This is a genomic window from Streptomyces sp. NPDC052012, assembly GCF_040689265.1.
In the GTDB taxonomy this organism is placed as follows: domain Bacteria; phylum Actinomycetota; class Actinomycetes; order Streptomycetales; family Streptomycetaceae; genus Streptomyces.
Genome location: NZ_JBFAXA010000030.1, coordinates 1 through 57671, shown reverse-complemented (window position 1 = coordinate 57671; position 57671 = coordinate 1). Strand labels below are relative to the sequence as shown.

34 protein-coding genes (1 of these 34 running past the window's edge) are annotated in these 57671 nt (G+C 73.7%); 4 read left to right on the top strand and 30 right to left on the bottom strand.

From position 1 onward, the window contains the following. Positions 1–11098 carry the 5' portion of a non-ribosomal peptide synthase/polyketide synthase gene (locus AB0412_RS31975; RefSeq protein WP_366406091.1) on the bottom strand. It extends 13742 nt beyond the left edge of the window, so only the first 11098 of its 24840 coding nucleotides appear in the window; the start codon lies at positions 11096–11098; its stop codon lies off the left edge, out of view. Between the two features lie 184 nt (positions 11099–11282). Here AB0412_RS31975 and AB0412_RS31970 point away from each other — a divergent pair, with 184 nt between their 5' ends. After that, a complete protein-coding gene (locus tag AB0412_RS31970) occupies positions 11283–11789 on the top strand; it encodes a hypothetical protein (protein WP_366406090.1) in 507 nt (168 codons plus the stop codon). Here AB0412_RS31970 and AB0412_RS31965 read toward each other — a convergent pair. The 24 genes from AB0412_RS31965 to AB0412_RS31850 all read right to left on the bottom strand — a co-directional run bounded on the left by AB0412_RS31965 (position 11786) and on the right by AB0412_RS31850 (position 31695). Further along, positions 11786–14518 (bottom strand): amino acid adenylation domain-containing protein, encoded by a 2733-nt coding sequence (locus AB0412_RS31965; RefSeq protein ID WP_366406089.1) that lies wholly within the window; start codon positions 14516–14518, stop codon positions 11786–11788. The two genes, AB0412_RS31970 and AB0412_RS31965, sit on opposite strands and share 4 nt — an antisense overlap. A gap of 99 nt (positions 14519–14617) precedes the next feature. Continuing rightward, on the bottom strand, positions 14618–15523 hold the full coding sequence (locus AB0412_RS31960; RefSeq protein ID WP_366406088.1) for an SDR family oxidoreductase: 906 nt from the start codon (positions 15521–15523) through the stop codon (positions 14618–14620). After that, positions 15520–16224, bottom strand: a complete 705-nt coding sequence (locus AB0412_RS31955) for an alpha/beta fold hydrolase (RefSeq protein ID WP_366406087.1) — start codon at positions 16222–16224, stop codon at positions 15520–15522. The genes AB0412_RS31960 and AB0412_RS31955 overlap by 4 nt, the downstream gene beginning before the upstream one ends. A gap of 121 nt (positions 16225–16345) precedes the next feature. Continuing rightward, positions 16346–16561 (bottom strand): MbtH family protein, encoded by a 216-nt coding sequence (locus tag AB0412_RS31950; RefSeq protein WP_366406086.1) that lies wholly within the window; start codon positions 16559–16561, stop codon positions 16346–16348. A 65-nt stretch (positions 16562–16626) separates the two neighbouring features. After that, complete coding sequence (locus AB0412_RS31945) at positions 16627–17247, bottom strand: DsbA family protein (RefSeq protein WP_366406085.1); 621 nt, start codon at positions 17245–17247, stop codon at positions 16627–16629. A gap of 41 nt (positions 17248–17288) precedes the next feature. After that, complete coding sequence (gene fabG, locus AB0412_RS31940) at positions 17289–18035, bottom strand: 3-oxoacyl-[acyl-carrier-protein] reductase (protein ID WP_366406084.1); 747 nt, start codon at positions 18033–18035, stop codon at positions 17289–17291. A gap of 22 nt (positions 18036–18057) precedes the next feature. Next, the gene (locus tag AB0412_RS31935; protein WP_366406083.1) at positions 18058–18537 is read right to left on the bottom strand and encodes a beta-hydroxyacyl-ACP dehydratase; all 480 of its coding nucleotides are present in this window, start codon (positions 18535–18537) and stop codon (positions 18058–18060) included. Then, a complete protein-coding gene (locus AB0412_RS31930; protein ID WP_366406082.1) occupies positions 18534–18935 on the bottom strand; it encodes a hypothetical protein in 402 nt (133 codons plus the stop codon). Before AB0412_RS31930 ends, AB0412_RS31935 begins: the two co-directional genes overlap by 4 nt. Then, positions 18935–19183, bottom strand: a complete 249-nt coding sequence (locus AB0412_RS31925) for an acyl carrier protein (protein WP_366406081.1) — start codon at positions 19181–19183, stop codon at positions 18935–18937. The genes AB0412_RS31930 and AB0412_RS31925 overlap by 1 nt, the downstream gene beginning before the upstream one ends. A 70-nt stretch (positions 19184–19253) precedes the next feature. Continuing rightward, positions 19254–20363 carry a beta-ketoacyl synthase N-terminal-like domain-containing protein gene (locus AB0412_RS31920; protein ID WP_366406080.1) on the bottom strand — a complete coding sequence of 370 codons (1110 nt, stop codon included), beginning with the start codon at positions 20361–20363 and terminating at the stop codon, positions 19254–19256. Positions 20364–20424: 61 nt separating this feature from the next. Further along, the gene (locus AB0412_RS31915) at positions 20425–20826 is read right to left on the bottom strand and encodes a hypothetical protein (protein WP_366406079.1); all 402 of its coding nucleotides are present in this window, start codon (positions 20824–20826) and stop codon (positions 20425–20427) included. Next, a complete protein-coding gene (locus AB0412_RS31910; protein ID WP_366406078.1) occupies positions 20826–21233 on the bottom strand; it encodes a hypothetical protein in 408 nt (135 codons plus the stop codon). The genes AB0412_RS31915 and AB0412_RS31910 overlap by 1 nt, the downstream gene beginning before the upstream one ends. Continuing rightward, positions 21234–21593: a hypothetical protein gene (locus AB0412_RS31905; protein ID WP_366406077.1), complete on the bottom strand. Its 360-nt coding sequence runs from the start codon at positions 21591–21593 to the stop codon at positions 21234–21236. After that, positions 21590–22561 carry a hypothetical protein gene (locus AB0412_RS31900; protein WP_366406076.1) on the bottom strand — a complete coding sequence of 324 codons (972 nt, stop codon included), beginning with the start codon at positions 22559–22561 and terminating at the stop codon, positions 21590–21592. Before AB0412_RS31900 ends, AB0412_RS31905 begins: the two co-directional genes overlap by 4 nt. Continuing rightward, positions 22558–23403 carry an alpha/beta fold hydrolase gene (locus tag AB0412_RS31895; RefSeq protein WP_366406075.1) on the bottom strand — a complete coding sequence of 282 codons (846 nt, stop codon included), beginning with the start codon at positions 23401–23403 and terminating at the stop codon, positions 22558–22560. Before AB0412_RS31895 ends, AB0412_RS31900 begins: the two co-directional genes overlap by 4 nt. Positions 23404–23425: 22 nt before the next feature. Next, complete coding sequence (locus AB0412_RS31890) at positions 23426–24298, bottom strand: beta-ketoacyl synthase N-terminal-like domain-containing protein (protein ID WP_366406074.1); 873 nt, start codon at positions 24296–24298, stop codon at positions 23426–23428. Next, on the bottom strand, positions 24295–25446 hold the full coding sequence (locus tag AB0412_RS31885; protein WP_366406073.1) for a beta-ketoacyl synthase N-terminal-like domain-containing protein: 1152 nt from the start codon (positions 25444–25446) through the stop codon (positions 24295–24297). Before AB0412_RS31885 ends, AB0412_RS31890 begins: the two co-directional genes overlap by 4 nt. Next, on the bottom strand, positions 25443–26756 hold the full coding sequence (locus AB0412_RS31880) for a beta-ketoacyl-[acyl-carrier-protein] synthase family protein (protein WP_366406072.1): 1314 nt from the start codon (positions 26754–26756) through the stop codon (positions 25443–25445). Before AB0412_RS31880 ends, AB0412_RS31885 begins: the two co-directional genes overlap by 4 nt. Before the next feature lie 31 nt (positions 26757–26787). Beyond that, a complete protein-coding gene (locus AB0412_RS31875; RefSeq protein WP_366406071.1) occupies positions 26788–27042 on the bottom strand; it encodes an acyl carrier protein in 255 nt (84 codons plus the stop codon). Positions 27043–27203: 161 nt separating this feature from the next. Then, the gene (locus AB0412_RS31870) at positions 27204–27941 is read right to left on the bottom strand and encodes a helix-turn-helix domain-containing protein (RefSeq protein ID WP_366406070.1); all 738 of its coding nucleotides are present in this window, start codon (positions 27939–27941) and stop codon (positions 27204–27206) included. Next, positions 27938–28690: an alpha/beta fold hydrolase gene (locus AB0412_RS31865; RefSeq protein WP_366406069.1), complete on the bottom strand. Its 753-nt coding sequence runs from the start codon at positions 28688–28690 to the stop codon at positions 27938–27940. Before AB0412_RS31865 ends, AB0412_RS31870 begins: the two co-directional genes overlap by 4 nt. Positions 28691–28752: 62 nt before the next feature. Continuing rightward, positions 28753–29667: an ACP S-malonyltransferase gene (locus AB0412_RS31860; RefSeq protein WP_366406103.1), complete on the bottom strand. Its 915-nt coding sequence runs from the start codon at positions 29665–29667 to the stop codon at positions 28753–28755. A 234-nt stretch (positions 29668–29901) separates the two neighbouring features. Then, on the bottom strand, positions 29902–30693 hold the full coding sequence (locus tag AB0412_RS31855; RefSeq protein ID WP_366406068.1) for a LuxR family transcriptional regulator: 792 nt from the start codon (positions 30691–30693) through the stop codon (positions 29902–29904). A 213-nt stretch (positions 30694–30906) separates the two neighbouring features. Beyond that, the gene (locus AB0412_RS31850; RefSeq protein ID WP_366406067.1) at positions 30907–31695 is read right to left on the bottom strand and encodes a DNA-binding response regulator; all 789 of its coding nucleotides are present in this window, start codon (positions 31693–31695) and stop codon (positions 30907–30909) included. Positions 31696–32692: 997 nt separating this feature from the next. On the opposite strand from AB0412_RS31850, the gene AB0412_RS31845 reads away from it, so the two are divergent. The 3 genes from AB0412_RS31845 to AB0412_RS31835 all read left to right on the top strand — a co-directional run bounded on the left by AB0412_RS31845 (position 32693) and on the right by AB0412_RS31835 (position 36991). Beyond that, a complete protein-coding gene (locus AB0412_RS31845) occupies positions 32693–35509 on the top strand; it encodes a non-ribosomal peptide synthetase (RefSeq protein WP_366406066.1) in 2817 nt (938 codons plus the stop codon). A gap of 68 nt (positions 35510–35577) precedes the next feature. Then, complete coding sequence (locus tag AB0412_RS31840; protein ID WP_366406102.1) at positions 35578–36501, top strand: NAD(P)-dependent oxidoreductase; 924 nt, start codon at positions 35578–35580, stop codon at positions 36499–36501. Between the two features lie 16 nt (positions 36502–36517). Beyond that, on the top strand, positions 36518–36991 hold the full coding sequence (locus AB0412_RS31835; protein ID WP_366406065.1) for a nuclear transport factor 2 family protein: 474 nt from the start codon (positions 36518–36520) through the stop codon (positions 36989–36991). Positions 36992–37072: 81 nt separating this feature from the next. On the opposite strand, the gene AB0412_RS31830 is transcribed toward AB0412_RS31835, so the two are convergent. The 5 genes from AB0412_RS31830 to AB0412_RS31810 all read right to left on the bottom strand — a co-directional run bounded on the left by AB0412_RS31830 (position 37073) and on the right by AB0412_RS31810 (position 57654). Beyond that, on the bottom strand, positions 37073–38230 hold the full coding sequence (locus AB0412_RS31830; RefSeq protein ID WP_366406064.1) for an acyl-CoA dehydrogenase family protein: 1158 nt from the start codon (positions 38228–38230) through the stop codon (positions 37073–37075). Between the two features lie 44 nt (positions 38231–38274). After that, positions 38275–46470, bottom strand: a complete 8196-nt coding sequence (locus AB0412_RS31825; RefSeq protein ID WP_366406063.1) for a type I polyketide synthase — start codon at positions 46468–46470, stop codon at positions 38275–38277. Between the two features lie 198 nt (positions 46471–46668). Beyond that, positions 46669–47253, bottom strand: a complete 585-nt coding sequence (locus AB0412_RS31820; RefSeq protein ID WP_366406062.1) for a DUF2867 domain-containing protein — start codon at positions 47251–47253, stop codon at positions 46669–46671. Positions 47254–47281: 28 nt separating this feature from the next. Then, on the bottom strand, positions 47282–48721 hold the full coding sequence (locus tag AB0412_RS31815) for a cytochrome P450 (protein ID WP_366406061.1): 1440 nt from the start codon (positions 48719–48721) through the stop codon (positions 47282–47284). A gap of 68 nt (positions 48722–48789) precedes the next feature. After that, positions 48790–57654 carry an alpha/beta fold hydrolase gene (locus AB0412_RS31810; RefSeq protein WP_366406101.1) on the bottom strand — a complete coding sequence of 2955 codons (8865 nt, stop codon included), beginning with the start codon at positions 57652–57654 and terminating at the stop codon, positions 48790–48792. Positions 57655–57671: the final 17 nt, after the last annotated feature.

Here is a 57671-nt window from a genome sequence, read left to right as displayed (position 1 = left end):
TGAACATGACGTAGGCCAGCTGGTCCGGCCGGATCTCGACCGCGGGATCGTGGGAGGGGCCGTCGGCGAGCGCGGGCCCGGCCTCCATCACGGTCGTACCGTCGGCGAACGGTGCGGCCGCCGGCGCCGAGTCGGCGATCAGCACGGCCGCGCCCGTCTCGGCGAGGATGTGCCGCATCCGGGACTCGGGGAAGCGCGGGTCGAGCGGCACATACGCGCCGCCCGCCTTGAGGACGGCGAGCACGGCCGCCACGAGGTCCGGCGAACGCTCCATCAGCAGCGCCACCCGGTCCTCGGGACGCACCCCGGCCGCGATCAGGCGGTGCGCGAGCCGGTTGGCGCGGGCGTCCAGTTCCCGGTACGACAGCGAGCCGCCGGCGCCGGCCACGGCCTCCGTGTCCGGGGACCAGGCCACGAGGTCGGCGAACAGCCGGGGCACGATCCGGTGCGCAGGCTCCTCACGGTCGTCGGTGGCGTCGAGGACGTCGAGGATGCGCCGGTGCTCGTCGTCACCGAGCAGCGCGATCCGGCCGACGGGCGTGGCGTCCTGCTCGGGAACGGACTCCAGGACCCGGACCAGCCGCCCCAGCAGGCCGTTCGCGGCCTCGGGGGCGAAGACATCGGCGCGGAAGTCCAGCCGCAGGTGCAGGCGTTCGCCGGGGACGGCCGTGAGAATCAGCGGGTAGTGCGTGGCGTCGTGACCCTCGATGCCGGCGACCGTCAGGCCGCCGCCGACCTCCAGGACGTCCGCGTCGAGGGGGTAGTTCTCGACGACGACCAGCGTGTCGAACAGTTCGCCGACACCGGCCGCCTGCTGCACCTCGGTGAGCCCGAGGTACTGGTGGTCCATGAGCGCAGCCTGCTGCGCCTGGAGCCGGTCCAGCAGCGCGCCGAACGTCTCGGCCGGGTCCAGGGCGACACGCACCGGCAGGGTGTTGATGAACAGACCGACCATGGACTCGATACCGGGGACCTGGGGTGGTCGCCCGGACACGGTGCCGCCGAAGACGACGTCCGCACGGCCGGTGAGCTGCCCGACGATCATCCCCCACACGGCCTGGAGAACCGTGTTGAGGGTGACGCCGCCCTGGCGGGTGAACTCGGTGAGCCGCTCGGTGACTTCGGCCGGCAGATCGACGGTGACCCGCTCGGGGACCGCCGGACCCGCCGCACGGCCCGCCGGGGCGACGAGGGTGGGCTCGTCGAGCCCGTCGAGCACCTGCCGCCATGCTTCCTCGGCGGCGCCGCGGTCCTGCTCGGCGACCCAGGCCAGATAGTCCCTGGTGGGCGCCACCCGCGGCAGGGCGGACGCGTCACCGGACGTGCCGTAGAGCGTGAGCAGCTCCTTGACGAGGAGGGGCATGGACCAGCCGTCGAGCAGGATGTGGTGGTTCGTCAGCACGAAACGGTGCCGGTCCTCGCCGGTCCTGATCAGCGTGCACCGCATCAGCGGCGGCCGGGCCGGGTCGAACCGCCGGGCGCGGTCCTCGGCCGTCCAGCGACGCAGGGTGTCCTCGCGCTCGGCCTCCGGCAGCGCGGTCAGGTCGATCTCCGTGTAGGGGAGTTCGACGTCGGCGGGGATGGCCTGGACGGGTGTGTCGAGGCCGTCTGCGCGGAACGCGGCACGCAGCGCGCCGTGCCGGTGCAGCAGCGTCTCGGCGGCGGCGCGCAGGGCGTCCGGCCGCAGGGGGCCTTCGATGTCGAGGGCGAGTTGGACGGTGTAGACGTCCTCGCCGTGCTCGTCGTAGACCGCGTGGAAGAACAGGCCCTGCTGGAGCGGGGAGAGGGGCAGGATGTCGGCGAGCCGGCCGTGGTCCGCCTCCAGCCGGTCGATCTGGTCCTGGGTGACGGCCACCAGGGGGCGGACGTCGGAGGGGGTCAGGCCGCCGGCGTGCGGGTCGGCCACGTGCGCCACGAGGGCGCGGAGTTCGGCGAACCATGCCTCGGCAAGGGCCTGGACCTGGCCGGGGGTGAACAGGGCGGACGGCCAGGACCAGTCCGCGTTCAGCTGCGGGCCCTCGGAGGTGTCGAGGGTGGCCGCGTTCAGATCCAGGACGTGGGTCAGCGGCATGCCGGGGTCGCGGCCGTCGCCGAGGTCTACGTCCGTGACCAGGGACCAGGGCTCACCGGTGGTGGAGGCTTCGAAGCGGCCGAGGTAGTTGAAGCCGAGCTGCGGAGAGGGCAGCTGGGACAGCACGGCCGCCGTCTCCGGGGTGGTGTGGCGCAGCAGGCCGTAGCCGATGCCGTGGTCCGGCAGAGCGTGCAGCTGCTCCTTGACCCGCTTCAGCGAACGGCCCGGGTCGTCGCCGGGCGCTCCCGCGTCCAGGCGGACGGGGAACATGCTGGTGAACCAGCCCACCGTGCGCGACAGGTCCACCCCGTCCACGACGTTCTCCCGGCCGTGACCCTCCAGGTCCACCAGCACCTCACGCGTGGTGGCGTCGCCGCGCCAGCCGGCCACCGCACGAGCGAACGCCGTCAGCAGCACATCATTCACACCCGCCCGGAAACGGGACGCGACCTCCGTCAGCAGCGGACCGGTCACCTCCGCCGGCAACGACAGATGCAGATGCTCCACCGTCGACGCCGTGTCCGTGGCCGGATCCAGCGGCCGGGAACCCAGGGGAGAGTCCTGACCGGTCAACTGCTCCTTCCAAAGCGGGAGTTCGTGCGTGCGGTCGAGGGTGGTGAGTTCCTGGGCCCAGCGGCGGAAGGACGTGCCCACCGGCTCCAGCTCCACACCCTCATACGCGCGAGCCAGATCCGGCAGCAGCACCCGCCAGGACACCCCGTCCACCACCAGGTGATGCGCCATCACCAGCAGCCGGTCCGCCTCCGCGCACCACACCGCCTGCACCATCACCCCGGCATCCGGATCCAACCGACGCTGCGCATCCCGCGCCTCAGCAGTCAGATCAGCGGAACCCTCGGACAGAACCTGCGCGGCAAGCACACTCCCCGGCTCCGCGACCTCCAACTGCCAGGCATCCGCGCCCCGTACGAGACGCGAGCGCAGTACGTCGTGCCGGTCCAGCACCGCCTGAAGCGCCGCCTCCAGCCGCTCCCGCGAAGCGTCCGCCGGGGTGCGGACCACCATCGCCTGCTGGAAGCCGTCCACCGGACCGCCCAGCTCCCGCAGCCACCCGATGATCGGCGTCTGCGGCACCACACCCCAACCAGCCCCGGGCTCCTCCACGACCGCACCCGACACCGGCACCGCCACCGCCGCCAGCGCCCGAGGCGTGCGGTGCTGGAACACCTCACGCGCCGACAACACCAGACCCGCACGACGCGCCCGGCTCACCAACTGGATCGACACGATGCTGTCGCCACCCAGCTCGAAGAACCCGTCGTCCACCGACACCGACTCCACCCCGAGCACCTCGGAGAACAACCCGCACAGGATCTCCTCCTCAGGTGTGCCCGGACGCGCACCCCCGTCCGTGCCCGAGAACTCCGGCACCGGCAACGCCCGCCGGTCCAGCTTCCCGTTCACCGACAACGGCAACTCACCCAGCTCCACGAACGCCGCCGGCACCATGTACTCCGGCAGGGCGGCGGAGACGTGGGCCCGCAGGCCCTCGGCATCTACCGAGCTCCCCGGGGCGGGGACGACGTAGGCGACCAGGCGCTTGACGCCGGGCTGGTCCTCACGGACGATCACTGAAACCTGGTCGACCAGCTCGTGACCGCCCAACACCGTTTCGATCTCACCGAGTTCGATGCGGAAGCCGCGCACCTTCACCTGGTCGTCGGACCGGCCCAGGTACTCCAGCTCACCTTCGCGGGTCCAGCGGACCACATCCCCGGTCCGGTACATGCGCGTGCCAGGAGTTCCGTGGGGGTCGGCGACGAAGCGTTCCGCCGTCAGTCCCGGCCGGCCCAGATAGCCGCGCGCCAGACCCGCACCGGCCAGGTACAACTCCCCCGCCACACCCGGCGCGACCGGCCGCAGCCGCTCATCGAGCACATACACCCGGGTGTTGGGGATCGGCCTGCCGATCGGCGGCACCCCGCCCTCGGCCGTCAGCGGCGCGGACAGCGTCGCCACGACGGTGGACTCGGTCGGACCGTAGGCGTTGACCATCCGCCGGCCCACAGCCCAGCGCTGCACCAGCTCCGCAGAGGTGGCGTCACCGCCCACGATCAGCGACTGGAAGGAGGGGAACTCCCCCGCCGGGACACTCGCCAGCGCAGCCGGCGGAATCAGCGCATGCGTCACGCCTTCACCGGTCAGGACCTCGGCCAGCACCTCCCCGGCCAGCGGACCCGGCGGCGGCACCACCAGCGCCGCACCCGCCGCGAACGCCATCACCAGCTCCAGCACCGACGCATCGAAACTCGGCGACGCGAACTGCAACACCCGCGAGCCCTCGGAGACGGCGAACCGCTCCACCTGCGCCGCCGCGAACGAAGCCATGCCCTCGTGCGTGACCACCACACCCTTGGGCCGGCCCGTCGACCCCGACGTGTAGATCACATACGCCGGGTTCTCCGCAGCCACACGCACCACCGGGCGGGACGCATCCAACTCATCGCCGAGTTCGGGCAGTTCGCGCAGCACCAAGACCGGCTGGGCGTCCTGGAGCATGTAGTCGATCCGCTCCTGCGGATACTCCGGATCCACCGGCAGATACGCCGCCCCCGCCTTCAGCACCGCCAACTGCGCGATCACGATGTCCACCGAACGCGGCAGCACCAACGCCACCACATCCTCCGCGACCACACCCTGACCCACCAGCCAGTTCGCCAACCGGTTCGCCCGCGCCTCCACCTGCGCATACGACAACACCAGCCCACCGGACACCACAGCAGCCGCATCCGGGCAACGATCCACCGCCGCCTCGAACAACCCCGCGAACGTCACCGGAGCCAGCTCCACCACCGAACCGGACCACTCCCCCACCACCCGGGAACGCTCCGACTCCGACAGCACCTCCACACCACCGACCCGCAACCCCGGATCAGCCGCCACCGCCTCCAACACCGCCACCAACCGCGACGCCAGCACCTCCACCGACACCCGATCGAACAGATCCACCGCGAACTCCACACTGCCGTCGAGGCCCGACCGGGCCCCGGTGTCGGTGAGCGTGAAGGAGAGGTCGAACTTGGCGGTGTCCAGGCGTACCGGCTGAGGACTCACCTCGACGCCGGGAAGGGTGAGGTCGGCGGAGGGGAGGTTCTGGAGCTGGAAGCTGACCTGGAACAGGGGGTGGCGGGCCATGGAGCGCTCGGGGCTCAGGGCCTCGACCAGCCGTTCGAACGGGACGTCCTGGTGGGCGTAGGCCGCCAGGTCCGTCTCGCGGACCCGTTCCAGCAGCTCACGGAAGGTCGGGTCGCCCGACAGGTCGTTCCGCAGCACCAGGGTGTTGATGAAGAACCCGACCAGGTCGTCGAGCGCCTCGTCGGTGCGGCCGGCGACGGGTGATCCGAGGGGGATGTCGTCGCCGGCGCCCAGGCGGTGCAGCAGGGTGGCCAGGGCGGCCTGCACCACCATGAACAGGCTTGTGCCGGTCGAGCGGGCCAAGTCGTCGAGAAGCTCGTGCAGTTCGGCCGGTACGTGGAAGGGGACGGTGTCGCCGCGGTAGCTCATCCGCGCCGGACGCGGCCGGTCCACCGGCAGCACCAGCTCCTCCGGAAGCCCCGCCAGCGCACCCCGCCAGTAATCCACCTGCCGCGACAACTCACTGGTGGGATCGTCCTCCTCACCCAGCACCTCACGCTGCCACAACGTGTAGTCCGCGTACTGCACCGGCAACGGCTCCCACACCGGAGCCACACCCCCCACACGCGCCGCATACGCCTCCCCCAGATCACGCGCCAGCGGACCCATCGACCACCCGTCACCCGCGATGTGATGCACCACCAGCAACAGCACGTGGTCGTCGGGGGCGAGCGTCAGCAGGTGGGAACGGAGGGGGAGTTCGCGTGTGATGTCGAAGCCCTGGCCGGCGGCGCGGGCGAGCGTCTCGTCCAGTGCGCCGGCGGGGACGTCGGTGCGGTGCAGGGCCGGGCGTGCCGCGGGGGCGTCGCTCGGCAGGACGAGCTGGCGGGGGCGGCCGTCCGTGTCGGGGAAGAGCGTGCGCAGGGACTCGTGGCGGGCCACGACGTCGCCGAGGGCGGCCTGGAGGGCGGTGGCGTCGACGGTGCCGCGCAGCCGCAGGGACAGACCCAGGTTGTAGGTGCCGGTGGGGCCGTCGAAGTGGCTGAGGAACCACAGGCGTCGCTGGGCGTGGGACAGCGGGATCTCGTCCGGGCGTCGGCGCGGGCGAACGGCCTGGCGTGCGCCGGCGGAGGTGTCGAGCGCGGAGGCGAGGGCGGCGACGGTGGGCGCCTCGAAGAGGGACCGCACGGTCAGTTCGGTGCCCAGCTCGGTGCGGATGCGGCTGATGAGCCGGGTCGCGAGCAGGGAGTGGCCGCCCAGGTCGAAGAAGGAGTCGTCGAGCGAGATCCGCTCCAGGTCGAGGACCTCGGCGAACAGGGCGCACAGGGCGCTCTCCCGGGGGGTGCGCGGGGCGCGGCCGGTGCCGGGGGCGGCGTAGTCCGGGGCGGGGAGGGCCTTGCGGTCCAGCTTGCCGTTGGGGGTGACGGGCAGCGCGTCGAGCAGGACGACGGCGGCGGGCACCATGTAGTCGGGCAGTTCGCCGGCCGCGTGGGCGCGCAGCGCCGCCGGGTCGGCGGCGTCGTCGGCCGGGACGGCGTAGGCCACGAGCCGCTTGTCGCCGGGCCGGTCCTCGCGGGCCACGACCGCGACCTGGGCGACCGTGGTGTGGCGGGCGAGCACGGACTCGATCTCGCCGAGTTCGATGCGGAAGCCGCGGATCTTCACCTGGTCGTCGACGCGGCCGAGGTAGTCGAGTTCGCCGTCGGCGGTCCAGCGCACCAGGTCGCCCGTGCGGTACATGCGGGCGCCGGGCGGGCCGAAGGGGGAGGCGACGAACCGTTCGGCCGTCAGGCCGGGGCGGCCGAGGTAGCCGTGGGCGAGGCCGGAGGCGGTGAGGTAGAGCTCTCCGGGGACGCCGGGCGGGACGGGGCGCAGGGCGTCGTCGAGGACGTGCACGCGGGTGTTGGTGATGGGCCGGCCGATGGTGGGCTGGCCGGTGCCCGGGCGCAGGGGGCTGCTCATGGTGGCGCAGACGGTGGACTCGGTGGGGCCGTAGGCGTTGACCATGCGGCGGCCGGGGGACCAGCGGTCGACGAGTTCCGCGGAGAGGGCCTCGCCGGCGGTGACCAGCGTCATGTCGTCGGGGAGCGTGGCGTCGCCCATGGCGGCGAGGACGACGGGCGGCAGGGTGGCGTGGGTGACGCGCTGCTCGGCGAGGAGCTCGGCGAGCGGGGCGCCGGCGGCCAGGCGCTCGGTGGGGGCGAGGACGAGGGCCGAGCCGGTGAGCAGGGTGGTGAGGATCTCCCAGATCGACGCGTCGAAGCTGGGCGAGGAGAACTGCAGTACCCGGTGTCCGGGTCCGCCGCCGAACCACTCCTGGTGGGCGGCGGCCATGCTGGCGACGCCGGTGTGGCTGACGACGACGCCCTTGGGACGGCCGGTGGAGCCCGAGGTGTAGATGACGTACGCGGGGTCCTGCGGGGTGAGGGCGGCGGGCGGGAGCGGCTCGTCGGGGAGGGGTACGGCGTCCAGGAGCAGCCGCTCGGGGCCGTCCTCGGGGAGGGCGTGCTGCAGGGCGGTGGTGGTGACGACGAGGGCGGGGCGGGCGTCGTCGAGCATGTAGGCGATGCGGTCGGCGGGGTAGGCCGGGTCGACGGGCACGTAGGCGGCGCCGGTCTTCATGGTGGCCAGGAGGGCCACGACGGTGTCGGTGCTGCGGCCCAGGGCGACGGCGACCAGGCGTCCGCGGGCGGCGCCTCGCTCGCTCAGCAGGCGGGCGAGCCGGCCGGCCCGCTCGTCGAGTTCGCGGTAGGTGAGGGCCGTGTCCTCGTGGACGAGCGCGGTCGCGTCGGGGGTGCGGGCGGCCTGCCGGGCGAACAGCTCGGGTGTGGTCGCGTACGGGACGTCGGCGGCGGTGTCGTTCCAGTCGGTGGCGATGCGGGCGCGTTCGGCCTCGGTGAGCACGTCGACGGAGCCGACGCGGGTGGCGGGGTCGGCGGTGAGCGTGTCGATCAGGGTCCGGAAGCGGTCGGTGAGGGTGCGCACGGTGGCGTCGTCGAACAGGTCGCGGGCGAACTCGACGCTGCCCTCGATGCCGGCCGGGGCGCCGTCGTCGGTGAAGCGTTCGCCGAGCCGGAAGGACAGGTCGAACTTGGCGGTGTCGGTGTGCAGGGTGCGCGCCGTGGCGGTCAGGCCGGGCAGGTCGAGGACGGGTGCGGCGTTGTCCTCGAGGGCGAGGGTGACCTGGGCGAGCGGGTGGCGGGCGAGCGAGCGCACCGGGTTGAGGATCTCCACCAGCCGTTCGAACGGCACGTCCTGGTGGGCGTAGGCCGCCAGGTCGGTCTCCCGGACCCGGTCGACGAGGTCGCGGAAGGTGGGGTTCCCGGAGACGTCGGTGCGCAGCACCAGGGTGTTGACGAAGAACCCGACCAGGTCGCCGAGTGCCTCGTCGGTGCGGCCGGCGACGACGGTGCCGACGGGGATGTCGTCGCCGGCGCCGAGGCGGTGCAGCAGGGCGGTGACGGCGGCCTGGGCCACCATGAAGACGGTGGCGCCGCTGTCCTGGGCGACGGCGATCAGCCGCTGGTGGACGTCGGGCGTGAGGCGGAAGGCGACCCGGCCGCCGCGGTGCCCGGCGACCGCGGGGCGCGGGCGGTCGGTGGGCAGGGTCAGTTCCTCGGGCAGGCCGGCGAGGGCGCGCTTCCAGTGGTCGATCTGCCGGGCGAGCGCACTGGTGGGGTCGTTCTCGTCGCCGAGGAGGTCCCGCTGCCACAGGGTGTAGTCGGCGTACTGCACGGGCAGCGGCGTGAACTCGGGTATGCCGCCGATCAGCCGGGCGCTGTAGGCGTGGCTGAGGTCCCGGGTGAAGGGGGCCACGGACCAGCCGTCGCCGGCGATGTGGTGGACGACGAGGAGCAGCACGTGCCGGTCGGGGGCGAGGGTGAACAGGTGGGCGCGTACGGGGATCTCGGTGGCGAGGTCGAAGCCGCGGGCAGCGGCCTCGGACAGCAGCCCGTCGAGGGTGGTGAGGTCGTCGACCTGGGTGACGGTGAGGTCGGGGCGGGCCGCGGCGGGGTCGAGGACGTGCTGCAGGGGGGTGCCGTCCTGGACGGGGAAGACGGTGCGCAGGCTCTCGTGGCGGGTGACGACGTCGGCGAGGGCGGCGCGCAGCGCGCGGGTGTCGACGTGGCCGGTGAGGTCGACGGTGAGGCCGTCGTTGTAGGCGGCGCTGCCGGTGTCCATCTGGTTGAGGAACCACAGCCGGTTCTGTGCGGCGGACAGCGGCAGCCGCTCGGGGCGTGGTCGGACGGTGAGGGCCTGGCGGGCGCCGGCGGCCGGGTCGAGGGCGGCGGCGAGGGTGGCGACGGTGGCGTTCTCGAAGACCGTGCGCAGGGTGAGTTCGGCCTTCAGCTCCTTGCGGATGCGGCCGACGAGCCGGGTGACCTGGAGTGAACTGCCGCCGAGCAGGAAGAAGTTGTCGTCGACGGAGACGACGTCCTCGCCGAGCACCTCGGCGAACAGCCGGCACAGGGTCTCCTCCTCGGCGGTGCGCGGGGGGCGGGAGGAGGTGACCGCGGCCGGGGGCTGCGGACCGTCGGCGGTCGTGGGGGTCGCGTCGGTCCCGTCGGTCGCGTCGGGCGTGGCGGTCGTGGGGCCGGCCGGCAGGCCGGCGGTGTCGAGTTCGAGGGACTGGACGGGCTCGTCGAGTCCGGCCGAGCCGAGGCGGTGCAGGAAGTCGAGGAACGACAGCTGGTAGGCGCGCAGGGCGTCGTCCTCGTACAGGTCGGGGTTGGCGTCGAAGTCGATCTGGAGTCCCGAGCCGGTGCCGCGGTCGTAGACGATGAAGGAGATGTCGTCGGCGGGGCCGATGGAGAGGTTGTGCGGGCGGGCCGGGTGACCGCCGAAGGTCACGTCGTAGTCGAACATCATGATGTTGACGTGCGGCCCGACCAGACGGCGGTCGTCGGCGAGCATGCCGAGGTCGCGGCGCAGGTCCTCGAACTGGTAGCGCTGGTGCTTCATCGCCGCGCGCATCTCGCCGGAGACCTGGTGGAGCAGTTCGCCGACGGTGGTGCCGGGGCGGATCGCCACGCGCAGCGGCAGCACGTTGGAGACCATGCCGGGCACGCCGCGCGCCTTCTTGCCGAGCCGGGTGGACACGGGCAGGCCGAGGACGACCTCGGGCACGCCGGTGAGCCGTTGCAGCCACAGGGCGACGGCGGCGATCAGGGCGGGGGGCCAGGTGACGCCGGCGTCGCTCGCCAGGGCGCGCAGCCGCTGGGCGTCGTTGCTGCCGAGGTGGGCGGTGCGGCGGGCCAGCGAGCGGGCGAGTGCCGGCTGTTCGCCGGAGAGGCTGACCGGCTCGGGGCAGTCCTTGAGCCGGTCGATCCAGTAGGCGCGGTCGGTGCCGAACCGCTCCGAGTCCCGGTAGGCGGACTTCTCGTCGAGGAGCTGGGCGAGCGGGGCGAAGGGGGTGGCGGGCACGGGGTCGCCGGCCACCAGCGCCGAGTACACCTCGGCGGTGCGCCGGGCCACCATGTTGACGGTGAAGCCGTCGACCAGCAGGTGGTGGTAGCGGTGCAGCCAGAGGTGACGGTCGTCGGAGAGCTTGAACAGGGCGAACAGGAACAGCTGGTCGTGCTCGGTGTCCAGGGGGCGGGCGAAGTCCTCGGCCATCCAGGCGCGGGCGGCCGCCCACGGGTTGGGTTCGGCGCTGACGTCCACGACGTGGAGGGACCAGTCGAGGTCGTCGGCGGACACGATCCGGGCGGCCGGCCCGTCCTCGGCGGCGACGAACCGCAGCCGCAGCGTCTCGGCCTCGGTGACCACGCGCCTGAGCGCCGCCTCGAAGAGGTCCGCGTCCACCGGGCCGCTGATCTCCAGGAACTCACCCGTGTTGAAGATCGTGTTCTGCGGATTCAGCTGCTGCGCGTACCAGACACCCGACTGGGCGGCGGTCAGCGGCAACAGGACGCCCTGGAGGTCAGACACAGCCACTCACCCTCAATACGTTTTGAAAATCGACGTGAATCGCGGAGGTACCTGTCTAACAGTGCGCTTTCGGCCGGAACAACGACCGTTGCAGAAAGCTGCCAACCCGCCGTGGCAGAACGCGTGCTAGCGTCGCCGTATGAGCGATGACACGGAATCCGCAGGCACTTTGATAGACCGTCACATGCCTCAATGGCATTTCCGTGAACGGCATTGGGTGGCGGTGTCGGCGCCGCGCGAGGAGGTGCTGCGCGCCGCCCGGGAGATCACCTGGCGAGAGGCCCCGGTGGCCCGTTTCCTCCTCGCGTTCACCCGGAACAAGCTGCGGCCCGACGGCCGGGTGCTGGACGACTTCGCGATGGGCGGGGACACCGTACTGGCCCTGGCGGACGACGAGTTGCTGTACGGCGGCATCGGGTCGCAGGCCGGCCCGGTGCGACCCGAGCAGCCGATGCACGAGGCGCTGCGCGACTACGCGGAGCCCGGCTGCACGAAGGTCGTGTTCAATATGCGGTACGCCGGGGGAATTCTGTCGACGGAGACCAGGATTCTGGCCACCGACGAGCGGACCCGGCGCAGTTTCGGGCGGTACTGGAGGCTGATCAGGTTCCCGAGCGGAATCATCAGGATCGCCTTGCTGTCCGCCGTCAAGCGCCGGGTCGACATCCGGCCGGAACGTGCGAAGAATTAACTCCGGGCGTTCCTGACGAGTTCGATGAACCGGCCTGCCGTCGAGTTGCGATAGAAGTCCTGGGTGGTCACCTTCGGCAGGCCCTGTTCCCGCATTTCGCGGAGCACCCGGATGACCAGCAGGGAATTGCCGCCGAGTTCGAAGAAGTTGTCCTGGGCGGTGACGTCCGCGTTCAGGGCGTGGCCCCAGAGCTTCAGGATCTGCGCGGCCAGCGGGTCGTCGTCCTCGCCGGCGGATCCGGCGGTCACCGGGACACCGGCGGCGGGCGCGGACGGTGCGGGGGTGCCGGGGGCGGGCAGTGCGGCCGTGTCCACCTTGCCGTTGATGGTGAGCGGCAGGGCGTCCAGCTCGGTGACGGTCGCGGGGACCATGTAGGAGGGCAGCATGCCGCGGGCGTGGGCGAGCAGGTCGGCGGTGCCGGCCGGGCCGCGCAGGGTCACGTACGCGTCGATGCGGGCGGTGGCCGGGTCGCCGGGCACGTCGTGGCCGAGGACCGTGGCGGCGCCGGTGACCTCGGGGTGGCTGAGCAGCACGTTGCGGATCTCGTCCAGTTCGATGCGGTGTCCGCGCACCTTGACCTGGCTGTCCAGCCGGCCCAGGTGGTCGAGGCTGCCGTCGGGGCGCAGCCGGCCCCGGTCGCCGCTGCGGTAGATGCGGCCGCCGCCGTGGGGGTCGGTGACGAAGCGTTCGGCGGTGAGTCCGGGCTGTCCCAGGTAGCGGTCGGCGACGCCGGCCCCGCCGACGCAGATCTCCCCGGCCGCGCCGACCGGCAGTACCCGGCCGTGCGGGTCGCGCACCGACAGGGTCCAGCCGGGCAGCGCCGGGCCGACCCGCCTTCCCGCGGCGAGCACGTCGTGCGGGGTCACCGTGTGGGCGGTGACGTGGACGGTGGTCTCGGTGATGCCGAACATGTTCACCAGCCGGCAGGCGGTGTGGGAGTGCCGGGCGAACCAGGGGGCGAGCATCCGTACGTCGAGCGGCTCACCCCCGAAGATCACCAGCCGGAGGGCGAGCTCCGTGTCCGCGCGCCGGTCCGTCTCCACGAGCTGGGCGAAGGCCGACGGGGTCTGGTTGAGCACGGTGACCCGCTCGCGGGACAGCAGGTCGTGGAACTGCTCGGTGTCCCGGGTGGTCCAGTAGTCGACGACGACCAGGCGGCCCCCAGTGAGCAGACAGCCCCAGATCTCCCACACCGAGAAGTCGAAGGCGCTGGAGTGGAACAGGGTCCACACGTCGTCGCCGGTGAGCCGGAAGTCCTCGCGGGTGGCGTCGAGGAGGGCCGCGACGTTGCGGTGCGGCACGACCACTCCCTTGGGGCGGCCGGTGGATCCGGAGGTGTAGATGACGTAGGCGGGCGCCGAGGGGTCCTCGGGGCGGGGCGGCGCGGGCGGCTCGGCGGCGCCGAGGGCGCGCAGGGCGGCTGGGGTGATCAGGCGGGCGCCGGCCGGCTCGGGAAGGACGCCGTCGACGGCGACGACCACCTCGGCCCCGGCGTTGTGCACGGTGTAGCGCAGCCGCTCCGGCGGATGGCGCAGGTCCATCGGCACGTACGCGCAGCCCGCCTTGAGCACGCCGAGGAGGGTGACCACGAGGTCGGCGTCGCGCTCCAGGGCGACACCGACCATGGACCCGGGGGCGACCCCGAGGGCCCTGAGCCCGGCGGCGGTCCGCTCGGCACGGGCGTCGAGTTCGGCGTAGGTGAGGCGGGTGTTCCCGGCGGTGAGGGCGATCGCGTCGGGCCGCTCGCGGGCCACGTCGGCGAAGAGCCCGTCCACGGTGCGGGCGGTGGCCTCGGGCGGCCCGGCGGGAGGGGTGACGCCGAGCCGCAGCACGTGCTCCCGCTCCTCGGGCGTCAGCAGCTCCACCGTGTCGAGCGTGGCCTCGGGCCGGCCGGCCAGCTGACCGGCGACGTACGCGACATGGGCGGCGAACCGCTCGGCGACGTACGGGGCCAGGTCGCCGTGGTCGTGGTGCAGGACGGCGGAGACGGTGCCGTCGGGATGCCGGGTGGCGTGCAGCAGTCCGGGCAGGACGGGAGCGAGGTACGGCAGGTGACGCTGCCCGGGGATGCCGTCCTCGACGAGGACGCCGATGCCGGACAGCAGGCGGGGCGTGTCGCCGCCCGAGGCCGTGCGCTGCCGCCACTCGCCGGTGAACTCCACGGCCGTCCGCGTCTCGTCGACCTGTTCACCGGCGCCGTAGCGGGCGAGCACCAGGGCGACGGAGGCGTGGAGCACCGCCGTGTCGGCGGTCACCGCCGGCCCGCACAGCGGCACGGTCACCTCGCCGGCGCGGCCCGCCGCGGCGGGATCGCCGAGGCCCCACTCCAGTGAGGGCCGGCCGGCGTCGGCCGGCCGGGGCGTGCCCGCGTCGGCCGGCCGGTGTGCGAGCACCAGCGGGTCCGGGCTGCCGAAGGCGAGGTCACGGCGGGCGACCAGGACCAGCCGTGCTTCGACGTCAGGGTCACCGTCGGCGGGGCGCAGCAGCACGGCCCGCAGCGGCGGCCCGCCCCGCCGCAGCGGCCGTACGGCCTCCCTGCGGGCCCGGGCTCGGACCGCGTCGTCACCGGCTCCCCGGGGCAGGGTCTCCTCCCACAGCCGCAGCCCGTCCGGCTCGGGCAGGACTCCCGCCGCCCCGGCGCGCAGGCGCCGCCGCAGCGCGGCGGGATCGACGGGGCCCGGCATCCGGACCACCAGGCTGTGGCACGACGCGGCCTGACTTCGGGACATGGTCGGACTCCTGAGGTACGAGGCGGGATACGGGCTGATACGGGCGTATACGGGCGGATATACGGAGGGAAGGGCGCGGGGGCCGGGCGAGCGAGGGGCTCAGCGGGCGCTGAAGCCGCCGTCGACGGTGAGGGTGGTCCCGGTGACCTGGCGGGAGTCGTCGCCGGCCAGCCAGAGGGCCGCCCCGGCGATGTCCTGCGGCTCGATGAGGGCGTTCATCGGCTGCGACTGCACGAAGATCTCCTCGTGTTCGTCGACGTCGACATCCAGCGAGCGGGCGATCTCGGCGAGCATGCGGCCCTCGTGCAGCGGGTCGTCGCGCACGGAACCGGGGCACAGGGCGTTGACCCGCACCCGGAACGGCGCGTAGTCCAGGGCGGCGGCCTTGGTCAGCCCGATCAGTCCGTGCTTGGCGGCGACGTAGCCGGCGAAGTGCCGGTAGCCGACGAGCCCGGCGGTGGACGCCACGTTGACGACGCTGCCGGAGCGCTGCTCGATCATGGCGGGGACGAGGGCCTTCGTCATCCGCCAGGCGCCGGTGAGGTCGATACCGACCATCAGGTCCCACTCGTCCTCGGCGATCTCGTGCACGGCCTTGCCGGACGGGGCGGCGATGCCCGCGTTGTTGAGCAGCACGTCCACCGTGCCGAAGCGGTCCAGCGCGAGCCGGGCGACCCGGTCGACGGCCGCGGGGTCGCGCACGTCGGCGGTCGCGGTGACGACGGCGGCGCCGTGCGCCCGGCACAGCTCGGCGGTGTGGTCCAGCTGGCTGCCGCTGCCGAGCGGGTAGGGCACGCCGGGCAGGTCCTCGGCGACGTCGACGAGCACCAGGTCGGCGCCCTCGGCGGCGAACCGTACGGCGCAGGAGCGGCCGAGGCCGCGGGCCGCGCCGGTCACCACGGCGGTCCGGCCGTGCAGCCGGCCGCCGGCCGGGGCGTGGGCGCCGGCCGGGGCGTGGGCGGTGGACGGGGCGTGGGCGGTGGACGGGCCGAGCGCCGTGGTCATGAGAGCGCCCCCGCGCTGATCGCGTCGATCAGGGGCAGCGGGGACTCGGTGAGGTACATGTGCCCGCCGGGCAGTTCGGTGAGCCGGAAGGAGGCGGTGGTGGCCTGCCGCCACTCCTCCGCCTGGGCGCGGCTGACCAGGGCGTCGTCCGTGCCGCGCAGCGAGGTGATCGGGGTGCGCAGCGGCTCGTCGCTGTCGGGCTTGTAGTTCTCGTGCATCTCGACGTCGGCGCGCAGCACCGGCAGCAGCAGCTCCCGCATGTCCGGGTCGGCGAGCGCGTCGTGCTCGTACCCGGCGAACTCCTGGACACGGGCGAGGAACTCGTCGTCGGCGAGGCCGGTGGCGCGGTGGGCGCGGCCGGTCCAGGGGCCGGGCGAGCCGCTGACGTAGAGATGGGTCAGCGTCACGGCCGGGTCGCGTTCCAGGCGCCGGGCGAGTTCGAAGGCGAGGACGGCGCCGAGGCTGTGGCCGAGCAGTGCGACCGGCCCGGCCCCGGCCTGTTCGGCGGCGGTGCGGGCCAGGTGGTCGGCGGCGTCCGCGACGTCCCGCAGCGGCTCCTCGACGAACAGTTCCTCGCGGCCCGGGAGCTGGAGCGGGACGATGCGCGGCGCATGGCCGGGGAGGTCTTTCCAGGCGCGGTAGAAACCGGCGCCGCCTCCCGCGAAGGGAAGGCACAACAGGGAGTGGGTCATCAGCGGCATCGCTTTCTGGGAAGCGGCTTTCCGTGAGCAGCCGGCTGTCACGCTGTCATCGGCGCGGGGCAGGGGCAATGGGCGTTGCAGATAGCTGCCACCCCACCGCCCCTGCGCGCTCCCGGCGTCGTCAGGCGGCGTCCATGGCGTCGGCGAGGGACTTGGGACGCATGTCGGTCCAGTGGTCGTTGATGTAGTCGAGGGCGTCCTGCCGTCCGGTCTCGCCGTGCACCACGGTCCAGCCGGCCGGGACCTCGGCGAAGGCGGGCCACAGCGAGTGCTGGTTCTCGCCGTTGACCAGTACGAGGTAGCGGGCGTCGTCGTTCTCGAAGGGGTTGGTGGCCATCGTTCGTTCCGTCCTTTGCGGTGAGTGCGGTGGGTGCGGTGCGTACGGTGAGCGGTCCGCGCGGGTCACGCGGCCCGGGCCTTCAGGTGCTCGGCGAAGGCGGGGAGCCGGTCGACGCCCCAGAACTTGTCGAAGCCGACGATGAAGAAGGGCACGCCGAACACCCCGTCGCGGTGCAGCGAGTTCAGCGCCTTCAGGCCCTTCTCCCGGACGGCCGGGTCCTCGTGGGCCCGTTCCAGGACGACGGGGTCGACGCCGATCTCGCGGCCGATTCGGGCCATGGTCAGCGGGTCGGAGATGTCCTCGCCGAGCTCCCAGCGGGCCCGGTAGGCGGCGGCGATGAACTCGCGTCCGGCGCCGACGTCCTCGGCGGCGAGATAGGCGAGGTGGGAGACCTCCCAGCGCGGTGCGGGGTCCACCGGCCAGACCATCTCCAGGCCGCGGGCGCGGGCCAGCCGGCGCACGTCCTGGAGGATGTAGAGGTGCTTCTCCTTGGACATCGGGACGTACGGCAGTCTGACGTTGCCGCGCTCGAGTTCGTCCAGGGCCGGCTGGTCGGGCTCCCAGAACGGCAGCCACTCGATGCTGTCGGCCACGTCCGGGTAGTGCTCCAGCAGGTCCCGGTAGGCCATCCAGGAGTACGGGCTGCGGAAGGAGAAGTACCAGCGCGGTCCGCGTCGTGCCATCACCGCCTCCAACGGTCGTACGGAAAACAAGGAACGGGGGGTCAGATGGTGATGCCGCCGTCGATCTGGAGCACGGCGCCGGTGATGTACGCGGCCCGGTCCGAGACCAGGTAGGCGACCAGGTCGGCGACCTCCTCCGCGGTGCCCATGCGGCGCAGCGGGATGGCGGCGACGGCCTCCTTGCGGGCCTTGTCGTTCATCTCCGCGACCATGTCGGTGTCGATGAAGCCGGGGGCGACCGCGTTGACGCGGATGCCGGCGCGGCCGGTCTCCTTCGCCAGGGCGCGGGAGAAGCCGATGATCCCGGCCTTGGACGCCGAGTAGTTGGTCTGGGTGGCGTGGCCGTAGACCCCGGCGACGGAGGAGATGTTGACCACGGCTCCGCTGCGGCGCTTCATCATGCCGAACACCGCGGCGCGGCACACGTGGTAGACGCCGTCGAGGTTGGTGTCGATGACCTGCCGCCACTGGTCGTCGTCCATGAGGACGAGCGGGTTGTCGCGGGTGATGCCGGCGGCGGTGACGACGGCGTCGAGGGCGCCGAGCTCCTGCTCCGTCGCCTTGATCCAGGCGCGCACCGCGGCGGCGTCGGCGACGTCCACGCGGGTGCCGGTGATCGTCACGCCGAAGTCGTCGCCCTCCTTCTCCAGGGTGCGGGCGGCGGTGTCGTCCGAGCGGTAGCAGAAGGCGACGTGGAAGCCGTCGCGGGCGAGCGCCCGGACGGTGGCCCGGCCGATGCCGCGCGACCCGCCGGTGACGAGCGCCACCCGTGGGGTGCTGTCAGTCATGGATATCTCTCCTGATGGGATGTCAGGTGGTGTCGGGGCGCAGGGCGGAGGCGGGGCGGAAGGCCATGACGATGCGTTCCACGGTCATCACCGGTTCGCCGGCCGAGCGGCACTCGCCCTCGAACAGGACGGTGTCGTCGACCCGGCGGTCGAGCCGGACCCGGTGTTCGAGGACCTCCCCCGGCAGCACGGGGCGGTGGAAGGCGACGCCGGTCATGCCGCCGAACAGCATCACCTGGCCCCGGAGCACGTCCGGGTTGGGGTCGTCCCAGGTGGCGAGGACCCCGGCGGACTGGCACCAGGACTCCACCAGCAGGGTGGGCGGGTAGGCGAAGTCCTCCTCGGGGGTGTCCGGGCCGAGCTTCTCGTACCAGGGCTCGTTGCACGTCACCGCTTTCAGCGCGGTGAGCCGCTCGCCGGGTACGACGTCGACGAGGCGGTCCACCAGCAGCATCGGGAAGCGGTGCGGCAGCCGGGCCCGGATCTCGCGCTGGCCCGTCATGCCGCCGCCTCCCCGGCCGGCCGGCGGGTGTAGCGCAGCCGGACACTGGCGGCCGGTCCGCGCCCGGTGCTGAGCCGGGCGCGGCACTGCCAGTCGCCGGCCGGGGTCTGCTTCCAGGTCATGGCGATGTCCACCCGGTCGCCGGGGAAGACGGGCCCGGTGAACCGGGTCGACTCCACGGCGGCCAGCGCGGCGCCCTTGGCCGCGTCCGGCGCGGTCGCCAGGGCGCTCTGGTGGGTGCACTCCACGAGACAGACGCCGGGGAAGATCGGGAAGCCCGGGTAGTGGCCGGGGAGCACGGTCTCGGCGGCGTCCACCGTGAAGCGGGCCGAGGTGCTGAACTCCCCTGGCGCGGGCAGGACTTCGACCTGCCCGGCGAGCGGACTGGCGGCGATCATCAGGCGACCTGTGCCGTGTGGAGTTTGCCGAGGAGCAGCTCGTAGGCGCTCTGCAGGGTGACGATCTGCTTGAGGTCGGACTCCGGCAGCTTGATGCCGTACTTCTTCTCCAGGATGACGACGACCTCCAGGGCCATCAGGGAGTCGACCTCGAGGTCGTCGACGAAGCGGGCGTCGTCGGTCACCTCGGCGACGTCGACGTCGAGCACCTGGGCCACGAGGGCGCGCAGTTCTTCCTTGTCCAGCATGGTGGGTCCTTGGGGTCGAAGGCGGTCGAAGGCGGTCGAAGGCGGGTCGAAGGCTCGTCCGGTGGGGTGATCAGCGCAGGCCGAGCAGGGCGCAGCCGACGCTGCCGGTGCGGTCCACGGAGGTGATCAGGCCGATCCGGCCGGCGCTCTCGCCGGGCCGGTCCGCGGCGTACGACAGGAGCGCGGCGGCCTGGAAGGCGGCCGCGGCGGCGCCGGTGTCGCCGATCAGGCCGGTCGGCGTGAGGTCGGCGGGGTCCGCAGCGCCGAGCACCTCGCGCACGGCGTCGGCCTCTGCGGCGCCTTCCCGGCCGGGGGCGCCGGAGCGGGCGACGGCGGCCACCCGGTCCGGCTCCACGCCGGTGCGGCGCAGCGCCGAACGCAGACAGGTCACGAGGGCGGGACGGGGGTCGCCGTCGAGGACGACGCCGAGTTCGACGGCGAGGATCTCGGCGAGGACGGGCTGGGCGGGGTCGTCGGGCGCGTGCGGTTCCACCAGGAGCATCGCGCAGCCCTCGCCGAGCGGCGGGGTGGTCCCGGGTGTGCCGTCGCCGCTGTGGTGCTCCAGCCAGGCGCGGGCCGGGGAGAACTCCTCGGCGGCTCCGCACAGTACGGTGCGGGCCCGGCCGGAGGCGAGCAGCCGGCGCGCGTAGTTGAGGGCGTGCAGTCCGGCGGTGCGCCCGCCGGCGATGGTCGCGTTGGGGCCCTTGAGCTGGTACCAGATGGCGCTCTGCCCGGCCGCGCAGTTCATCACGGTGTTGGGGAAGCGTGCCGGGTCGACGAAGAAGGGCTGCTCGCCGGTGAGCGAGTCGCGGGTGAAGTCCATCATCGACTGGGCGCTGCCGGTGGTGGTGCCGAGGGCGAACGCGGCGCCCTCGCCGGTGCCGACGGCCCGGTTGCGTTCGGCGTCGTCCAGCAGCGCGCCGGCCGCGGTCACGGCGAGCCCGGTGACGCGGTCCATGGAGCGGGTGCCCTTCTTGCCGAGCACCTCGCGCACGCCGAAGGAGGGCACGAGGCAGCCGACGCCGTCGGGGGTGGTGCCGTGCTCGGCACCGAGTTCGGTGACGGTGCCGCGCCGCTCCCGCAGGCCCGCGGCGTACGCGTCCCTGCCGATGCCGTACGGCGACACGGCCGACCATGCGGTGATCACCGGGTGGCCGGTGCCCGTGGTGAGGGTGGTCATGACCGTCACGTGTTCCTTCCGTTCAGGGGATGAGGCTTGAGGGTGGGAGGGTGCGGGCGGCTCAGAGGAAGAAGACCATCCGGTAGTCCTTCCAGCGCGCGGCCACTTCGTCCTCCCGGGCCAGCCGGACGCCGGCGAGGGGCGGGCGGGGCGAGCCGAGCGCCGCGAGCGCCGGCTCCTCGACCCAGACGCCGACGTCCGCGTCCAGGAGGGTGCGCAGACCCGCTCGCGGATCGGTGACCGTGTCGACGACGCGGTCGCCGATCCGCAGCGGCGGGGGCGGGGGTGCGTCGAGGGCGTAGGTGACGGCGGTGCCGCGCAGCAGGACGTCCAGTCCGCCGAGCTGGCGGTGCAGTTCGGTGGCGAGGTAGAGCTCGTCGAAGAACTGCTTGTCCAGGGCGCCCCGGTAGCCGCGTTCCACGATGGCGAGGACCCGCTGCCCGCCCGCTGTCCGACCGTCCATCAGATCACTCCGATCAGCAGCGTCTTGGCGGCGGCGGCGACGTTGGCGGCGTATCCGGCGGGCGGCCGGAGCACCACCTGCGGCAGGTGCTCCGTGACCCCGCGGTCGTCGCTGCAGAAGCGGCAGCCGTACCAGTGCAGCCGGTCCGGGAAGGCCCCGAGCAGGTCCTCGGCCAGGCCCGGCAGGGACGGGTAGGTCCGGTTCCAGTCCGCCAGGTTGCGCGGCTTGTCCGGGCCCTGCGCACGCTGGGTCAGCAGTGTGGCGTAGCCGCACGTCCACACCTGGACGGCGGCGCCGCGCTCCAGCAGGGCCTGGGTGAGCCGCAGCGCACTGGTGACCTGGTCGCCGGCGTGCGGCGCGCCCATGAGGGTGAGCAGGACGTCGGTGTGCGGAATCTGCCTGGCCACTTAATGCCACACCACCCGGACCGCCGGATCGAGGATCCAGCCCGCCACCACGTCCATGCCGACGACGCGCAGCTCGGGCCGCAGGCCGGCGGTGTCCAGTCCGTGCTGGGCGAGCGAGAAGCTGTCCGCCGCGAGGACGCCGCCCTCCTTCTGGAACCGGTCCAGGTCGGCGTCGCTGCCCGGCACCGCGAGCACGACCCCGTCCTGGACCAGGAACAGCAGGGCGGACTCCCCGGTGATCACCTGGGTCACCGCGTCGCGCCGGAAGCCGGTGTCCGCGGCCCGCCCCTGGCTCTCGATGAGCAGCAGGCGCGGGGCGGTGCTCTCCCAGTCGGCCGCGTTCACCGCCTGTTCGGTCACGCCTGCGGCGCCTTGCCGTGCAGGGCGTCCAGGACGCGCTGGTCGAAGGTGACCAGCTTCCAGTCGCGGCGGTTCTCGATCAGGGCGTAGCCGTGGACGATGCGTCCGGTGGCGGTCTTCACCAGCTTGCCGTCGCGCAGCACGTACCAGTCCATGCGGGAGGTGTAGGTGAAGTCCTTGAAGACCTCCTCCACCGTGTAGACGGTGTACAGGTCCTCCTCCATCAGCGCCTCGTCGAGGATGCGGATGTCGGAGCGGGGGACGACGGGGATCCAGCGGCGGTCGTCCAGCAGGGTCTTGATGGAGATGCCCCGGTCGGCGACGAAGCGGTCCTTGCCCTCCTCCATCAGGCGGAGGTAGCCGGACATCTGGATGCGCTCGGTGAAGTGGCAGTAGGGGTAGGGGATGTTCCACTTCCACGCGTAGGCGTTCTGCCCGGCGGTCAGGGAGGCGAGGATCTCCTCCTCGGACGGGGCGGCGGTGCCCGGCTCGCGCTCGAGGTCGTCGCCGAGGCGGGCGACGGCGAACCGGGCGAGCTGCGCCGGCACCTCGCCGGCCGCCTCCAGGTAGGTGTCCGTGCGCAGCGAGACGCGGACCTTGGAGGTGACGGCCTTGTGGATCTCGCCGTCGCGCTCGAAGCTGATGGTGACCTTGAACCCGAGGGTGCCGTCGTCGTCCTTGGTCCAGGGCGCGACCTGCGCCTCGGCGACGTCGTCCATGTGGAAGGCGTGCAGGATGCGGGTGTCGATCGACACCAGGTCCAGGCCCAGGCCGTGCTCCTCGTACAGGGCGCGGGCGGGCAGGCCGGCCTGCCGGAAGTGGTCCAGGACGGCTTCCTCGACCAGGTAGTTGACGTGTTTGAAGCCGATCCAGGTGCAGATGTTGGAGCCCTCGTAGCGTGGGCGCACCTGCGTGCTGGTGGCGGTGTCGAGCAGGGCCTTGACGGCGGTGTCGGTGACGAGGGTCATCGCTGGGGCTCCAGGGCGTCGTGAGGGGCGGCTCCCCGCTGGAGGGGGAGGCCCAGGGTGGCGTGGACGAAGCTGCTCACCTCGGCGGCGAACTCCTCGGCCGCCTCGAGCATCGGGAAGTGGCCGCAGGACAGGACGCGGGCCGTGGCGTCGGGCAGGGCCCGGGCGAGGGCCACGCTCTCCTCGGCGCGGGCGGCGAAGTCGGTCTCGCCGCCGATGACGAGGGCGGGCACGGTGATCCGGCCGGTGTCCAGGGCGGGGGTGCGCAGGTACAGCTCGAAGAACCGCAGCCAGCCGTAGGGGCCGACCCGGTCGCGCACCCGGGTGCCCATGGCCCGCTGCACGTCGGCGGGGAGCCGGCCGCCCGAGTGGACGCGGATCCCCTCCTCCATGATCAGGTGGAAGTCGTTGAGGTAGTAGCTGATGGTGTTCCAGTCGAACTCGTCGGCGCCGGCCCGGTAGAAGGGCGAGACGAGGACGAGGGCCCGGATGCCGAGGCGGCGCGGCGCGTCGACGCCGCCCCGCTGCTTCTGGTCGAGCAGGTCCAGCAGGACGTTGGCCGCCATGGAGTGGGCGACCACCACCTCGGCGCCGCCGGGGACGGCCGCCAGGGCCTGGGCGAGCCGGCCGCGCAGGTTGGGCTCGTGTCCCCAGTCGGCGATGGTCTCGGGGCGCCAGGGCAGCCGGGCGGTCCACACCTGGCAGGCGTCCGGCAGCAGCGGCAGGGCGCGCTCCCAGACGCTGTCGTTGGCGGCCAGTCCGTGCAGCAGCAGGACGCGGGGGCCGGGGCCGTCGGTGCGTTGTTCGACGGCGACGGGCCGCAGGTCGATATGTGTGTTCACCGGGATCGTCTCCTCGTCGCCGTCAGGCGGCTTCGGGCGCGAGCAGCAGCAGGTCCGCACCGGCGTCGTGGTCCGCGCCGCCCGCCACGGCCCGCACCGGCTCGCGCCGGCCGGCGTCGAACCAGCCGACGGCGGCGGCGACCTGGAGCACCCCGAACGCTCCGGAGGCGCTGCCGAGGTGCGCGGGCAGCTCCCAGTGGCCGGGCTCGCGCGGTGCGTCGGCCGCCCTGCGGTAGGGGCCGAGCACGGCGCGGACGGTGGCGTGGCGCGCGGTGGCGGCCGTGCGGGCCTCCAGGACGAGCGCGGCTCCGCCGTCGACGGCCCGGCCGCCGCCCAGGAGCCGGCGTACGACCTCGTTGTCGGGTTCGACGCCGAGCACCAGGAACCGCTCGGCGCGGCCGGCCGCGATCATGGTGGCCGCCCAGTGCACGGCGTCCAGGCCGGACGTCTCGCCGTTGCAGACCATCAGGTTGGGGCCGCGCAGCCCGTAGCGGATGGCCGCGGAGGAGGCGATGACGTTGCTGGAGGCGTTGGGCAGGTCCATCGGGCTGGTGCCGGTGACGGTCTCCTCGCGGAGGGTGTCGAGGGCACGGGCCACGGTGTCGAGGTTGCCGAAGTTGGAGCTGGCGACGATGCCGGTGCTCCCGGCGGGCACGGTCAGGCCGTCCTCGCCGAGCAGTGCGGCGTCGCGCAGGGCGGCGGCGGTGAGGGCGTAGCCGAGCTGGGTGGCCCGGTCCTTGTAGCGCAGCCCCTTGCGGCCGACGTGGTCGGCCGGTTCGACGGGGGTGCCGCCGGGGGGCGGGCCGTCGGCGAGGGCCGCTACGGTGTCGGCGCCCGGCAGCAGGACGGCGGCGCCGGAGACCACCACGGTGGTCTCGGTGGTCGCTTCGGTCATCGGGTCCCCTCCACAAGGGCCACGGCGTTGATGCCGCCGAAGCCGAAGGCGTTGAGCTGTGCCACGCCCAGGTCGCGGCCGGTGGCGGCCTCGCCGGTGACGAAGCGGAACGGCGCCGCCTCCTCGACCGGGTCGTCGAGGCCCACGGTCGGGGGCACCCGGCCCTCCTGGAGGGCGCGGACGCCGATGATCAGGTTGATCAGTCCGGAGGCGCCGGAGGTGTGGCCGGTCATGGACTTGACGGCGGTCATCAGGGGGGCGGAGGCGTCCTCGCCGAGGACGTCGCGCAGGGCGGTGGCCTCGGCCTCGTCGTTGAGCAGGGTGCCGGTGCCGTGCAGCATCACCAGGTCGATGTCGGACGGCTTGACGCCGGCGATCCGGTGGGCGGCGCGCATGGCCTGGGCGATGCCGTCCGGGGAGGGCGCGGTGACGTGGTAGGCGTCGCAGTTGACGGCGACGCCGCGCAGCCGCCCGTGGACCCGGCGGGTGCCGTCGTCGGTGCGGCGCAGCACGATCGCGGCGGCGCCGTCGCCCATCAGCACGCCGGTGCGGTTGCGGTCGAAGGGCCGCACCCGGTCCGGGGGCTGCGGGTGGACGCGCTCCAGCAGCCCGTACATGGACTCGGTCAGCACGTCGACGCCGGCGACGATCACGGTGTCGGGGGCGCCGTCGCCCTCCTGGTCGAGCAGGTCGGAGGCGAGGGCCAGCGCGTACAGCGAGGCCGAGCAGGCGTTGGAGAAGGTGTGGGTGACGTCGGCGTTGAAGCGTTCGCGCAGCCCGGTGCCGAAGTGCAGCCCGGAGTCGGCGAACGGGGAGCCGTCGCGCCACCACAGCTCCAGCGAGCGCAGTTCCCGCAGGCCGGTGCCGACGAGGACGGGGATGCCGCTGAGGTCCTCGCCGAGCCCGGCGTCGGCGGCGGCCTGGCCGACCGCGTCGAGCAGCAGCCGGGTCGCTCTGCCGGGGACGTCGTGGCCGGGGGCCGGCCGGTCGTCGACCTCGTAGGCGTGCTGGGCGCGGAATCTGCTGCGGTCGAAGCCGCGCAGTTCGGCCCGGCCGCTGACGCCCCGGCACAGGGCGTCGAACAGTTCGCCGACGCCGGAGCCGGTGGCGGCGACTGCGCCCATGCCGACGATGGGGCGGTACGTCATGACGCCTCCCTGATCGCGTAGCTCGCGTCGTGACCGCCCGCGGCGTCACCCGCGCCGTGGTCCCCGTCGTAGCGGCCGAGCAGGACCGCCGCGTTGTTCCCGCCGAACGCCAGGCCGTTGTTCTGCACGATCCGCAGATCGGCGTCGACGGCCCGGTTGGGTACGCAGTCGACGTCGCACTCGGGGTCGGTGGTGACGTGGTTGATGGTGGGCGGGATGAAACGGTTCTGGATGGCCAGGGCGCAGCCGATGGCGCCCAGCGCGCTGGCCGCGCCCATGGTGTGGCCGAGCATCGACTTCATGGACACGGTGCGCGGCGGGGTGTCCCCGAACACCTGGCGGATGGCGCCCGCCTCGGTGATGTCGTTGGCCTTGGTGCCGGTGCCGTGCGCGGAGATGAGGTCCACCTCGTGCGGGGCGACGCCGGCGTTGTCGAGGGCGAGGCGCATCAGGCCGGCGACGCTGTCCTGGTCGGGGGCCACCTGGTGGTGGGCGTCGCAGTTCAGGCCGTAGCCGAGCACCTCGGCGTAGATGGTGGCGCCGCGCTCCAGGGCGGTCTCGAGCGGCTCCAGGACGAGGACGCCCGCGCCCTCGCCGGTGAGGATGCCCTTGCGGTCGACGTCGAAGGGCTGGCAGCGGTCCGGGGCGATGGTGCCGAGCCGGTAGAAGCCGGTGAACGTCTTGCGGCACATGGCGTCGGCGCCGCCGCAGAAGGCGAAGTCCGCCTCGCCGGAGCTGACGGCGTCGAAGCCGTAGCCGATGGCGTAGTTCCCCGCCGAGCAGGCGGTGGGGACGGTGAGGGCCTCCACGTCGCTGAGGCCCAGTTCCTGCGCGATGGCCACCGACAGCCGCCCGGCCGGCACCCGCCGGGCGGCCGCGGGGTCGAACGCGCCTGTTCCGTGGGCGAGTTCGCTCTCGACCAGCTGGTCGAGGTCGTAGCTCTCGCCGTCGGTGGTGCCGATGGAGATCAGCCCGCGCCGGGCGCGCAGCCAGGTCGGGTCGAGTCCGGAGTCCTCCAGGGCCATCCGGGCAGCCGCCGTCGAGAACTGCGCGGCCCTGCCGAGCTGTTCCACCTCCAGCGTGCTGATCCAGTCCCGCGGTTCGAAGTCCGTGATCTCGCACCCGTTCGCGTGGGCGAAGCCCTCGGTGTCGAACACGGTGATGGGCCGGGCACCGCTGCGGCCCTCGCGGAGTCCCTGGAGGAACTCCTTCGCGCCCAGTCCGATGCTGGAGACCACCCCGAGTCCGGTGAGGACCACCCGGCGCCGCTCCGGACGCCTCCGGCCGGTGCCGCTCACTGCCGTCGTCATGCCAACCTCCCAGTCCGCGCGAGCGGTTCGACTACCAGCCGGCCGGCTCCGCGACGACCTCGTAGACGCCCTTGAGGTTCACCATGCGCGGCAGCTCGCTCTGGTTGATGACGACGCCGAACTCCTTCTCCAGGGCGGCGAGAATCTCGATGGCGCGGAGCGAGTCGGCGTTGTGGTCCTCCTTGAAAAGGCTGACCTCGGTGACCTCGTCCTCCTCTATCTCGAGAATGTCGCAGACGATTTCCTTGATGGTTTCCAGACGCTCGTCGCGCGTGGCAGTGGTCACGCCATTACCTCTTTCCGAAGGGCCGCAGTCGGTTTTTTATGCGGCACGTTTCCATCGCTTCTGAATGGTGCGAGGCGACCCGCTTCCCTCACAACAGCGGCTGCAACAAGCTGCCACCGGCGCAAGGGAATTCGGGTGTGCGGCCGTGATGCGGCCAGGTATCAGGGGAGAAAGCTCCCGCGCAGGCGCGGCAGGGCGTCGGCGAGCGAGGCCACCGCGTCGAAGAGGGCACCGCCGAGCCGGCGGTCGGGGGCCGCGGGCATACGGGAGGCCGGCCCGGTCACGGCCAGGGCGGCGGCCACCCGGTCGTCGGGGGCGCGCACGGGGACGGCGTACGTCACGCTGCCCGGGCGCAGCGGGTCGGGTCCGTAGGCCCACCCCCTGCGGCGTACGGCGGCGAGCTGGGCGGCGGTGAACCGGGCGCAGCTGAGCGCCTCGGACAGCTCGTCGGGCGGCTCCCAGGCGAGCAGCACCCCGGCGACGGGGCCCGCCGAGGCGGGCCGGGTGGCGCCGACGGGCGGGGGGCCGCCGGCGACGGAGGCGGCGACACAGATCTGCAGACCGTCACGGCGCCGGTGGAGGAGTGCGTCGAGGCCGGTCGCCGCGCGCAGTCCGGCGAGGACCGGTCCCGCGGCCATGGCCAGCCGGTCGTGGCGTACGCCGAGGGCGGTGGCGTCGAGCCGGGGGCCGAGGACGAACCGGCCGTGCAGGTCGCGGGTGAACAGTCCGAGGCGTTCCAGGGCGACGGCGATGCGGTGGACGGTCGGCCGGGCGAGTCCGCTGTACATGACGAGGTCGCCGAGGGTGGCGGGGCCGCCCTCCACGATCTCCAGCAGCACGGCCGCCTTGTCGAGCACGCCGACACCGGTCGCCGTCCGGGGCCGGGTCGCGGTGCTCATCGCTTCGGCGCCAGCCGCGCACGGATGTCCCGGACGAGGTCGTCGCGGCGGTCCATCAGGTAGAAGTGGCCGCCCGGCAGCACCGTCAGGTCGAATCCCTTCGGTGCGACGCCCGCCCAGGCGGCGACCTCGTCGGCCCGGATGTCGGGGTCGTCGGCGCCGACGTAGCCGGCCACCGGGCAGCCGAGGGGGACGCCGGGCCGTGCGGTGTAGCGGGCGACGGCGGCGAAGTCGGCCCGGATGGCGGGCAGGACCAGCTCGCGCAGGTCCGCGTCGTCGAGGAGCGCGGCGTCGGTGCCGCCGAGCCGCCTGACCTCGTCCAGCAGGGCGCCGTCGCCGCCGAGGGCCGCGGTGCGCGGGGTGAGCAGGTGCGGGGCCTTGCGGCAGGAGACCATCAGCAGGTCCAGCGCGGTGTGGTGGCGTGCCTCCAGGCGCAGGGCGAGCTCGTATCCGACGGAGGCGCCCATGCTGTGGCCGAACACGGCCAGCGGGGTGCCGAGGTAGGGCAACAGTTCGTCGGCGAGCGCGTCGGCGAGTTCCTCTATGCTGGTGAGCGGTTCTTCCGCGATGCGCTCCTGCCGGCCGGGGTAGCGGGCGGCGAGGACCTCCACGTCGTCGCCGAAGGCGTGCCCCCAGTCGTGGAAGAAGCCGGCCGAGCCGCCCGCGTGGGGCAGGCACAGCAGCCGCAGTCGGGGCGGGGCGGCGGTGGCGTAGCGCCGCAGCCAGATGCTTGTCGTGCCGAGTGCCATGGCAGGGGGCCTCCTTGTGGCGTGGGGTGGTCGGTCCGGGCGTCCGGCGTGGCGCGGGCTCGTCAGTCCAGGGCGCCCGGGGCGTCCAGCGACACGACCTCGGTGTCCGGGGTGATCCGGCGGGCCAGCCCGGCCAGGGTGCGGCCGGGCCCGACCTCGACGAGTCGGCGGCAGCCGAGCGGACCGACGAGGGTGTGCACGCTCTGTTCCCACAGCACCGGGGAGGTGAGCTGGCGGGTGCCGAGGGCGGGCCAGTCGCAGTCACCGGAGTGCGCCTCGGCGTCCACGTTGGCCACGACGGGCAGGTGGGAGGGGGCGAAGGAGGTGTCCTTCAGCGCGCTGCGCAGGGCGTCGGCGGCGGGTTCCATGTACGGGCTGTGGAAGGCGCCGCCGACCTGGAGCCGGATGAGCTTGGCGCCGATGGAGGGCGCCTCGACGGCCAGGCGGTCGATGCCCTCGGCGGAGCCGGAGACGACGGTCTGGCCTGGCGCGTTGACGTTGGCCACCCACACCTCGAGCCCGTCCTCGCGCATCCGTGCGGTCAGCGCGGCCACCTCGGTCAGGGGCGCGGCGACGAGGACGCCCATGGTGCCCTCGACGGCCTCGGCGGCCCTTCGCATGGCCCGGCCGCGGGCGGCGACCAGTCCGGCCGCCGCGGGCAGGGTGAGCGCGCCGGCGGCGACGAGGGCGGCGTACTCGCCGAGGCTGTGGCCCGCGCAGGCGACGACGGTGCCGCCGAGGGCGTCCCGGCGTACGGCCTCGGCGTGCGCGATCACCGAGACGCTGAACACGGCGAGCTGGGCCAGGTCGGTGCGGCGCAGCCGCTCGCCGGGGGTGTGCAGCAGGAGTTCGGGAATGTCCTCTCCGGTGACCTCGGAGATCTGCCGGGTGAGTTCCCAGGACGGAGTTTCTTTCCAGGGTTCTCCCATGGCCTCTTTCTGTGTTCCCTGTCCTGGAAACAGCAGGGCGACCGGCATACGACTCATGGACCCGCCTTCCGCGTGAATGCACCGGGGAGAGCGGGGACCCGTCCGGGAATCGGAGCCGACGGGTCCCCGCGAGCCGGCGGACGGGAGCGGGGGATTCTCGGCGCCGCCGGGGAAGGAATTCACGCAAGCCCCGCGAGGGGTGAATCCCTTTCTCGCACTCCATGGAACTGCCGGTGCGCGGCGGGCGGCAACACCGCTTTCAGGAAGCTGCCAGCCGGGAGGTCACGGCCGGTCGCCGGGGCGTGCGCGATGCGGTGCGGCCGGGGGCAGCAGGCCGAGCTCGGCGGCCCGCACTCCGGCCTGGAAGCGGGAGTTGGCGCCGAGCAGCGCCATGATCTCGGCGACGTGCCGCCGGTAGGTGCGTACCGAGACGGCGAGGTCGCGGGCGGCCACCTCGTCGGTGACGCCGGCCCACAGGGCGGCGAGGATCTGCCGGGCGAGGGCACCGCGGTCGCGGTTGCCGAAGACGACGCGTTCACCGGCGGGCACGGCGTCGCGCCAGACGTTCTCGAAGAGGGTGCCGAGGGTGTGCAGCAGTTCCGGTGCCCGGATCATGGAGGCGCGCCGGCCGACGGCGGACTCGGCGACGACGAGCGCGACGGTGCCGTCCACCATGAGCGCCTGGAGCGGGGGCACTCTGGCGATGCGGATGGCCACCGGTCTCTCCTTGCCGAGCTGTTCGCGGACGAAGTCCTCGTCGACCAGGGCGGGGCTGCTGAGCAGCCGGACCATGACGGTGTCGGAGGCTTCGTAGATCAGCTGCCGTTCGACTCCTTCGCCGCGGCCGGGTTCCTCTCGGTCGCCGGTCATGCGGGCGTGCACGATGTCGATGGTGCGCGTCGCCCCCGAGATGAGGTCCCGCGCCTGTTGGAGCACCACGGCGTAGCCGCCCTCGACGACCGTGATCCGCTGTTCCTGGAGGCTGCGGTCGCGGTGGATGGCCACCGTCGACTCGATCAGGGTCTGCACCTGGAGGAGGGCCTGCTCGAGGTCGTCCTCAGCGCTGTCCGACACGTCCTGTTCCCCGTTCCCCGTTCGATCCCCGCCGAGCGAAACGGTTGTGCTCCTCGCGTGCCCTGCCCTGCGCGGCCGGTGGTGGGGCCGAGGGGGCGGGCGGCCTGTGGCGCTCCGGTCGGCGGGGTGGTGCCGGGTGCGCCACGAGCACCCGGCTGTACAAGGGGCGCCGTGCACCCGGGGTGCGGACGGTGTGGACGGCGAGGCTCACGGCTACTCCTGCTGCATCAGCCCCAGTTCGACGGCGCGCGCTCCGGCCTGGAAGCGGGAGCTGGCGCCCAGTTCCCGCATGATCTCCGCGACATGGCGTCGGTAGGTGCGCAGGGAGACATTGAGTTCGCGGGCGGCGACGTCGTCGGTCTGGCCGGAGCGCAGCCGCTCCAGGATCCTGCGGCTGAGGTCGCTGCGCAGCCGCGGGCCGAGGGCGAGGTGGTCGTCGAGCCGCCGGCAGCGCGACCAGGTCCCCGCGAAGAGCAGTTCGAGGGCGCGCACGGCCGCGGTGTCGGTGACCAGGGTTGCCTGGGCGCCGCTGTCGCTGCCGGGCACGGCGCGGATCAGGGCGCGGGCGCCGTCGACCACGACGGCGTCCCGTAACTGCCCCTCGGAGCACCGTACTTCGAAGCGGCTGCCGCCGGCCGCGCTCAGCCGGGCGAGGGAGCCGTCCGCGACCGCGGTGGCGCACAGGACCCGCACGTGCGGGCCGGGCCGGGTCTCGGTGAGCAGTTCCTTCACGGTGGCGCTGAACTCGTCGGCGGAGGTCAGGGCGACGCACACGGTGTGGCGCGCCTCCCCGAGCAGCTCGTGCAGCGCCTCGCGCAGCACCGCGACGCTGGTGTGCGTCCCGTCGGGGCCGCCCGCGGGACGCCTGCGGTAGAGGGAGACGGTGGACTCGATGAGCGCCCGGGCCTGCAGCAGGGTCTGCTCGACATGGGCCGCGTGATCCCCGCGGGCCGTGTCCGGCACCCGGTCCGCTCCTGGTGGGTCGATGACAGCACCGGTCACTGGTGTCCCCCTTGGTCACCCAGCCCTGATCGTGGCTCAAGCGTGCATCTTGCCGAGGCCCGACGGCTCACCGCACTCCCACGCCAAGATTCGTGAAAACCGAACTGTTCAATCGTGAATCTTTTCGGCGGATGCGAGCCTGCCTCGACTCAGACAATAGTTCGCTGGCTCAGAACCAGTCAACAAGATCCAGCCTGCCGGCGTCGGCCGGCCGAAGGCTAAATCCGCTTTCCACTTTTTCGGGCGGCTGCGGATTTCTTCCAGACACCCTGACAACAAGCTGCACCTCATCCCCCGAACTTGACTCTCCGCTTCCGGTTGCGCCACCGAGCGCTCCACTCCCCTCACCCCGCGTCGCACTTCTGTCCGCTTCCGGCCAACTGCCCCCCGCTCCAGCCCCGCTCGAGCCTTGGCCAAGCCTACGGTGACCGGGTGACGACGAGCCAGACGGGGGGCGTAGGGCCCACCTTTGCGCCACATTCCGAGCGCAACGGTGCGGCCGGCCGGTGGCACCGTTCGCCGACCGGACGGTACGGCCCGCTTGATCGGGAATTCCTCGGGGGAAATGACATCGGCACGGACGCGGCAATAGCGTTCCGCCGGCTCCCGGGGCAGCAGTGCAGCTCGCCGCGACACACCGCGTCGAGCGAGGTTTGACGGTATTCCAGGTGCCGTACGGGGGAATTGCAGATGACTGAAAAGTACAAGGCGCGGTGACGTCCGGGTGGACGCGCGACGCACCCGTGGCCGCCGCGCCCCTCCCACCGGATCCCGCCACCTGCCGAGCGGCTCCGGCTCCGTCACCCCCGCAGCGCTCTCCCGCCAGCAGGGCGCAACGCCGTCCGCCCACGCCCCGCACAGGCACAGCACAGCGCCTCGCCCCCCCTCACCCCCACCCCGTGCAAAGCAGCGTCACATCGAGTCACGTCCGTTCCTTCACGTTCCGGCGAGACGCGGCCCGCGCCGCCCGCCTTCGAAGACAGGGAGAGACACGATCGTGAACCGCCCACCCTCCACACCGCGTTCCCTCGCCGACCTGCTGCTGACCGCCGCCGACCGGCATCCCGGCACCGGCGTCGGCTACTGCCTCGGCCCCGCCGACGCGGACTGCCGGGACGTGCCCTATCCGGACCTGCTGGCCGAATCCGCCCGCCTCCTGACCGCGCTGCGCGCCCGGGGACTGCGGCCGGGCGACCGGGTCGTACCGGTCCTGGAACGACCACAGGACTTCCTGCCCGTGTTCTGGGCCGCGGTGCTCGGCGGCTTCGTCCCCTGCCCCATGGCACCGCTGCGCGGCGACCGGGACCGCTGGGCCACCCAGCTGGAGCACGTGAACACCCTGCTCGGCGGCCCCCTGGTGGTGACGGGCGCGGCCCTGGCCGCCGAACTGCCCGCCGTGGACGGCCTGTCGGTGGCGTCCCTGGAGGAGCTGCGCGCCGCCGGCCCGGTGCCCGCCGGGGACTTCCACCGCGCGGCGCCCGAGGACACCGCCGTCCTCGTCCTGACCTCCGGGTCCACCGGCCACTCCAAGGCGGTCGTCCTCACCCACGCCAACCTGCTGGCCTCCATGGCGGCGAAGAACGGCCACCACCGGCTCACCGCCGGTGACACCACCCTCAACTGGGTGTCCTTCGACCATGTGGCCGCCCTGCTGGAGTGCCATCTGCTGCCGCTGTCCACGGGCAGCCGGCAGCTGCACGTCCAGGCGCAGGTCGTCCTCGGCGAGCCGCTGGAGTTCCTCCGGCTGATCTCGCGGCACGGCGTCACGATGACCTTCACCCCGAACTTCCTGCTCGGTCTGATCAACGCGGCCGGCGACCGGCTGCGCGAGAGCGGCGAGCGGCTTGACCTGTCCCGGCTGCGGCACATCATCAGCGGCGGCGAGGCCGTGGTCGTCGCCACCGGGGAGAGATTCCTCGACCGCCTCGCCCCCTACGGACTGGCCCGCGACGCGCTGTGGCCCGCCTTCGGCATGACCGAGACCTGCGCCGGCAGCGTGTACTCCCGCAAGGCGTTCCCGGACGCCGACCGCGGCGCGGAGTTCGCCAATCTCGGCACCCCGGTCCACGGCCTGCGCATCCGCATAGCCGACCCGGAGGACCGCCCGCTGCCCGAGGGCCAGGTGGGCGAGCTGCAGCTGCGCGGCCCGATGATCACCCCGGGGTACTACAACAACGAGACGGCCACGCGTGAGGCGTTCACCGCGGACGGCTGGTTCCGCAGCGGCGACCTGGGCCGGCTCGACGAGGGGCGGCTGACGCTGGTCGGGCGCAGCAAGGACAGCATCATCGTCAACGGCGTCAACTACTTCTCCCACGACATCGAGTCCGTCCTCGAATGGCTCGACGGCGTGGCCCGTTCCTACGTCGCCGCCTTCCCCGTCCGCCCGGCCGGCAGCGACACCGAGCAGCTGGTGATCGCCTTCGCCCCGCAGGCCGCGGCGACCGGCGGAGCCGGCGCCACCGACGAGGCCGCCCTGCACCGGGTGCTCACGGCCGTCCGCAGCACCGTGGTGATGCACTGGGGTTTCCGGCCGACGCTGGTCCTGCCGCTGCCGCCCGAGGCGTTCCCCAAGACCAGCCTCGGCAAGATCCAGCGCTCGCTGATGCGCCGGCGACTGGAGCAGGGCGCGTACGACACCGAGCGCCGGGCCGTCGACGAGCTGACGCTGCGCATGCTCGGCGGCTACACCGCCCCCGAGGGCGCGACCGAGCGGGTGCTCGCGGAGATCTACGCCGAGCTGTTCGACACCGACCCGGCCGCGATCAGCGCCACCGCCAACTTCTTCGACCTGGGCGGCACGTCACTGGACATCCTGCGGCTGCGCGGGCGGGTCGCCGAGCGGCTCGGCGTCGGCGGCCTGGAGGTGATCACGGTCCTCAGGGCACCGACGGTCCGTGCCCTGGCCGCCCGGCTCGACGAGGGCGCCGCGTCCGGCACACGGGAGTACGACCCGCTGGTGCCGATGCAGACCGGCGGCGCCAAGACACCCCTGTTCTGCGTCCACCCGGGCGTGGGCGAGGTGCTGGTCTTCGTCAACCTCGCCAAGTACTTCGCGGGCGACCGGCCGTTCCACGCGCTGCGGGCCCGCGGCTTCGACGAGGGCGAGAAGCCGTTCGCGACGTTCGAGCAGATGGTGGACTGCTACGCCGACGCGATCCAGCGCAAGCAGCCGCACGGCCCGTACGCGGTCGCCGGATACTCCTTCGGCGGCGTGGTCGCCTTCGAGATCGCCAAGGTGCTGCGCGAGCGCGGGGAGCGCGTCGACTTCGTCGGCAGTCTCAACCTGCCGCCGCACATCAAGTACCGCATGGAGGAACTGGACTTCGCCGAGACCGCGACGAACCTGGCCTTCTTCCTCGCACTGATCGACAAGAAGCAGAGCACCGAACTGCCCGAGCGGCTGCGCCCGCTCCCCCGCGAGGAACAGATCGCCCGGCTCATGGAGCTGGCCCCGGCCGGCCGGCTGGCCGAACTCGACCTGGACGCCGACCGGTTCGCCGCCTGGGCGGAACTCGCCAACGCCCTCACCGACCTCGGCCGCGGCTACGAGCCCAGCGGCTCGGTGCCGTCGGTCAGCGTCTTCCACGCGATCCCGCTGCGCGGCACCCGGCAGGACTGGCTCGACAAGGAACTGCGCCGCTGGGACGACTTCACCACCGGGCCCAACCGCTACATCGAGGTGCCCGGCGAGCACTACACCATGCTGTCCCCGCAGCACGTGGCCGAGTTCCAGGCGATCCTGCGCCGGGAGCTGGACCTGCGGCTCGCGGAGGCCGACGAGATCGCGATCCGACGGGGAGACGACCGATGACGCGCGGCAGCGGAACAGGCACAGGAACAGGCACAGGCGCGGGCACCGGCTCGGACCCGGCGAGCGCGCTGCGCGGCGCCAAGGTCCTGATCACCGGCGGCACCGGGCAGGTCGCCCGGCCGGTCGCCGAGGCGCTGGCCGAGCACAACGACGTGTGGTGCCTGGGCCGCTTCGCCGACCCGGACGTCGAGCGCGCGCTGAACCGGCGCGGGATCACCACCTGGCGGTGGGACATGGACGACCCGTCCCCGCACGCCCTCAAGGGACTCCCGGAAGACTTCACGCACGTGTTCCACTCGGCGGTGCGCCGCGGCGAGGACGGTGACTTCAACGCCACCGCGGAGATCAACGCGGTCGCCACCGGGCGCCTGATGCAGCACTGCCGCACCGCCTCGTCGTTCCTGTACGTCTCCACGGGCGCCCTGTACAAGCGGCAGACCCTGGACCACCGGTACACCGAGGACGACCCGGTCGACGGCGCCGCGGACTGGCTGCCCGCCTACCCGATGGGCAAGCTCGCCACCGAGGGCGCGGTGCGCGCCTTCGCGCAGGTCCTGGAGCTGCCCACGACCATCGCGCGGCTCAACATCGCCTACGGACCCGGCACGTACGGCGGGGTCCCGATGCTCTACTTCAAGCAGATGCTCGCCGGCGCCCCGATCGCCGTGCCGCTGGAGGGCCAGAACTGGTGCTCGCTGCTGTACACCGACGATCTCGTCGCGCAGGTCCCGCATCTGTGGCGGGCCGCGTCGGTGCCCTCGACGCTCGTGAACTGGGGCGGTGACGAGTCGGTCGGCGTCACCGACTGCATCCGTCACATCGAGGCCCTGACGGGCGTACCGGCCCTGCTGGTGCCGAGCGAGGTCACGCGCGAGACCTATCAGTTCGACCCGGCGCTGCGCCGCCGGCTGACCGGCCCCTGCCGGGTCGGCTGGCGGGACGGCATCGAGCGCACCCTGAGGACCCTGCACCCCGACCGTTTCGGCGTCTGACGAGGGAGACGGCACGATGACGACGGCACTGGCGACCGCGACGGCAGCGGCGACTGCCACCGCGACTGCGACTGCGACTGCGACTGCGACGGACACGACCGAGAATCTGCGGCTGGTCCGGCGCGCCTACGAGGCGTTCCACGCCCGGGACGTGGGCGCGCTGCTGGCGACCCTGGACCCCGAGGTGGAGTGGGTGCACCCCGACGGGATGACCGGGTACGACCTGGGCGGCACCAAGCGCGGTCACGCGGGCGTGCGGGCGTTCCTGGCCCGTGTCCCCACCGTGCTCGGCGGAATGCGCCTGGAGCCACGCGAGTTCGTGGCGGACGGGGACCGGGTGGTGGTGTTCGGCGAGCGCGAGGTGACCTCGGTGCGTGGCCGCACGGCGCGGCTGTCGTTCGTCCACTCCTGGACGCTGCGCGACGGCGTGGCGGTGCGCATGGAGGACATCTTCGACACGGTCGAGTTCCACCGGCTGATCGAGAGCTGAGCCGCCCGCGGCACGGCGCCGCGCCCTGTCTCCCCCGCTCGAGGAGACAGGGCGCGGCCGTCTCGGTCCGTGCCGGGCGCGCTACGAGCGCCTCGGCACCGGGATCACATAACGGCTGAAGAGCAGCTCGCGCAGCACGTCGTCGCCGCCCTCCACGAGCGACACGTACCGCATGTCGCGCACGAGCTTGCCGACGGGCAGGTCGTGCGTGTAGCCGAGCCCGCCGAACATCTCGGAGCCCACGGAGGCGACGTCCCAGCCCGCCTGGCCGCAGAACATCTTGGCGGTCAGGGCGGACTTGAGGGTGCCCTGGCGGTGGAAGAGGGCCGCGGCGCCGGGGTCGGCCATGATCGCGTCGTACTCGCGTGCGGCGCGCAGACAGTGGCTCTTCATAACGTCGATCCGCATCTCCATCTGCCCGAGCCGCTGCGCGAACACGGGGCTCTCGACGAGCGTGCCGCCGCGGAACGGCTTGTTCTTGGCGTAGGTCATGCAGTGGTCGCGGATCCGGCGGGCGATGCCGATGGCGGTGGCCGCGATGAGGATGCGGCTGGCGTTGAGGCCGATCTCCAGCAGGCGCAGTCCGGAGCCGTCGAGCCGGTACGCGGCGGGCACTCGGCAGCCCTGGAGGCTGACCTGGTAGGTGTGCGAGGTGCGCAGACCGATGACGTCCCAACGCCGCACGATCTCGATGCCGGGGGTGTCGCGCGGGATCAGCACGGCGTGATGGGTCTCGGCGTCCTCGGCCGAACGGGCGACGACGACGAGGAAGTCGGCGAAGTCCGTGTTGGTCGAGAAGAACTTCTCGCCGGTCACGACGAGTTCGTCGCCGTCGCGGGCCACCACGGTCTCGACGCGGCCGAGTTCGCTGCCGGCGGTCCGTTCGCTGCCGAGGGTCGCGCAGAACGAGCCCTTGGCGGCCATGGGTTCGAGGTACCGCGCCTTCAGCTCCTCGGAGCCGTACAGCTGCACCATGCTGGTGCCGAGCACCGAGATGAAGAGCGTGAAGGCCGCTCCGGCGTCGCCGTAGGAGAGCTCGTTGACGATCTCGACGCTGTCCTCCAGGCCGAGTCCGCGCCCGCCGAGCTCGGTGGGCAGCCACCAGTTGGCCAGTCCGGTCTCGCGGAACCTGTCGTAGACGTCCGAGGGCTTGTCGTCGAGGGCGTCCAGCTCGGCGTGGCGCCCTTCGAGACACTCCTTGACGAACGCGCGTACGGCCTTGAGGTCTTCCGGCTTCATTGCTCCACCCATTCCAGGTCCGGCACTCGGGGATGCGGACGTCGTCATTCGGAGGTCGCCCGCTGCACGAGGGCTTCGATGTCCAGGTCGTCGATCTCGTCGAGGTCGTCGATCTCATCGACCCCGCCGATCCCGCCGATCCCGTCGGTCCGGCTCATCCGGTCAGGCGCGTCGGCGTTGTCCGCGGTGCCGGGTTCGCCTGCCCCGTCGGCCGCCTCCGGGCCGGGGAACAGCAGGTCGCGCACGCGCTCGGCGAGCGCGGCGGGCGTCGGGTAGTTGTAGATCACCGTCGCGGGGACGTGGACGCCGGTGTCCTGCTTGACCTGGTTGCGGAACTCCACGCCGCTGAGAGAGTCGAAACCGATCTCCTGGAACGTCATGTCGGCGTCGATGTCGTCGGCGGACGCGTAACCCAGCACGCTGGCGGCGGTGTCCAGCAGCAGCGTCACCAGTTCCTCGCGCTGTTCCTCCTCCGGCAGGCCGGCCAGCCTGCGGGCCATGGGCGGCGTGCCGTCGGCGTCGGCGGGCGGCGCCTCGGCGGGGGCGGCGGCGGGAGCCGGGCGGACCAGGGTGTGCAGCAGCGCGGGGACCGTGTCCTGTTCCAGGGCTCCCCGGTCGATCTCCACGGGAAGCTGGAGGGTCTCGTCCGCGGTGAGTGCCGCGTCGAACAGGGCGAGACCGCGCTCGGCCGACAGCGGGACCATGCCGTGGCGGCGGAAGCGCGCCAGGTCGGCCGCGCCGAGCGTGCTCGCCATGCCGGTCTCCCACGGGCCCCAGGCCAGCGCCAGCGCGGGCAGTCCGGCCCGGGCGCGGTGCTCGGCGAGGGCGTTGAGGAAGGCGTTGGCGGCCGCGTAGTTGGCCTGGCCCGCGTTGCCGACCGCGCCGACCACGGAGGAGAACAGCACGAAGGCCGACAGCTCCAGGTCGGTGGTGAGCTCGTGCAGATGCCAGGCCGCGTCGGCCTTGGGCGCGAGGACACGGTCGATCCGGTCCGGGGTCATCAGCTCCACGGTGGTGTCGTCGAGCACGCCGGCCAGGTGTACGACCGCGGTGAGCGGGGCGTCCTCCGGGATTCGCGCGAGCTGCTCCGCCAGCGCCGCCGCGTCGGACACGTCACAGGCGGCCTGGGTGACGCGGGCGCCCAGGGCGGTCAGTTCGGCGGCCACCTCGGCGGCGCCGGAGCGGCTGAGCAGCAGCAGGTTGCGCACCCCGTGCTCGACGACGAGGTGCCGGGCGAGCAGCGCGCCCAGTCCGCCGGTCGCGCCGGTCAGCAGGACCGTGCCGTCCGGGTCGAAGGCCGGCGGCCGGGCACCGGACGTCTCGGGCACCGGGTCAAGGCGTGGGGCGTGGACGCGGCCCTGACGGATCGCCAGCTCGGGCAGGCGCGGGTCCAGGGTCTCCAGCGCGCGCTGCGAGGCGTCGGTGCCGTCGGTGTCCACGAGCACGAACTGGCCGTCGTGCTCGATCTGCGCGGCGCGCACCAGCCCCCACACGGGGGCGAGGGCCAGGTCGGGCGTCTCGCCGGGAAGGGCCGCGACGGCGTTGCGGGTCACGACGACCAGCGGGCGGTCGTGGTGGTCGTCCAGCCGCCGCTGCACCAGCTCCAGCGCCTCGTGGGCGGCGGCCCGCGCCGACGCGGGCGCGTCGCCGTGGCCGTCCGCCTCGATGCGGACGAGGTCGGCCGGTCCGCCGGGGTGTCCGGGGCCCGGCTCCAGCGGGGACCAGCGCACGGCGAACAGCCGGTCGGCCAGGGAGCCCCGGGAGAGCCGGTCCGCCGAGGCCGGCATGAAGGCGAGCGACTCCACGGTGAGCACGGGGTCGCCGTCGAGGTCCGTGACGGTCACCGACACCTCGGTGGCGCTGATCCGGGTGGCGCGGACCCGCAGGCGTCCGGTGGCGGGCGCGTGGCAGGTCACCGACGACCAGGAGTAGGGCAGCAGCGCCTGTGAGGCGTCGTCCGCTGTCATCAGGGACAGCGCCGGGTGCAGGGCGGCGTCGAGGAGGGCGGGGTGCACGGTGAAGCCGGACCTGGCGTGCGGCACGCGTGCCGGCAGTTCGACCTCGGCGCGGACCTCGTCGTCGCCGAGCCGCCACAGCGCGCGCAGTCCCTGGAAGGCGGGGCCGTACGCGTAGCCGCGGTCGGCGAGCCGGGTGTAGAAGGCGGGAACGTCCACGGCGACGGCGTGCTGGGGCAGCCACAGGTCCGTGGCGGTGCTGCGGGCGGCCGCCCGCGGGACGGCGTGTCCGGTGGCGTGCCGGGTCCAGGCGCCGGAGGTGTGGGAGGCGGGCCGCGCGTACACACCGACGGGGCGCCGGCCGGACGGCTCCGCCTCGCCGACGACGACCTGGATGCGCACCGGGCCCTCGGCGAAGGTGAGCGGTGCGTGGAGGGTCAGTTCCTCGACGGCGCGGCAGCCGGTGTCCCGGGCGGCCCTGAGCGCCAGGTCGACCAGGGCCGCGCCGGGGAACACGGCGTGGCCGAGGACGGCGTGGTCGGTCAGCCACGTCTCGGCGGCCGGGTCGACGCGTCCGCTGAACACCGTCTGGTCGCCGACGGCCACCTCGGTGGCGGCGGACAGGAAGGGATGCCCGACCGGTTCCAGGCCGGCGCCCGTGACGTCGCCGCGCGGCCTGTCCTGCACGGCCCAGTAGCGCTGGTGGTCGAAGGCGTAGGTGGGCAGGTCGACGGGCGTGCCGGTGACGCCGGCGGCGTCCAGGTAGGCCCGCCAGTCGACGGGGACGCCCGCGACGTGGAGGCGGGCGAGGGCCTCGGCCGCCGACAGGGTCTCGGAACGGCCCTTGCGGGCCAGCGGGGTGGCCGTGACGCCGGTGCCGTCGAGGGTGTCGGCGGCCATGGCGGACAGGACACCGTCGGGGCCGGTCTCGACCAGGGCCTCGGCGCCGGCCTTGACGGCGGCGGCGACCCCGTCGGCGAAGCGCACCGCCTCCCGCACGTGACGCACCCAGTACTCGGGCTGCTCCAGTTCGCCGGGGGCGGCGAGGGCTCCGGTGACGTTGGAGACGACCGCGAGGCGTGCGGGGGCGTAGGTGACGGTCTCGGCGACGCGCCGGAACTCGTCGAGCATGGGGTCCATCAGCGGCGAGTGGAAGGCGTGCGAGACCCGCAGCCGGGTCGTCTTGCGTCCTTCGGCGGCGAGGGTCGCGGCGATCTCGGTGACGGCCTCCTCGGCACCGGAGACGACTACGGCGGCGGGGCCGTTCACGGCGGCGACGGCCACGGTGTCCTCGTGGCCGGCGAGGGCGGCCCGGACCTCCTCCTCGCCCGCCTGGACGGCCACCATGGCGCCGCCGCGCGGCAGCGCCCCCATCAGGCGTCCGCGGGCGGCGACCAGCCGGGCCGCGTCGGGCAGCGACAGCACGCCCGCCACGTGCGCGGCGGCCAGTTCGCCGACGGAGTGCCCGACGAGCACCGTGGGCTGGACGCCGAGCGAGGTCAGCAGCCGGTGGGCGGCCACCTCGAAGGCGAACAGCGCGGGCTGGGTCATCGCCGTCTCGTCGAGGAGCGCGGCGGCCGGGGACCCCGGCTCGGCGGCGACGACCTCGTCCAGGGGCCGGTCCAGCAGCGGGTCGAGCGCGGCGCAGACCTCGCGCCAGGCGTCGGCGAACACCGGGAAGGTCTCGCGCAGTTCGCGGCTCATGCCCAGACGCTGGCTGCCCTGTCCGGAGAAGAGGAAGCCCACGCCGGGTGCCGCCGAGGCGTGACCGGTGATCACCCGGGACTCGCGGCGGCCCTCGGCGAGGGCGTGGAGTCCGGCGAGCAGGGCGTCGCGGTCCGGCCCGACGACGACGGCGCGGTGGTCGAGGGCCGTGCGCCGGGTGACCAGGGAGAGCGCCACGTCGCCCGGCTCGCGGGCGGGGTCCGCGGTGAGCGCGGCGGCCAGCTTGCGGGCCTGTCCGGCGAGGGCCTTGGCGCTGTGCGCGGAAACCGGCCAGACGGTCGCGCCCCGGGGCGGCGGCGCGGCGGCGGGTGCGGCGGGCTCGACGGGGTCGCCCTGCTCGATGATCACGTGGGCGTTGGTGCCGCTGATGCCGAAGGAGGACACACCGGCGCGCCGGGGCCGGTCCGCCCGCGGCCAGTCGCGCGGTTCGGCCAGCAGCCGTACGGCCCCGGCGGACCAGTCGACGCGGCTGGTGGGCCGCTCGGCGTGCAGGGTCCTGGGCAGGACGCCCGCACGCATCGCCATGATCATCTTGATGACGCCGGCGACGCCCGCGGCGGCCTGCGTGTGCCCGATGTTGGACTTCAGGGAGCCCAGCCAGAGCGGTTCCTCACGGCCGCCGCCGTACACGGACAGCAGGGCCTGGGCCTCGATCGGGTCGCCGAGGCCGGTGCCGGTGCCGTGCGCCTCCACCGCGTCGACCTCGGCCGGGGACAGCCCGGCGGAGGCGAGGGCCTGGCGGATCACCCGTTCCTGGGAGGGGCCGTTGGGCGCGGTGAGGCCGTTGCTCTCGCCGTCCTGGTTGACGGCGCTGCCGCGCAGCACGGCGAGGACCCGGCGTCCCTCGCGGCGCGCGTCGGACAGCCGTTGCAGGACCAGCACGCCGACGCCCTCGGACCAGCCGGTGCCGTCGGCGTCGTCGGAGAACGCCTTGCAGCGGCCGTCGGCGGCCAGGCCGCCCTGCCGGGCGAACTCCACGAACATGCCGGGGGTCGACATCACGGTGACGCCGCCCGCGAGGGCGAGCGTGCAGTCCCCGGAGCGCAGCGACTGGGCCGCGAGGTGCACGGCCACCAGGGAGGACGAGCAGGCGGTGTCGACGGTGACGGCCGGCCCCTCCAGGCCGAGCGCGTAGGCGATCCGGCCGGACACCACGCTGCCGGAGCCGCCGGTCAGGGCGTGGCCGGCGAGGTTGCCGGACACGTCCTGAAGGGGCGGCAGATAGTCCTGGGCCATGGCGCCCAGGAACACCGCGGTGCCGGTGCGGCGCAGCTCGGCCGGGTCCTGTCCCGCGTGCTCCAGCGCCTCCCACACGGCCTCCAGGGCGAGCCGCTGCTGCGGGTCCATGGCGAGTGCCTCGCGCGGGCTGATCCGGAAGAAGCCGGCGTCGAAGTCCGCCGCGCCGTCCAGGAATCCGCCGGCGGGTGTGAAGTCCGCGTCCGGGTCGATCCGCCAGCCGCGGTCCTCGGGGAAGCCGGTGATGGCGTCGGTGCCGTCGGCGACCAGGCGCCACAGGTCCTCGGGGCCGGCGACGCCGCCGGGCAGCCGGCAGCTCATGCCGACGACGGCGATGGGCTCGTCCATGGCGGCGGCGACGGCCGCCGTCCCGGCCGGGTCCTGCCCGGTCCCGGTGGTCCGCTCCCCCAGATGCCGTACGACGGCGGCGGGGGTGGGGTGGTCGTAGGCCAGCGAGGCGGGCAGCTCCAGGCCGGTCGCGGCGTTGAGCCGGTCGCGCAGCTGCACCGCCGTCACGGAGTCGAAGCCGAGCTCCTTGAACGTGCTGTCGGCGTCGATGCGGCCGGTGTCGGCGTGGCCGAGCAGCACGGCCGCCTCGCCGCGCACCAGGGTCCACAGGTCCTGCTCGGACAGGGTGGCGGCGGTGCCGGGCGAGCCGGCCTCGGGTGCGGTCGCGGGGACCGGCTGCCGGGCGAGAGGGGCCGCGGCGGTGGCACCGTCCACCCAGTAGGTCTCGCGCTGGAAGGCGTACGTCGGCAGCGGCACCCGCCGGGCGCCGGGGAAGCGGCCCCGCCAGTCGAGGTCGACGCCCCGGCAGTACAGCTCGGCCATGGACGTCAGCAGGCGCTGCGTCTCGTCCTGGTTGCGGCGCAGCGTGGACTGGACGACGGCGGAGCCGACGGTGGCGGCGATGTGCATGGCCAGCACCGGGTGCGGGCTGACCTCCACGAACACGCCGTGACCGTCGGCGGCGAGCGCCTCGACGGTGTCGGCGAAGCGCACCGGCTCACGCAGGTTCCGGTACCAGTACTCGGCGTCCAGGGCGTCCGGGTCGAGTCGTCCGGCGGCGACGGTGGAGTAGAACGCGACACCGGTGTCGGTGGTCGCGGCGCCCGCGACGCCCCGCAGCACCTCCTCGCGGATCGACTCCACGTGGTGGCTGTGGGAGGCGTAGTCGACGGGGACGATCCTGGCGCGCAGGTCGCGGGCCTGGCAGTCGGCGACGGCGGCGCGGACGGCGTCGGGGTCGCCCGAGATGACCACCGTCCCGGGCGAGTTCACGGCCGCGATCGAGACGCGGGAGGTGTCGACCTGGTCGGCGGGCAGGTCCAGGACGGCCATCAGGCCCCGCCCGGACAGTTTCTCGGTGATGATCCGGGCGCGGGCGACGATCAGCCGTACGCCGTCGGCCAGGGAGAGGATGCCCGCGGCGGTCGCGGCGGCGATCTCGCCCTGGGAGTGGCCGATGACCGCGTCGGGTCGCAGGCCGGCGGCCCGCCACACCTCGGCGAGCGAGACCATCACCGCGAACAGCGCGGGCTGGACGACGTCCATCCGCTTCAGCGCGTCCTCGTCGCCGAGCACCTCCCGCAGCGACCAGCCGGCATGCTGCCGCAGCAGTTCCTCGCACTCGTCCATGCGGGCGGCGAACACCGCGTCGGTGTCCCACAGTTCGCGGCCCATGCCGGTCCAGTGGGCGCCCTGTCCGGAGAACACCCACACCACGCGGCCGCCCTCGGCTGCGGTGCCGGTGACCACGCGCGGCGCCGGGCGGCCCTCCGCGAGTGCGGTGAGGCCCTCGAGCAGGTCGGCGCGGCCGTCGGCGAGGACGACGCCGCGGCTCCTCATCGGGGAGCGGGTGGTCGCGGTCGAGTGGCCGACGTCCGCGGGGGTGAGGCCGGCGTCGTCGCGCACCCGGTCGTGCAGCCTGCGGGCCTGGGCGCGCAGCGCCTCGGGGGTGCGGGCGGACAGGGTCACCGGGGCGGGCAGGCCGGGCGCCTGCTGCGTGTCCGGCAGAGGCTTCGGTTCCGGTCGCGGCTCGGCGCCGGCGACCACGAGGTGGCAGTTGGCGCCGCCGATGCCGAAGGAGCTGACGCCGGCCAGCCGGGTGCCGTCGGGCCATGGCGCGGGGGCGGCGTTGACCCGCAGCTTCCACTCGTCGAGCGGGATCTCGGGGTTCGGCGTCTCGTAGTTGAGGCTGGCGGGCAGCAGACCGTGCCGCAGCGACAGGGCGACCTTGATCAGACCGACCACGCCTGCGGCCGCGTCGAGGTGGCCGATGTTGGTCTTCACGGAGCCGACCAGCAGCGGCCGGCCGGCGTCGCGGTCCTCGCCGTAGACCTCGGCCAGGGCGCGCGCCTCGACGGGGTCGCCCGCCCGCGTGCCGGTGCCGTGCAGCTCGACGTACCGCACGTCGGCGGGGGCCACGCCGGCGTCGCGGCAGGCCGCGCTCAGCAGCGCGCTCTGCGCCTCGGCGTTGGGGACGGTCAGCGCGCCGGGGCCGTCGTGGTTGACGGCGCCGCCGAGCAGCACGCAGTGGACCGGGTCGCCGTCGGCGAGGGCGTCGGCGAGGCGCTTGAGGACGACCACGCCGGCGCCCTCGCCGCGGACGAAGCCGTTGGCGCGGGCGTCGAAGGTGTGGCTGCGGCAGTCCGGCGACAGCGCCCCGGCGCGGGCGAACGCGATGGTGCTCTCCGGGACGAGGTTGAGGTGGACCCCGCCGGCCAGCGCGGTGTGCGCGGTGCCCGAGCGCAGGGCCTGGCAGGCCATGTGCACGGCGACGAGCGAGGACGACTGCGCGGTGTCCACGGTCAGGCTCGGCCCGTGCAGGCCGAGTTGGTGCGAGACCCGGTTGGCGATCAGTCCGCGGCTCAGTCCGGCGACGGAGTGGTGGGACAGCGCGTCCCCGCCGTGCCGGTGCACCAGGGAGGCGTAGTCGTCGCCGGTGGCGCCCAGGAACACGGCGGTGGCGCTGCCGCGCAGGGTCTCCGGCGGCACACAGGCGTCCTCCAGGGCCTCCCAGCTCAGTTCGAGGACCATGCGCTGGCGCGGGTCCGTCACCGCCGCTTCCCTCGGGGAGATGCCGAAGAAGCCCGCGTCGAAGTCGGCGACGCCGTCGACGAAGCCGCCCCGCGGGTGGGCCGCCAGTTCGGCGATGTCCGTGGGCCACCGGTCGGCGGGCGCGTCCGCGACCGCGTCCTCGCCCTCCTTCAACAGCCGCCAGAAGGAGGGGATGTCCTGCGCGCCGGGCACCCGGCACGCCATCCCGATGACCGCGACGGCATTCTGATCCACCCCGGTGAGCCCTTCCCCGAACTCGTTCACGCCCATGGAGCTCCGCCCTCTCTACCGCTTGGCTGCCCTGCACGATCCGTGGACGGCGCCCGTGGATACATTTCGCGGCGCTTTTCCTCGCCGGTGCTCCGGGACGCAGGGCGGCCCGGCCCGGCGCTGGGGGAGGCGCCGGGCCGGGCCGGTCCGGGGGGTGGTGCGGGGGTACGGGCGGCGGAGTGGATGCGCGGGTCAGGGGGTCGTGCGGGTCCGCCAGGCGCGGCCGACCGTGCTGACCAGGTTCGGCGTCACGAAGACGCGCCGGAAGGGCAGGATCAACGGCATGTACACCTTGCCCAGCAGGCCCTTCTTCCTGACCAGGACGGCCATCTGGGCGTGGTGCCTGCCGCCGCCGTCGTGCACCCAGCCGATGTGCATCACCGCGTGCACGGTCTTGTTGACGACCTCGGTCGCCCACTCGTCGCGGGTCCGGTAGACCGACGTCATCGGCACCACGGTCAGATCCGGGCCGCGCGGCCCCTCCCGCAGGTCGGCCGGCAGCCGCTCCCGCAGCGAGGGGTCGCGCTCGCTCAGGCCGTGCTCCTCCATGTCCCACTTCAGCAGCGCGCCGAGCTTCCACCGGATCGCGAACAGCAGCCGGTACATGAACGACGGGTGGAAGCCGGAGCCGTCGCCGCCGAACTGCTCGACGAGCAGGGCGAGATCGTCGGGGCCGCCCGGGGTGTCCAGGTCCCAGACGTCCTCGACCTCGAAGTCCCCGGTGAACTCGTGGATCCGCCACGGCCGCTCGGTGAACGCGGTGTTCGGCAGTCTCATGCGCCTTCCCCTTCGCTGCCGGGCCGCCTCAGGCGGTGGCCGCCTCGGCCCTCACCTTGCGCGGGCGGAACACCATGCGGGCACCGTTGCGCGGGATGTTGACGACGGTGCGGCTGTGCGCGGACTCCGGTGCGGCGTCGACGCGTTCGACGTCACAGGTCGTCAGGATCTCGGTGAGCGTGGCCTTCAGCTCCATCAGCGCGACCCGGTCGCCGAGGCAGCGGGTGTGGCCACCGCCGAACGGGATCCAGGTGTGCGAGGCGGGCTTGACGCCGAGGAAGCGCTCCGGCCGGAACTCGTCCGGCTCCGGGTAGTTGTGCTCGTCCCGGTTGAGCAGGTAGGCGCTGGCCCACAGCCGGTCGCCGGGCTGGTAGCGCACGCCGCCGATCTCGACCGGCTTGACCACCTCGCGCGGGACGATCTGCTGGATCGGCGGGGCGAGCCGCAGCACCTCGTGCACCACCGCCGTCAGATACGTGTCGCCTGCGCCCTCCTCGATCTCCGCGCGCAGCCGCTCGACCACGTGCGGGTGCCGGGTGAGGAACTCCAGCGCCCAGCAGATCGCCGAGGCGGTGGTCTCGGTGCCGGCCAGGAACTGGGTCATGATCTCGTCGCGCATCTCCTCCCGGGTCGGGGTGGAGCCGTCCTCGTTCCTGATGCCCAGCATCACGCCCAGCAGGTCGTCCCCGGGCGCGCCGGAGCGTGCGCGCTCGTCGATGGCCTCGTTCACCATCGCGCGCACCCGCTCCCGGCGGGTGAGGAAGTCGTGGACGCCGTTGGGCCGGAACAGCCGCATCCACGTCATCTTCCAGGCGGGCAGGAGGTGGAAGGGCCGCATCGTCGCCGGGCGGGAGTTGAACTCCAGCATCTTCATCACCTCCCGGAACATCTCGTCCTCGCAGGCGGGGCGGTGCTCGCCGAAGAGGACCTCGAGGATCACCTTGGTGGTGTAGCGGTGGGCGAAGGGGTGGACGGACACGGCCCGCTCGCGCGGCCAGGAGGCGACCTCCTCCTTGGCCAGCCGCACGACCTCCTGCTGCACCCGCTTGAGCGCGTCGCCCCGGAAGCTCGGCATGACGCTCCGCCGCCGGGCGGTGTGCTCCTCCTCGTCCAGCCAGGCGAGCCCGTTCTGACCGGTCCACTTCTCGATCGGGGTGTTGCTGGAGCCGGTGTGCAGGACGTCGCGGGGCGCGAGGAACATCTGCTTGACGTCCTCCGGTGCCGATATCACGTACAGCGGCACCCCGGGGATGATCGTCACGCGGAACCGGCTGCCGTAGGTGGCGCGGCACTTCTTCAGGTACGGCTCCGGGCGGGCCCAGATGCTGAGCACCTGCTTCAGCCGGGGCATGTCCACGGCGGGCAGCGCGGTGGAGGGGACGACCTCCCGCGGCGCCGCCGAGGAGTGGTCGATCGGGCAGCCGCCGGACGTGCCCGCCGCGTCGTGGGCCTTGCTGGAGTGATCCATGTCTTCCTTGCTTCCTCGTGTCGTTGCCGCTGGGGTCACGTGCTGGGGTGGGACGGGACGGTGTGTGCTCATGAGCCGATCCACCGTTCGATGGCGTCCGCGGTGTCCGCGGCGGCGCTCTCGATCAGGGCGAAGTGGTCGGCGGCGACGTCGGCGTGGGTGTCGGTGTCCTCCCGGCGCGGGCCGTCGCCACCGGTGCCGTCGAGGGGTTCGGCCGCCCGGATCATCAGGGTCCTGGCGGTGACGGGTCCGGGCCGCCGGCCGGCGAACAGGCGCAGGTAGGAGCCCATGGACAGCCAGCTCGCGTCGTCGACGGTGATGTCGCGCCGCTCCCGGGCGAGGATCCCCGCCAGCATGGCGGCGAAGGCGCGGCTCGCCCGCTCCTCGTCGTCGTCGAACGCCGGTGTGTCGATCATGGCGACGCCGGCGAGCGCGGCCCCGGAGGACTCGAGGCGTTCGGCCAGCGCACGCGCCACGGCACCGCCCATGGAGTAGCCGACCAGCACGAACGGCGCGTCACCGACGGCGGCCCGGATCGCGTCCTGGAGCAGTTCCAGGGCGACCTCCCGTGACCGGGGCGCCAGTTCGGTGCCGAATCCCGGCAGGGAGCAGACGTGGACGTCCCGCACTCCCTCGAAGCGGTCGGCCAGCCGCAGGAACTGCTCCTGACCGGAGCCGACCACGTACACGTAGGACGGCACGCAGACGACCTTCACCCGGCCGGGCCCGGAGGCGAGTTGCGCGATGTGCCCCTCGGTGCCGGGGAGTTCGGCGGCCGAGGCGAAGACCGGCCGGTCCGCCGCGGTGTCCATCAGCTGCCGCAGCGCCTCGGGCATGGTGCCGTCCCCGGCGGCCTGCCGCAGCCGCGCGCCGATGGTCTCCGTGGCGGGCTCCGGCGCCCCCGCGTCCGGCGTGCCCGAGCCGGCCAGCTTGAGCAGCTGCCGGGCGATCTCCGCCGGGGTGGGGTGCTCGAAGACGAACGAGACGGGCAGCCGCAGGCCGGTGGCCTGGGAGAGCCGGTTGCGCAGCCCGACCGCGCTCATCGAGTCCATGCCGAGTTCCTTCAACCGGCGCTCGGCGTCGATGCGTTCGCCGTCCGTGTGGCCGAGCACGGCCGCGACATGCGTCTCGACCAGCTCCAGCACGACCCGCTCGCGGTCCGCGTCGGAGACGGCGGCCAGCCGCTGGGCGAGCGATCCCCCGCCCGCCTCGCGCTCGGCGGGCAGCCGCACCAGGCCGCGCAGCAGCGCCGGCAGGGTCCGTTCCCGGGCCTGCGTCCGCAGGGCCGCGGGGTCCAGCAGGACGGGCGCGAGCAGCGCGGCGTCGGCGGTGAGGGCCTGGTCGAACAGCTCCAGCGCGCGCTCGTCCGTCAGGCCGGTGGTCCCGCTCGGCACGGCGTCAGCCGGCGCGGCGGGGACGGCGTCCGTCAGCCCCGTGGGCGTCGCGTCGGCATTCCACGGGCCCCAGGCCAGTACGGTGCCGGGGTGTCCGGCGGCTCGGCGGGCCCGGATCAGTGCTTCCAGGGCCGCGTCCGTGGCCGCGTCCTCGGTCCGCCCGCCGAGGGAGGCGAGCGGTGCGTAGGAGGTGCACACCACGAAGGCGGACAGGTCGGCCGACTGCGTCGACTCATGCAGGCGCCAGGCCAGTTCCAGGCCCTCCGGCCCGGCGTCGGTGTGGACGACCGCGGTGAGCGGCCGGTCCTGCGAGCCGGCCGGCGCGGCGAGCCGGTCGAGGTCGGGCGATTCGACGCGGACCCGCGCACCGAGGCGGGCGAGTTCGGCGACCAGGCCGTCCGTCGCCGGGCCGGGCTCACCGAGCAGCAGGAGGTCGCGCACCCCGTGACGGGCGGCCAGATGCCGGGCGAACACCGCGCCCCGCGCGGTCGTACCGCCCGTGATCAGAACCGTCCCGCCGGCGTCGCGCAGGACCGCCGGCCGGTCGGTGCCGCCCACGGGGACCAGGGCGAGCCGTGGTGCCAGGACCTGGCCGGCGCGCAGGGCCAGCTGCGGCTCGTCCAGTCCGAGCAGTGACCCCCACTCGGGCTCCGCTTCTCCGTCCAGGTCCACGACGAGGAAGCGGCCCGGGTGTTCGCCCTGCGCGGCCCGCAGGGCGCCCCACACCGCCGCCTGCGCCGGGTCGGGTGTCTCCCCGTCCCGTACGGCCACGGCGCGGCGCGTCGCCACGATCAGCACGGCGTCGGCGGACAGCGCGCCTTCCGTCCAGGTCCGTACGAGTCCCACGGCCCGCTCGGTCGCGGCGCGCACGGCCGCCGGGTCCTGACCGGGGGGTGTGTCGATCTCGGTGAGCACGGCCTGCGGGGTCGCGGCACCGTCCGCCACGGCCCGTTCGAGGCCGGCCAGATCGGCGTACCGGTCCGCGGCCGTCGCGGTGGCCCCGTCCAGCGCGGCCAGCCGGACGGGTGCGGCCGTGCGGGCCGGTACCGGCTCCCAGTCGAGGCGGTGCAGCGCGCTCTGAGCGCGGCGCAGCTCCTCGAGGTGGGCCGGATCGGCCGCGCGGAAGGCGACCCGGTCCACGCCGAGCACGGGGGTGCCGTCCTCGCCGTAGACGTCCAGGCGCAGGGTGTCGCCGTCCAGGGCGACCCGGGCGCGGCCCCGTGCGGCGCCGGTCGCGGACAGGCGCACCCCGGACCAGGAGACCGGCAGCTTCGGCGAGCCCTGGTCGGTGAAGCCCAGCTGCCCGAGATGCAGGGCGGATTCGAAGAGGGCCGGGTGGATGCCGTAGTCCGCCGCGCCGATGTCCTCGGGCGGCGCGAGTTCGGCGTACACCTCGGTGCCGGAGCGCCAGGCCGCCCGTATGCCGTGCAGCGCGGGGCCGCAGTCGAGGCCGAGGCCGGCCAGGGTGGCGTACAGCCCGTCCACCGGGACCGGTTCGGCGCCGGCGGGCGGCCACGGGCCCGCCGGTGCCGCCGCGGGCTCGGTGTCCGGGGTGAGCCGGCCCGTGCAGTGGCGGGTGGACTCGGCCGTCTGGTCGCCGTCCGGACGCGAGTGGACGGTCACCGTGCGGCTGCCGTCCGGTCCCGGGGCGCCGACGATCGCCTGGATCTGCAGGGCCGCGCCGTCGGGCACCAGCAGCGGCGCCTCGAACATCATCTCCTCCAGCAGCGGCGTTCCGAGGTCGCGCCCGGCGGCCAGGGCCAGCTCGACGAGCGTGGTGCTGGGGGTGACGGGCAGCCCGAAGGCGGCGTGGTCGCGGAGCCAGGGCTGGGCGTCGTGGGAGAGCCGGCCGGTGAGGACCCATTCGTCCCGGTCGGCGAGCCGCATGCCCGCCGTGAGGACCGGGTGGTCGACGCGCCCGAGCCCGGAGGCGGCCGGGTCGCCCGCGGCGGGGCGGGCTTCCGGCCAGTACCGCTTGCGCTGGAACGCGTAGACGGGCAGCGGCACCTGCCGGGCGCCGGTGCCGGTGAAGCACGCGGCCCAGTCGACCCTCACCCCGGCGAGGTGGGCCTCGGCGAGGGACAGCAGGAACCGCTTCATGCCGCCCTGCCGGCGGTGCAGTGAGCCGACCACGCCGATCCGGCCGGCGCCGGTGGCGGCGACGGTCTCCTCCGTCGCCACGCCCAGCACCGGGTGCGGGGACATCTCCAGGAAGCAGCCCGTGCCGTCGGCGACCAGTGCGCGGATCGCGGGCTCGAAGCCGACCGGGTTGCGCAGGTTGCCGTACCAGTAGGCGGCGTCCATGTCCGCGGTGTCGACGTAGGCGCCGACGGCCGTGGAGTACAGGGGGACGCTGCCGCTGCGCGGTTCGACCGGTGCCAGCGCCTGGAGCAGCTCGGTGCGGGCCACTTCGACGTGTGGGGAGTGCGAGGCGAAGGTGGCCGGAACCCGCTTGGCCCGGATCTCCTGGCGTTCGCACGTCTCCATCAGCGCGTCGACCGCGTCGAGGTCACCGGCGACGACGACCGCCGCCGGTCCGTTGACGGCCGCCACGGACACGCGGTCCCCGTAGGGGGCGATCAGTTCCTCGACCCGCTCCAGGGGCAGGGAGAGCGACGCCAGACAGCCGGTGCCCATGAGCCGGTCGCGGGCGATCCTGCTGCGTACGGCGATGATCCGGGCGGCGTCCCGCAGCGACAGTCCCCCGGCCACGTACGCGGCGGCGACCTCGCCCTGCGAGTGACCGACGACCGCCGACGGCTCCACGCCGTACGACCGCCACACAGCGGCCAGGCTCACCATCACCGCGAACAGGGCGGGCTGCACCACGTCGACGCGGTCCAGCGTGGGCGCGCCGGGGGCGGAGCGCAGGACGTCCTCCAGGCTCCAGTCGACGAACTCCGCCAGTGCCTCGCCGCACGCGGCGATCTCCGCCGCGAACACCTCGGAGGTGTCGAGCAGTTCGACCGCCATGCCCTCCCACTGGGCGCCCTGGCCGGGGAACACGAACACCGGCCGGGCGGCGGTGGCGGGCGGGCGGCCCGAGGCGGTGTGCTCGGTGACGTCGCCGACGGCGAACGCGGCCAGTTCGGCGGCCAGTTCGTCCCGGTCGGCGGCCACCAGGACCGCGTGGTGCTCCAGCCGGGCCCGCGTGGTGAGCTGGGAGTAGGCGAGGTCGGGCAGCGCGAGGCCGGGGTGGTCCAGCAGATGCCGGCGCAGCCGCTCGGCCTGGGCGCGTACGGCCGCCTCGGTGCGGGCGGACAGCAGCACCGGGGTCGCGGGGAGCGCCGGCACGGCCCGTCCTTCCTCGGCCGGTGCCTCGGCGGGTGCCTCCTCCACGATGATGTGGGCGTTGGTGCCGCTCACGCCGAACGACGACACCCCGGCGCGGCGGGGCCGGCCGCGGCCGGTCCACTCCCTGGGCTCGGTGAGCAGCTCCACCTCGCCCGACTCCCAGTCGATGTGCGGGGACGGGGCGTCCACGTGCAGGGTCCGCGGCAGCGTCCCGTGCCGCATCGCCATCACCATCTTGATCACACCGGCCACCCCGGCGGCCCCGGAGGTGTGGCCGATGTTGGACTTGATCGATCCCAGCCACAGCGGATCGCCGTCCCGCTCCCGGCCGTACGTCGCCAGCAGCGCCTGCGCCTCGATCGGGTCACCCAGCTTCGTACCGGTCCCGTGGCCCTCGACCGCGTCCACCTCGGCCGGGGACAGCCCGGCGTCGGCGAGCGCCTGCCGGATCACCCGCTCCTGTGCGGGACCGCTGGGCGCGGTCAGGCCGTTGCTCGCACCGTCCTGGTTGATCGCGCTGCCGCGGATCAGCCCGAGGATCCGCCGCCCGTTGCGGCGGGCGTCCGACAGGCGTTCCAGGACCACCAGGCCGAGACCGTCGGAGAAGCCGGTGCCGTCGGCGGAGGCCGCGTAGGCGCGGCAGCGGCCGTCGGGGGAGTTGGCTCCCTGCCGGCTGAACTCCGTCATGGTGACCGGTGTGGACATGAAGGTCACGCCGCCCGCCAGCGCGAGCGAGCACTCGCCGCCGCGCAGGGCCTGCGCCGCCAGGTGCAGGGCCACTCCGGAGGAGGAGCAGGCCGTCTCCACCGACACGGCAGGGCCTTCCAGGCCGAGGGTGTAGGCGATCCGGCCGGAGGCGACGGAGGACATGGTGCCGGTGACGCGGTAGCCCTCGTACTCGGTGGGCACGAGGAGGCTGTAGTCGGAGCCGGTGATGCCGACGAAGACGCCGGTGTCGCTGCCGCGCAGGGACGTCGGGTCGATCCCGGCGTGCTCCAGGGTCTCCCAGGAGGTCTCCAGCAGCAGCCGCTGCTGCGGGTCCATGGCCGTGGCCTCGCGGGGGCTGATGCCGAAGAACTCGGCGTCGAAGTCGCCCATGCCGCTGACGAAGCCGCCGCCGCGGGCGTAGGTGGTGCCGGGCTTGTCCCGGTCCGGGCTGTACAGGCGCTCCAGGTCCCAGCCGCGGTCGGTGGGCAGCGGGCCGATCACGTCGCGGCCCTCGGCGACGAGCTGCCACAGGTCGTCGGCGGAGGTGACGCCGCCGGGGTAGCGGCATCCGATGCCGACGATGGCCAGCGGCTCGTCCACCGGGCCGCGCCTGTTCCGCGCGGCCGGGAGGGCGGTGTCGGGCGTGCCGTCGGTCTGCGCGAGCAGCAGCCGCGCGACGGCCACCGGTGTGGGGTGGTCGAACACGAGGGTGGCGGGCAGCGGCACGCCGGTGCTGCGGGAGAGCCGGTTGCGCAGTTCGACGGCGCTGACGGAGTCGAACCCGAGGTCCTTGAAGGCGCGTTCGCCGTCCACCGCGTCGGCGGAGTCGTGGCCCAGCACGGACGCGGCCTGCGCGGTGACCAGTTCGAGGACGACGCGTTCCCGCTCGCCCTCCGGCACCTCGGCCAGTCGTCGCGCGAGGCTGCCGCCGGCCGCGGCCCGCCGGGCGGGGACGCGGACGAGACCCCGCAGGACGGCGGGCAGCAGTCCGGCCCTGGCCTGCTCGCGCAGGACCGCCGGATCCAGCTCGACGGGCGCGAGCAGCGGGTCTCCCGCCGCGACACCGCGGTCGAACAGCTCCAGGCCCCGCTGGGTGGGCAGGGGCAGGATCCCGGTCTGCGCGAGGAGAGCCGGGTCGTCCGGGGTGAGGGCGGCACCGGCGGGGCCCTCCTCCCAGAAACCCCAGGCGAGGCTGGTGCCGGGCAGCCCGGCCGAGCGGCGGGCGTGCGCCAGCGCCGCCAGGGCCGTGTCCGCGACGGAGGCGGCCGCCTGGCCCGGGATGCCGACGAGGCCCGCGAAGGAGGAGAACACCACGAACGCGGCCAGCTCCGCGTCGAAGGTCAGCTCGTGCAGATGCCAGGCGGTGTCGACGGTCGCCCGCAGCACCGCGTCCAGCCGCCCGTCGGCCAGGCTCTCGATCAGTCCCGCGTCGGACACTCCCGCGGCGTGCACGACCGCGGTCAGGGGGCGCTCCAGCGAACCGAGAAGCGAGGCGAGCTGGTCCCGTTCGCTGACCTCGCAGGGCACGACGCGCACCCGCGCGCCGAGGAACTCCAGGTCGGCGGCGAGCCGGTCGGCCGCGTCCGGCGCGGCGGCCACCACGACATGGCGGGCGCCGTGCCGCGCGACCAGATGCTCGGCGAACACGGTGCCGAGCTCACCGGTGACCAGCACGGAGCCGTCCGGGTCCAGCTTCGGCCCGTCCGCCGGCGGGCCGGAGGCACGGACCAGCCGGGGAACCAGCACCCGTGTCCCGCGCACGGCGAGTTGCGGCTCGTCCAGGCCGAGCAGCGCGGCCCAGTCCTGCTCGCCGCCGCCGTCCGCGTCCACGTCCACCAGCAGCAAGCGGCCCGGACGCTCGGCCTGAGCGGCGCGCACCACGCCCCACACGGCGGCCTGCGCGGCGTCGGGCACCTCGTCACCGACCGCCACCGCCGCTCGCGTGACCACGACGAGGGTGGCGTCGTCCGAGACCGGGCAGGCCGACCAGTCACGGACCAGGGACACGGCACGCGCCGCGGCCTGCCGCACCGCCGCCGGCGTCGACCCGGACGGGGTGTCGACCGCGGTCACGACGGCCCGCGGTGGCGGCGCCCCCTCCGCGACGGCCCGCTCCAGCGCCTCCAGGCCGGCCTGGCGGTCGGCCACCCCGGCGACCTCGCCGAGCGCGACCGTCCGCACCGGCGCCGCCGCACCCGGCGTGACCGGCGACCAGTCGGGGCGCAGCAGCGGGTTCTGTCCTCGGCGCACCTGACCGAACCGGGCCGCGTCGGCGGCCCGTACGACGATCCGGTCGACCTGCGCCACGGTCGTGCCGTCGGTGTCGAAGGCGTCGAGCCGCCAGGCTCCCTCACCGGCCGGCACGAGACGGGCCCGCACCTGGGAGACCTTGTCACCCGACAGCCGTACGCCCGACCAGGACTCCGTCGAGGGCGCCGAGCCGGAGCCGGACCGGTGGACGGTGTGCAGCGCGGACTCCAGCAGCGCCGGATGCAGCGCGTGGCCGCCGGGTTCGACGCCGTCGGGCAGGGTGAGTTCCGCGTACACCTCGCCGCCCAGCGTCCACGCGGACTGCGCGCACTGCAGCATCGCGCCGCAGTCGAGGCCGAGTTCGGCGAGCGCCGCGTACAGGGCGTCGACCGGCACCGGCTCGGCGTCGGCGGGCGGCCACTGGGCCTCGGGGGCGGCGGACGGCTGGGCGCCGGGGGCGACCCGGCCGCTCGCATGGCGTACGGCGTCGGTCGGCTGCTGCCCCGGCTCAGGCCGCGAGTAGACCGCCACCTCGCGCCGGCCGTCGGCGTCGGGCGGGCCGAGCGTGACCTGGACCCGTACGGTGTCGTCGTCCAGGACCAGCGGGGCGTCGAGCGTCAGCTCCTCGAGCAGTTCGCAGCCGACATGGCGGCCCGCCGACAGCGCCAGTTCCACCAGCGCGGCACCCGGCAGCGTGACCGTGCCGAACAGCGCGTGGTCGCGGGTCCAGGGCTGGCTCTGGTGGGAGAGACGGCCGGTGACGACCCATTCGTCACGGTCGCCCACCGGCACGGCGGCGGCCAGGACCGGGTGCTCGACACCGCCGAGCCCGACCGCGGAGGCGTCGGCGAGGCCGGTGGCGTCCAGCCAGTAGTGCTTGTGCTGGAAGGCGTAGGTGGGCAGGTCGACCCGCCGGGCGCCGGTACCGGCGAAGCAGGCGTCCCAGTCGACCTTCACCCCGGCCGCGTACGCCTCTCCCAGCGACAGCAGGAAGCGGGCGAGACCGCCCTCGTCACGGCGAAGGGAACCGGCCACGCCGATCCGATGATCGGTGCCGTGCGCGGCGACGGTCTCCTCGACGGCCAGGGCGAGCACGGGGTGGGGGGACATCTCCAGGAAGCAGCCCGCGCCGTGGTCGACGAGGGCGCGGATGGCCGGCTCGAAGCCGACCTGCCCGCGCAGGTTGCGGTACCAGTAACCGGCGTCCATCGACGCCGTGTCCAGGAAACCGCCCGTGACGGTCGAGTAGAACGGCACACTGCCCGACACGGGCTCCACCGGAGCCAGGGCCGCCAGCAGATCCG

What these genes read in the sequence shown, in the direction of transcription:
- AB0412_RS31955 (WP_366406087.1), bottom strand. Translation starts at nt 16,224, where the DNA reads ATGCCGCTGATGACCCACTCCCTGTTGTGCCTTCCCTTCGCGGGAGGC.
- AB0412_RS31970 (WP_366406090.1), top strand. Translation starts at nt 11,283, where the DNA reads ATGCCTCAATGGCATTTCCGTGAACGGCATTGGGTGGCGGTGTCGGCG.
- AB0412_RS31820 (WP_366406062.1), bottom strand. Translation starts at nt 47,253, where the DNA reads ATGAGACTGCCGAACACCGCGTTCACCGAGCGGCCGTGGCGGATCCAC.
- AB0412_RS31945 (WP_366406085.1), bottom strand. Translation starts at nt 17,247, where the DNA reads ATGGCACGACGCGGACCGCGCTGGTACTTCTCCTTCCGCAGCCCGTAC.
- AB0412_RS31860 (WP_366406103.1), bottom strand. Translation starts at nt 29,667, where the DNA reads ATGCCGGTCGCCCTGCTGTTTCCAGGACAGGGAACACAGAAAGAGGCC.
- AB0412_RS31885 (WP_366406073.1), bottom strand. Translation starts at nt 25,446, where the DNA reads ATGACGTACCGCCCCATCGTCGGCATGGGCGCAGTCGCCGCCACCGGC.
- AB0412_RS31830 (WP_366406064.1), bottom strand. Translation starts at nt 38,230, where the DNA reads ATGAAGCCGGAAGACCTCAAGGCCGTACGCGCGTTCGTCAAGGAGTGT.
- AB0412_RS31950 (WP_366406086.1), bottom strand. Translation starts at nt 16,561, where the DNA reads ATGGCCACCAACCCCTTCGAGAACGACGACGCCCGCTACCTCGTACTG.
- AB0412_RS31935 (WP_366406083.1), bottom strand. Translation starts at nt 18,537, where the DNA reads ATGACGGGCCAGCGCGAGATCCGGGCCCGGCTGCCGCACCGCTTCCCG.
- AB0412_RS31965 (WP_366406089.1), bottom strand. Translation starts at nt 14,518, where the DNA reads ATGTCCCGAAGTCAGGCCGCGTCGTGCCACAGCCTGGTGGTCCGGATG.
- AB0412_RS31960 (WP_366406088.1), bottom strand. Translation starts at nt 15,523, where the DNA reads ATGACCACGGCGCTCGGCCCGTCCACCGCCCACGCCCCGTCCACCGCC.
- AB0412_RS31815 (WP_366406061.1), bottom strand. Translation starts at nt 48,721, where the DNA reads ATGGATCACTCCAGCAAGGCCCACGACGCGGCGGGCACGTCCGGCGGC.
- AB0412_RS31865 (WP_366406069.1), bottom strand. Translation starts at nt 28,690, where the DNA reads ATGGCACTCGGCACGACAAGCATCTGGCTGCGGCGCTACGCCACCGCC.
- AB0412_RS31880 (WP_366406072.1), bottom strand. Translation starts at nt 26,756, where the DNA reads ATGACGACGGCAGTGAGCGGCACCGGCCGGAGGCGTCCGGAGCGGCGC.
- AB0412_RS31930 (WP_366406082.1), bottom strand. Translation starts at nt 18,935, where the DNA reads ATGATCGCCGCCAGTCCGCTCGCCGGGCAGGTCGAAGTCCTGCCCGCG.
- AB0412_RS31900 (WP_366406076.1), bottom strand. Translation starts at nt 22,561, where the DNA reads ATGACCCTCGTCACCGACACCGCCGTCAAGGCCCTGCTCGACACCGCC.
- AB0412_RS31870 (WP_366406070.1), bottom strand. Translation starts at nt 27,941, where the DNA reads ATGAGCACCGCGACCCGGCCCCGGACGGCGACCGGTGTCGGCGTGCTC.
- fabG (WP_366406084.1), bottom strand. Translation starts at nt 18,035, where the DNA reads ATGACTGACAGCACCCCACGGGTGGCGCTCGTCACCGGCGGGTCGCGC.
- AB0412_RS31915 (WP_366406079.1), bottom strand. Translation starts at nt 20,826, where the DNA reads ATGGACGGTCGGACAGCGGGCGGGCAGCGGGTCCTCGCCATCGTGGAA.
- AB0412_RS31925 (WP_366406081.1), bottom strand. Translation starts at nt 19,183, where the DNA reads ATGCTGGACAAGGAAGAACTGCGCGCCCTCGTGGCCCAGGTGCTCGAC.
- AB0412_RS31835 (WP_366406065.1), top strand. Translation starts at nt 36,518, where the DNA reads ATGACGACGGCACTGGCGACCGCGACGGCAGCGGCGACTGCCACCGCG.
- AB0412_RS31920 (WP_366406080.1), bottom strand. Translation starts at nt 20,363, where the DNA reads ATGACCACCCTCACCACGGGCACCGGCCACCCGGTGATCACCGCATGG.
- AB0412_RS31890 (WP_366406074.1), bottom strand. Translation starts at nt 24,298, where the DNA reads ATGACCGAAGCGACCACCGAGACCACCGTGGTGGTCTCCGGCGCCGCC.